Origin of the sequence: Pseudomonas syringae pv. tomato str. DC3000 (assembly GCF_000007805.1) — a bacterium.
Classification (GTDB): domain Bacteria; phylum Pseudomonadota; class Gammaproteobacteria; order Pseudomonadales; family Pseudomonadaceae; genus Aquipseudomonas; species Aquipseudomonas avellanae.
The window spans coordinates 5,883,451-5,940,715 of record NC_004578.1 but is presented as its reverse complement, the minus strand read 5'-3'; the positions used below and the strand labels follow the sequence as shown (position 1 = coordinate 5,940,715).

Annotated in this window: 52 protein-coding genes and 3 pseudogenes (1 of these 55 cut by a window edge); 15 read left to right on the top strand and 40 right to left on the bottom strand. The window is 57.3% G+C overall.

The window, feature by feature from the left end; all coding sequences use genetic code 11:
* Positions 1-33 precede the first annotated feature (33 nt).
* The 3 genes from PSPTO_RS26965 to PSPTO_RS26955 all read left to right on the top strand — a co-directional run bounded on the left by PSPTO_RS26965 (position 34) and on the right by PSPTO_RS26955 (position 2,601).
* Positions 34-615, top strand: a complete 582-nt coding sequence (locus PSPTO_RS26965) for an alpha/beta hydrolase (protein WP_011105376.1) — start codon at positions 34-36, stop codon at positions 613-615.
* Positions 616-697: 82 nt separating this feature from the next.
* Complete coding sequence (locus PSPTO_RS26960; protein ID WP_005765610.1) at positions 698-1,648, top strand: sigma 54-interacting transcriptional regulator; 951 nt, start codon at positions 698-700, stop codon at positions 1,646-1,648.
* 170 nt (positions 1,649-1,818) lie between these two features.
* Positions 1,819-2,601, top strand: a complete 783-nt coding sequence (locus tag PSPTO_RS26955) for a MetQ/NlpA family ABC transporter substrate-binding protein (RefSeq protein WP_011105375.1) — start codon at positions 1,819-1,821, stop codon at positions 2,599-2,601.
* 84 nt (positions 2,602-2,685) lie between these two features.
* Here the strand turns inward: PSPTO_RS26955 and PSPTO_RS26950 are convergent, their stop codons facing one another.
* The 3 genes from PSPTO_RS26950 to PSPTO_RS26935 form a co-directional block, all read right to left on the bottom strand.
* Positions 2,686-4,239 (bottom strand): IS66-like element ISPsy5 family transposase, encoded by a 1,554-nt coding sequence (locus tag PSPTO_RS26950; RefSeq protein ID WP_003409202.1) that lies wholly within the window; start codon positions 4,237-4,239, stop codon positions 2,686-2,688.
* Positions 4,240-4,256: 17 nt separating this feature from the next.
* Entirely contained in the window at positions 4,257-4,616 is a 360-nt protein-coding gene (gene tnpB / locus PSPTO_RS26945) for an IS66 family insertion sequence element accessory protein TnpB (protein ID WP_003409203.1), read from the bottom strand.
* Between the two features lie 413 nt (positions 4,617-5,029).
* A complete protein-coding gene (locus tag PSPTO_RS26935; RefSeq protein WP_164923176.1) occupies positions 5,030-5,425 on the bottom strand; it encodes a hypothetical protein in 396 nt (131 codons plus the stop codon).
* A gap of 512 nt (positions 5,426-5,937) precedes the next feature.
* Here PSPTO_RS26935 and tnpB (PSPTO_RS26930) point away from each other — a divergent pair.
* Positions 5,938-6,297 (top strand): IS66 family insertion sequence element accessory protein TnpB, encoded by a 360-nt coding sequence (gene tnpB / locus PSPTO_RS26930; protein WP_003409203.1) that lies wholly within the window; start codon positions 5,938-5,940, stop codon positions 6,295-6,297.
* Between the two features lie 17 nt (positions 6,298-6,314).
* On the top strand, positions 6,315-7,868 hold the full coding sequence (locus PSPTO_RS26925; protein WP_003409202.1) for an IS66-like element ISPsy5 family transposase: 1,554 nt from the start codon (positions 6,315-6,317) through the stop codon (positions 7,866-7,868).
* A 46-nt stretch (positions 7,869-7,914) separates the two neighbouring features.
* On the opposite strand, the pseudogene PSPTO_RS30535 reads toward PSPTO_RS26925, so the two are convergent.
* The 14 genes and pseudogenes from PSPTO_RS30535 to PSPTO_RS26865 all read right to left on the bottom strand — a co-directional run.
* Positions 7,915-8,124: pseudogene (locus tag PSPTO_RS30535) on the bottom strand (hypothetical protein); the annotation flags it as partial.
* Between the two features lie 167 nt (positions 8,125-8,291).
* A complete protein-coding gene (locus tag PSPTO_RS26920; RefSeq protein WP_011105374.1) occupies positions 8,292-8,687 on the bottom strand; it encodes a lysozyme inhibitor LprI family protein in 396 nt (131 codons plus the stop codon).
* Between the two features lie 9 nt (positions 8,688-8,696).
* Entirely contained in the window at positions 8,697-9,740 is a 1,044-nt protein-coding gene (locus tag PSPTO_RS26915; RefSeq protein WP_226992666.1) for a calcium sensor EFh, read from the bottom strand.
* Between the two features lie 160 nt (positions 9,741-9,900).
* Positions 9,901-10,737 (bottom strand): tetratricopeptide repeat protein, encoded by an 837-nt coding sequence (locus tag PSPTO_RS26910; protein ID WP_159229481.1) that lies wholly within the window; start codon positions 10,735-10,737, stop codon positions 9,901-9,903.
* Between the two features lie 2 nt (positions 10,738-10,739).
* Positions 10,740-11,747 (bottom strand): hypothetical protein, encoded by a 1,008-nt coding sequence (locus PSPTO_RS26905; protein WP_226992709.1) that lies wholly within the window; start codon positions 11,745-11,747, stop codon positions 10,740-10,742.
* A gap of 132 nt (positions 11,748-11,879) precedes the next feature.
* A pseudogene (locus PSPTO_RS26900) lies at positions 11,880-12,073 on the bottom strand (hypothetical protein); the annotation flags it as partial.
* Between the two features lie 176 nt (positions 12,074-12,249).
* Positions 12,250-12,645 carry a lysozyme inhibitor LprI family protein gene (locus PSPTO_RS26895; RefSeq protein WP_011105370.1) on the bottom strand — a complete coding sequence of 132 codons (396 nt, stop codon included), beginning with the start codon at positions 12,643-12,645 and terminating at the stop codon, positions 12,250-12,252.
* Between the two features lie 9 nt (positions 12,646-12,654).
* Positions 12,655-13,650, bottom strand: coding sequence for a calcium sensor EFh (locus PSPTO_RS26890; RefSeq protein WP_226992665.1), 996 nt, complete (start codon positions 13,648-13,650; stop codon positions 12,655-12,657).
* 288 nt (positions 13,651-13,938) lie between these two features.
* Positions 13,939-14,442 carry a hypothetical protein gene (locus tag PSPTO_RS26885; protein WP_052746262.1) on the bottom strand — a complete coding sequence of 168 codons (504 nt, stop codon included), beginning with the start codon at positions 14,440-14,442 and terminating at the stop codon, positions 13,939-13,941.
* Positions 14,439-16,205 (bottom strand): chitinase, encoded by a 1,767-nt coding sequence (locus tag PSPTO_RS26880; protein ID WP_226992664.1) that lies wholly within the window; start codon positions 16,203-16,205, stop codon positions 14,439-14,441. Before PSPTO_RS26880 ends, PSPTO_RS26885 begins: the two co-directional genes overlap by 4 nt.
* Before the next feature lie 254 nt (positions 16,206-16,459).
* Positions 16,460-17,539 carry a hypothetical protein gene (locus PSPTO_RS30430; protein ID WP_011105366.1) on the bottom strand — a complete coding sequence of 360 codons (1,080 nt, stop codon included), beginning with the start codon at positions 17,537-17,539 and terminating at the stop codon, positions 16,460-16,462.
* The gene (locus PSPTO_RS26875; protein ID WP_011105365.1) at positions 17,536-18,534 is read right to left on the bottom strand and encodes a sel1 repeat family protein; all 999 of its coding nucleotides are present in this window, start codon (positions 18,532-18,534) and stop codon (positions 17,536-17,538) included. The genes PSPTO_RS30430 and PSPTO_RS26875 overlap by 4 nt, the downstream gene beginning before the upstream one ends.
* A 194-nt stretch (positions 18,535-18,728) precedes the next feature.
* Positions 18,729-19,625, bottom strand: a pseudogene (locus PSPTO_RS26870) (DUF6861 domain-containing protein); the annotation flags it as partial.
* Positions 19,626-19,792: 167 nt separating this feature from the next.
* Positions 19,793-22,891 carry an autotransporter domain-containing protein gene (locus tag PSPTO_RS26865; protein WP_046463880.1) on the bottom strand — a complete coding sequence of 1,033 codons (3,099 nt, stop codon included), beginning with the start codon at positions 22,889-22,891 and terminating at the stop codon, positions 19,793-19,795.
* A 217-nt stretch (positions 22,892-23,108) separates the two neighbouring features.
* Between PSPTO_RS26865 and PSPTO_RS26860 the strand changes: the two genes are divergently transcribed.
* From PSPTO_RS26860 to PSPTO_RS26825, 8 genes are all read left to right on the top strand, one after another.
* On the top strand, positions 23,109-24,005 hold the full coding sequence (locus PSPTO_RS26860) for a TauD/TfdA dioxygenase family protein (protein WP_011105361.1): 897 nt from the start codon (positions 23,109-23,111) through the stop codon (positions 24,003-24,005).
* Between the two features lie 16 nt (positions 24,006-24,021).
* Positions 24,022-24,882: an ABC transporter ATP-binding protein gene (locus PSPTO_RS26855; RefSeq protein ID WP_011105360.1), complete on the top strand. Its 861-nt coding sequence runs from the start codon at positions 24,022-24,024 to the stop codon at positions 24,880-24,882.
* Positions 24,883-24,973: 91 nt separating this feature from the next.
* Positions 24,974-25,840 (top strand): ABC transporter permease, encoded by an 867-nt coding sequence (locus tag PSPTO_RS26850; protein ID WP_005737007.1) that lies wholly within the window; start codon positions 24,974-24,976, stop codon positions 25,838-25,840.
* A gap of 38 nt (positions 25,841-25,878) precedes the next feature.
* Positions 25,879-26,898, top strand: coding sequence for an ABC transporter substrate-binding protein (locus PSPTO_RS26845; RefSeq protein WP_011105359.1), 1,020 nt, complete (start codon positions 25,879-25,881; stop codon positions 26,896-26,898).
* Positions 26,899-27,186: 288 nt separating this feature from the next.
* Positions 27,187-27,975: an RHS repeat-associated core domain-containing protein gene (locus PSPTO_RS26840; protein ID WP_046463879.1), complete on the top strand. Its 789-nt coding sequence runs from the start codon at positions 27,187-27,189 to the stop codon at positions 27,973-27,975.
* A gap of 196 nt (positions 27,976-28,171) precedes the next feature.
* Positions 28,172-29,290, top strand: coding sequence for an efflux RND transporter periplasmic adaptor subunit (locus PSPTO_RS26835; RefSeq protein ID WP_005765592.1), 1,119 nt, complete (start codon positions 28,172-28,174; stop codon positions 29,288-29,290).
* A complete protein-coding gene (locus PSPTO_RS26830; RefSeq protein WP_011105357.1) occupies positions 29,287-30,357 on the top strand; it encodes an efflux RND transporter periplasmic adaptor subunit in 1,071 nt (356 codons plus the stop codon). Before PSPTO_RS26835 ends, PSPTO_RS26830 begins: the two co-directional genes overlap by 4 nt.
* Positions 30,354-33,455 (top strand): efflux RND transporter permease subunit, encoded by a 3,102-nt coding sequence (locus PSPTO_RS26825; RefSeq protein WP_011105356.1) that lies wholly within the window; start codon positions 30,354-30,356, stop codon positions 33,453-33,455. The genes PSPTO_RS26830 and PSPTO_RS26825 overlap by 4 nt, the downstream gene beginning before the upstream one ends.
* A 258-nt stretch (positions 33,456-33,713) precedes the next feature.
* Here PSPTO_RS26825 and PSPTO_RS26820 read toward each other — a convergent pair whose 3' ends face one another.
* From PSPTO_RS26820 to PSPTO_RS26765, 12 genes are all read right to left on the bottom strand, one after another.
* A complete protein-coding gene (locus PSPTO_RS26820; RefSeq protein ID WP_011105355.1) occupies positions 33,714-34,337 on the bottom strand; it encodes a class I SAM-dependent methyltransferase in 624 nt (207 codons plus the stop codon).
* Positions 34,338-34,388: 51 nt separating this feature from the next.
* Positions 34,389-35,033 (bottom strand): methionine ABC transporter permease, encoded by a 645-nt coding sequence (locus tag PSPTO_RS26815; protein ID WP_005765584.1) that lies wholly within the window; start codon positions 35,031-35,033, stop codon positions 34,389-34,391.
* Entirely contained in the window at positions 35,023-36,153 is a 1,131-nt protein-coding gene (locus PSPTO_RS26810) for a methionine ABC transporter ATP-binding protein (protein WP_005765582.1), read from the bottom strand. The genes PSPTO_RS26815 and PSPTO_RS26810 overlap by 11 nt, the downstream gene beginning before the upstream one ends.
* Complete coding sequence (locus PSPTO_RS26805; RefSeq protein WP_011105353.1) at positions 36,150-36,938, bottom strand: MetQ/NlpA family ABC transporter substrate-binding protein; 789 nt, start codon at positions 36,936-36,938, stop codon at positions 36,150-36,152. Before PSPTO_RS26805 ends, PSPTO_RS26810 begins: the two co-directional genes overlap by 4 nt.
* Positions 36,939-37,049: 111 nt before the next feature.
* Positions 37,050-38,408, bottom strand: a complete 1,359-nt coding sequence (locus PSPTO_RS26800; RefSeq protein WP_011105352.1) for an LLM class flavin-dependent oxidoreductase — start codon at positions 38,406-38,408, stop codon at positions 37,050-37,052.
* Positions 38,408-39,613, bottom strand: coding sequence for an SfnB family sulfur acquisition oxidoreductase (locus PSPTO_RS26795; RefSeq protein WP_011105351.1), 1,206 nt, complete (start codon positions 39,611-39,613; stop codon positions 38,408-38,410). The genes PSPTO_RS26800 and PSPTO_RS26795 overlap by 1 nt, the downstream gene beginning before the upstream one ends.
* A 25-nt stretch (positions 39,614-39,638) precedes the next feature.
* Positions 39,639-40,808 carry an SfnB family sulfur acquisition oxidoreductase gene (locus tag PSPTO_RS26790; RefSeq protein WP_235023104.1) on the bottom strand — a complete coding sequence of 390 codons (1,170 nt, stop codon included), beginning with the start codon at positions 40,806-40,808 and terminating at the stop codon, positions 39,639-39,641.
* Between the two features lie 546 nt (positions 40,809-41,354).
* A complete protein-coding gene (locus PSPTO_RS26785; RefSeq protein ID WP_005765571.1) occupies positions 41,355-42,074 on the bottom strand; it encodes a hypothetical protein in 720 nt (239 codons plus the stop codon).
* 573 nt (positions 42,075-42,647) lie between these two features.
* Positions 42,648-43,391: an L-cystine ABC transporter ATP-binding protein TcyN gene (tcyN, locus tag PSPTO_RS26780; RefSeq protein WP_007245567.1), complete on the bottom strand. Its 744-nt coding sequence runs from the start codon at positions 43,389-43,391 to the stop codon at positions 42,648-42,650.
* Between the two features lie 3 nt (positions 43,392-43,394).
* On the bottom strand, positions 43,395-44,063 hold the full coding sequence (gene tcyL / locus PSPTO_RS26775) for a cystine ABC transporter permease (protein WP_003381368.1): 669 nt from the start codon (positions 44,061-44,063) through the stop codon (positions 43,395-43,397).
* Positions 44,060-44,866: a cystine ABC transporter substrate-binding protein gene (tcyJ, locus tag PSPTO_RS26770; RefSeq protein WP_005765569.1), complete on the bottom strand. Its 807-nt coding sequence runs from the start codon at positions 44,864-44,866 to the stop codon at positions 44,060-44,062. The genes tcyL and tcyJ overlap by 4 nt, the downstream gene beginning before the upstream one ends.
* Before the next feature lie 220 nt (positions 44,867-45,086).
* Positions 45,087-46,085 (bottom strand): D-cysteine desulfhydrase, encoded by a 999-nt coding sequence (locus tag PSPTO_RS26765; RefSeq protein ID WP_005765567.1) that lies wholly within the window; start codon positions 46,083-46,085, stop codon positions 45,087-45,089.
* Between the two features lie 196 nt (positions 46,086-46,281).
* On the opposite strand from PSPTO_RS26765, the gene epsC reads away from it, so the two are divergent.
* Positions 46,282-47,235 carry a serine O-acetyltransferase EpsC gene (gene epsC, locus PSPTO_RS26760; RefSeq protein WP_010216200.1) on the top strand — a complete coding sequence of 318 codons (954 nt, stop codon included), beginning with the start codon at positions 46,282-46,284 and terminating at the stop codon, positions 47,233-47,235.
* 13 nt (positions 47,236-47,248) lie between these two features.
* Here epsC and PSPTO_RS26755 read toward each other — a convergent pair whose 3' ends face one another.
* The 6 genes from PSPTO_RS26755 to hutC all read right to left on the bottom strand — a co-directional run bounded on the left by PSPTO_RS26755 (position 47,249) and on the right by hutC (position 51,792).
* Positions 47,249-47,956 carry an anti-sigma factor gene (locus PSPTO_RS26755; protein ID WP_005765563.1) on the bottom strand — a complete coding sequence of 236 codons (708 nt, stop codon included), beginning with the start codon at positions 47,954-47,956 and terminating at the stop codon, positions 47,249-47,251.
* Positions 47,953-48,519, bottom strand: a complete 567-nt coding sequence (locus PSPTO_RS26750) for a sigma-70 family RNA polymerase sigma factor (RefSeq protein WP_011105349.1) — start codon at positions 48,517-48,519, stop codon at positions 47,953-47,955. Before PSPTO_RS26750 ends, PSPTO_RS26755 begins: the two co-directional genes overlap by 4 nt.
* 105 nt (positions 48,520-48,624) lie before the next feature.
* Entirely contained in the window at positions 48,625-49,158 is a 534-nt protein-coding gene (locus PSPTO_RS26745) for a DUF3455 domain-containing protein (protein ID WP_005765561.1), read from the bottom strand.
* Between the two features lie 104 nt (positions 49,159-49,262).
* Entirely contained in the window at positions 49,263-50,438 is a 1,176-nt protein-coding gene (nhaA, locus tag PSPTO_RS26740; RefSeq protein WP_011105348.1) for a Na+/H+ antiporter NhaA, read from the bottom strand.
* Positions 50,439-50,464: 26 nt separating this feature from the next.
* Positions 50,465-51,085, bottom strand: a complete 621-nt coding sequence (locus PSPTO_RS26735) for a HutD/Ves family protein (RefSeq protein ID WP_005765559.1) — start codon at positions 51,083-51,085, stop codon at positions 50,465-50,467.
* Positions 51,082-51,792 (bottom strand): histidine utilization repressor, encoded by a 711-nt coding sequence (gene hutC, locus PSPTO_RS26730; RefSeq protein ID WP_081011124.1) that lies wholly within the window; start codon positions 51,790-51,792, stop codon positions 51,082-51,084. Before hutC ends, PSPTO_RS26735 begins: the two co-directional genes overlap by 4 nt.
* Positions 51,793-51,994: 202 nt before the next feature.
* Here hutC and PSPTO_RS26725 point away from each other — a divergent pair, with 202 nt between their 5' ends.
* Positions 51,995-53,359: a formimidoylglutamate deiminase gene (locus PSPTO_RS26725; protein ID WP_005765557.1), complete on the top strand. Its 1,365-nt coding sequence runs from the start codon at positions 51,995-51,997 to the stop codon at positions 53,357-53,359.
* Positions 53,360-53,575: 216 nt separating this feature from the next.
* Here PSPTO_RS26725 and PSPTO_RS26715 read toward each other — a convergent pair whose 3' ends face one another.
* The 5 genes from PSPTO_RS26715 to PSPTO_RS26695 form a co-directional block, all read right to left on the bottom strand.
* Positions 53,576-54,154, bottom strand: coding sequence for a lipocalin family protein (locus tag PSPTO_RS26715; RefSeq protein WP_011105347.1), 579 nt, complete (start codon positions 54,152-54,154; stop codon positions 53,576-53,578).
* Between the two features lie 3 nt (positions 54,155-54,157).
* Complete coding sequence (gene bamE / locus PSPTO_RS26710) at positions 54,158-54,412, bottom strand: outer membrane protein assembly factor BamE domain-containing protein (protein ID WP_002551616.1); 255 nt, start codon at positions 54,410-54,412, stop codon at positions 54,158-54,160.
* A 255-nt stretch (positions 54,413-54,667) separates the two neighbouring features.
* On the bottom strand, positions 54,668-55,678 hold the full coding sequence (locus PSPTO_RS26705) for a class 1 fructose-bisphosphatase (protein ID WP_003381390.1): 1,011 nt from the start codon (positions 55,676-55,678) through the stop codon (positions 54,668-54,670).
* A 133-nt stretch (positions 55,679-55,811) separates the two neighbouring features.
* A complete protein-coding gene (locus PSPTO_RS26700) occupies positions 55,812-57,161 on the bottom strand; it encodes a DUF3999 domain-containing protein (protein WP_005765555.1) in 1,350 nt (449 codons plus the stop codon).
* Positions 57,162-57,186: 25 nt separating this feature from the next.
* On the bottom strand, positions 57,187-57,265 hold the final stretch of the coding sequence (locus tag PSPTO_RS26695; protein ID WP_011105345.1) for a DUF2339 domain-containing protein. It continues 2,741 nt past the right edge of the window; 79 of the gene's 2,820 nt are visible here — the last part of the coding sequence; its start codon lies off the right edge, out of view; it ends in the stop codon at positions 57,187-57,189.

Below are 57,265 nucleotides of genomic sequence, written 5' to 3'. Positions count from 1 at the left end.
TCTCATGAACGCATACATGCAGGAGGCGAATCCATGCATAACGAGTCGATCCGGTATCTGATCGTGCCAGGCTGGCAAGGGTCTCCTGATGATCATTGGCAGGCCCATTGGCAAAACAGCCTGCCCAACAGTACACGCGTAGAACAAGCCGACTGGCTCAAACCGCGCCGTGAAGACTGGGTGGGCGAGCTGCAGCGCACCATTGCCGCGCAGAGCACGCCAGTGATCCTGATCGCCCATAGCCTGGGTTGCGTGACGGTCGCGCACTGGGCGCAACTCGCGCCGCTGGAAACCCTTCGCCAGGTGCAAGGCGCGTTGCTGGTTGCGCCTGCCGATGTCGAGCGTCCGAACTGCCCCCCTGCATTGCGCAACTTCGCGCCGATTCCTGCCGATCTGCTGCCGTTTCCGACGCAGGTTGTCAGCTCCGACAACGACCCTGCCGTCAGCTCCCAGCGCGCTATTGAAATGGCTCGTCATTGGGGTGCAGAGCTTGGGTTTCTGAGCCAGGCCGGGCATATCAACGTCAAGTCCGGTCATCAACGCTGGGAGCAGGGCTTCGCTTATCTGTACCGGCTGCAAAATCGTCTGGAGCAGCACGCGCGTCGTCGCGCATGAGCGGATTACGTATCTATCGGGCCTGCCGGGCCCTGTCTTTTTAACGCTTGAGCCGTCGCAAGGGCTCAGGCGGGAGTGTGTCATGAGCCTTCACGAAAATTTCGGCCAGCCGCTGCTGACCTTTCCCGATGCGGAAAAAAGCCCACTCAGCATTCGCGCCAAGGCGCTGGTGTTCATCGACCCACGCTCCCGCCGCTTGCGTGAGGAAATGGAGCAACTGGCCCCACGTGAGCTGCCGGTGCTGATCCGCGGTGAATCAGGGACCGGCAAGGAGCTGCTGGCACGGCACATTCATCGCGGCAGTGATCGCTCCGGCCTGTTCGTTTCGGTGAACTGCGGCGCCATCAGCCCGACCTACGCCGATGCCGAGCTGTTCGGTTACGCCGCCGGGGCGCACAGCGGCTCGGTCAGCAGCCGCGCAGGCTGGTTCGGTTCTGCCAATGGTGGCACTTTGTATCTGGACGAGATCGGCGACTTGCCGTTGCCGATTCAGGTCAAGCTGCTCGCCGCGCTGGAAAATCACGAAGTCACCCGAGTCGGCGCGCACCAGCCCAGCCCGGTCGATGTGCGCCTGGTCGCGGCCACCAGCATCGATCTGGCGCAGGCGGTAGCCGCCGGAAAATTCCACGAGCGGCTCTATCATTACCTCAGCGAAGGGAAGCTCGACCTGCCCGCATTGCGCGAACAGCCGGGCAATATCCTGCCATTGGCCGAATATTTTGTCGGCATCTACAGTCAGCGCCTGAGCCTGCCCGTGCAGTTGATCAGCGAAGACGCGCAACGCACGCTGGAAGCCCATAGCTGGCCCGGCAACACTCGCGAACTGGAGAACGTCATTCACTTTGCATTGCTGGTCAGCAGCGGCGACGAGATTCGGGCTGAAGACATCAACCTGCCCGACATCGCCACCCCGCTGACGCTGATCGAGCGCCAGGCAAAGCTGTTGGTCAGCAGCGGAGATCGCGAGCAGCTTTCTGCGCTGCGGCAATTGCTGGAGTCGGTGACGTCGCAGCTTGAGCAGAGCCCTGCGTGAGGGCGTTAGACAAAAAGATATAAGCACTCGACTAAAAAGTCTTTCATCGGAATATAAAATCTCGGTAATGTCAGCGTGATGTCGCAGTGATCGGATCGCGCGACGGCAAACCATTGAATAATAAGGCGTCGTTTTTGGATGACGCTCTCGGATTTCGCTAAGGACATTGCATGAAAAAGACGTTTTTGATCACCGCTCTGGCGGCTGCGCTTTCGATTGGCCTGGCTCACGCAGGCGAAAAACTGGTCGTCGGCGCAACGCCCGTACCGCACGCGGAAATCCTTGAGCTGATCAAGCCGACCCTGGCCAAAGAAGGCGTGGACCTGGAAATCAAGGTCTTCACTGACTACGTACAGCCCAACGTTCAACTGAACGAAAAGCGTCTGGACGCCAACTACTTCCAGACCAAGCCTTACCTGGACGGCTTCAACAAAGGCAAGGGCGCCAATCTGGTGACCGGCGTTGGCGTACACGTCGAACCGTTCGGTGGCTACTCCAACAAGTACAAGAAACTGGCTGACCTGCCTGAAGGCGCAACCATCGCCATCCCGAACGAAGGCAGCAACGCCGGTCGTGCCCTGCTCCTGTTGCAGAAAGGTGGCCTGATCACCCTGAAGGACCCGACCAACGCCCTGGCCACGCCTAAAGACATCGCGACCAACCCGAAAAAACTCAAGTTCCGCGAACTGGAATCGGCTGTATTGCCGCGCGCCTTGAGCCAGGTTGACCTTGCCTTGATCAACACCAACTACGCGCTGGAAGCCAAGCTCAATCCGAAGAAGGATGCGCTGATCATTGAGGGCGCTGATTCGCCGTACGTGAACTTCCTCGTCACCCGCGAAGATAACGCCCACACCGACGCCATCGAAAAACTGTCGAAAGCGCTGACCAGCCAGCAAGTCAAAGACTTCATCAACAAGAAGTACGACGGCGCGGTACTGCCTGCGTTCTGACCCACTGATTATCGTTCCCGCGCTGAGGAACGATAATCTGTAAGCGATCCACCAACCACACCTACCATCAGATGCGGCTTCCGTTTATCTTGGCATTTCCGGTGAGCAGTTCCACGGCAGCAACGCCTCATAGTCGGCCACCGACTGCGCAAGTGGCAACCTCTCCAGTACGTGGCGCAGCCACGTATAGGGCTCCTGGCCGTTGACCTTGGCGGTCTCGACCAAGCTATAGATCTGTGCACTGGCGGTGGCGCCTTTAGGCGTGTCGCTGAACAGCCAGGCTTTGCGCCCAATAACAAACGGCTTTATTGCGCGCTCTGCCGGGTTGTTGTCGATCGGTAAAAAGCCGGCTTCCACGTAACGCTTCAGCCGACTCCAGTTATTCGCCAGATAACCAACTGCCTTGCCCAGCACGCTTTGCGGCGTCACGTGGGACTGAGTTTTATCCAGCCAGCTTTTCAACTGAGCCAAGATTGGCAGGCTTTTCTCCTGCCGACCGGTAAAGCGCTGTTCGTCGCTGCCGTCTTTCAATTCGCGCTCGATACCGTACAGCTTATTGATCATCGTCAGCGCGATATCGGCACGCCCGGTCTTGCCCTTAGGTTGCACTTTTTGTGCTTCGACAAATTTGCGCCGCGCATGGGCCATACACGCCAAGCGCTCCACGCCCGGTTGTAACGCCAGCGCGTTATAGCCCGCGTAATCATCAGTCATCACATAGCCGCGATAACTTTCCAGCAGCCGTAACGGTACGTCCTGCGCGCGGCTGGAAGTGTAGTCGAACAATACGACTTTATGATCTGGAGGCCCGCTGGCCTGTACCCACATCCAGGATTGGCTGGTCGGGTCTCGATCTGGTTCTTTCAGTACCTGAACGCGGGTTTCGTCACAGTGGATGACCGGGCTTTCCAGCAATCGATCACGCATCAGATTTAACAGCGGCTGCAAATGTTCGCCGCACTGGATAATCCAGCGGGCCAACGTTTGACGCGGGATTTCTATGCCATGTCGGCTTAGCACCGTTTCAAAACGATGCAGCGGCAAGCCGTCGACATACTTGGTGGTCAGCAGCATGGCCAACACGCTGGGGCTGGCCATGCTCTTTTCAATCAACTGCGCAGGCTTGCCGGCTGTGACCGGTGCCGACTCACAGCCACGACAGCCGTAGACTTTGCGGATGTGTTTGATCACCCGAATCTGCATCGGCACGATATCCAGTTGCTCGCTGGTTTCCTCGCTGACGACATGCTTGCGGCAACCGCAGGCACAGGTCAGTTCGTGTTCGGGCAGCTCGTGGATGACTTCAATGCGCGGCAGATCAGCCGACAGTGGCTTGCGCTTGCCACGGCGTGGCGCAGGAGCAACTACTTCCTCATCAGCATCGCCGACCGGGAGCATAGGCTCGCTTTCAGGTTCATTGAACAAGGCAAGTTGAGGGGTATTAGGCTCGACGGTTTGTTCGGACTTTCGACCAAAAATACGGTCACGCAGCAGCTTGATCTGCTCTTTGAGATCAACGATGTGAGTGGCGTAGGCGTCTTTAACTTCCTGTTCGCGCGAGCGTGCTTCGTAGCTCTCAAGCAGCATCTGTTTGAGCAATACGGGATCGTCAGGAAGGTTGTCGGGCAATGGTCGCATGCCCTGGATTATACCCGTCAGGCAACAAACCTTGGAGTCAAAATCTTATGAGGACGGTTGCGCCACAGATCAAATCCATCCAGCAGCCAATTCAATTCCTGAACCGTCAGCACAATGGCTTCGTCGACATCATCTGGCGAGATTTTGAAACGCTCGGACTCGAGACGCTTGAGCCAAAGGCAGAAGCCGTTACGCTCCCAATACAAAATCTTCACTCGATTCCGGGATTTGTTGAGAAAGACAAAGAGCACCGGATCAAAGACCGCCACTTTAATATCCAACTCGACCAAAGCAGCTAAGCCATCGATGGATTTTCTGAAATCCACGGGTTTGGGATAGAGGTAGACTTTCTCGACTTTGGCGTCGGGTCGCATCATGGTGCTGGCTCCTGAAAGAAAACGGGAGCACAGCATCAGGCGTCAGCCAGTGGCTTGAAATGTGGGGTTCGTGGATCGGATACGATAATCTCAACTATCGTGCGCCGCTCCGCGTCGCATGCCGTTCTGGACGCTCCGCGTCCGATCTTGAATGTGCGGCGCGGCAGAGATTTGCGACGCAGGAGCGTCACGCAAGGCATTCCGACGCTGGAGCGTGCGGAACGATAGGTGCCTGGCTCAACATCAGCGCGGGCGGATCGCCCCAACCGCCCCACAGTTCCCCGCCATAAAAAAGCGCAAGTTCTGAGCGCTCAGACTAAATTGCGCCGCTCCCCCGGAAGCGGCAGCACAAAGATACTTTTCAACGTTGCAGTAAAACTCTTTTGTGAGTCGGTGTTGCTGAGGATCTAATGTTATTTCTCGGTTTCTAAACATTTTAGGTCTTTGATGGTAGCCCCTTCAACTGGAATAATACAGGCTCTGCGCTGCTCGCCCGTTGGCGTCAGCGGCGTGAAACTAAGCACTAAATGAAGACCATCATTTTTAACAGAGATCTGCTCAAATCCAGCATCGGCAAAGTCAGAACCAAAAGACTTGCCCTCAAAGCTGCAGAAATTCGAAACAGACAAAACTTTCCAATTATTTTCAGGGCTCACCACCTGTACTTCCAAGCAGCTATTATTGAAGGTTTTCACATATCGAACTACGTTAGTGCCGACACGACCGACACCCACCTCTGAAACCGCCCCCAAGTCTGCTGCTACTGCAGAGGCACCGCCTACAGAAAGCACACCAAATATGAAATACATATTAAACATCTTCGTGCATCACCTAAAATAATCAACACGCTTATTGAATCGATCTTCAGGAACGTTAAGCCATTTTGTTCTATCACTTATTAAAGCAGAGAAGGCCGACAGATTATTACTCGTCATATGCCTCTGAATAAGAGCCCTGGAACTCCCGGTATAATCCCCTCGATAGATCAAGTCTATAGCCATGTCTTGAATCTTGGGGGCAGTCACATCCCAACCCAAAGACCTATACAAATTAACAGCATCAGGCTTGTCTGAAATTTGTATGATTTCACTTTTCATGAACTCACACACAGGTATCGCAAAACGCCAAAGAAAATTCATCCGGCGCGTTCTCCAAATCATTATTAATAAAAACCACTTTTTTACTCGGAAAACACGAAAAAAAATTTCGGCTCAACTTTCTCAGGCGGTGCATTCACCGTATCCGATCCACGAACCCCACATTTCAAGCCACTGGCTGACGCCTGATGCTGTGCTCCCGTTTTCTTTCAGGAGCCAGCACCATGATGCGACCCGACGCCAAAGTCGAGAAAGTCTACCTCTATCCCAAACCCGTGGATTTCAGAAAATCCATCGATGGCTTAGCTGCTTTGGTCGAGTTGGATATTAAAGTGGCGGTCTTTGATCCGGTGCTCTTTGTCTTTCTCAACAAATCCCGGAATCGAGTGAAGATTTTGTATTGGGAGCGTAACGGCTTCTGCCTTTGGCTCAAGCGTCTCGAGTCCGAGCGTTTCAAAATCTCGCCAGATGATGTCGACGAAGCCATTGTGCTGACGGTTCAGGAATTGAATTGGCTGCTGGATGGATTTGATCTGTGGCGCAACCGTCCTCATAAGATTTTGACTCCAAGGTTTGTTGCCTGACGGGTATAATCCAGGGCATGCGACCATTGCCCGACAACCTTCCTGACGATCCCGTATTGCTCAAACAGATGCTGCTTGAGAGCTACGAAGCACGCTCGCGCGAACAGGAAGTTAAAGACGCCTACGCCACTCACATCGTTGATCTCAAAGAGCAGATCAAGCTGCTGCGTGACCGTATTTTTGGTCGAAAGTCCGAACAAACCGTCGAGCCTAATACCCCTCAACTTGCCTTGTTCAATGAACCTGAAAGCGAGCCTATGCTCCCGGTCGGCGATGCTGATGAGGAAGTAGTTGCTCCTGCGCCACGCCGTGGCAAGCGCAAGCCACTGTCGGCTGATCTGCCGCGCATTGAAGTCATCCACGAGCTGCCCGAACACGAACTGACCTGTGCCTGCGGTTGCCGCAAGCATGTCGTCAGCGAGGAAACCAGCGAGCAACTGGATATCGTGCCGATGCAGATTCGGGTGATCAAACACATCCGCAAAGTCTACGGCTGTCGTGGCTGTGAGTCGGCACCGGTCACAGCCGGCAAGCCTGCGCAGTTGATTGAAAAGAGCATGGCCAGCCCCAGCGTGTTGGCCATGCTGCTGACCACCAAGTATGTCGACGGCTTGCCGCTGCATCGTTTTGAAACGGTGCTAAGCCGACATGGCATAGAAATCCCGCGTCAAACGTTGGCCCGCTGGATTATCCAGTGCGGCGAACATTTGCAGCCGCTGTTAAATCTGATGCGTGATCGATTGCTGGAAAGCCCGGTCATCCACTGTGACGAAACCCGCGTTCAGGTACTGAAAGAACCAGATCGAGACCCGACCAGCCAATCCTGGATGTGGGTACAGGCCAGCGGGCCTCCAGATCATAAAGTCGTATTGTTCGACTACACTTCCAGCCGCGCGCAGGACGTACCGTTACGGCTGCTGGAAAGTTATCGCGGCTATGTGATGACTGATGATTACGCGGGCTATAACGCGCTGGCGTTACAACCGGGCGTGGAGCGCTTGGCGTGTATGGCCCATGCGCGGCGCAAATTTGTCGAAGCACAAAAAGTGCAACCTAAGGGCAAGACCGGGCGTGCCGATATCGCGCTGACGATGATCAATAAGCTGTACGGTATCGAGCGCGAATTGAAAGACGGCAGCGACGAACAGCGCTTTACCGGTCGGCAGGAGAAAAGCCTGCCAATCTTGGCTCAGTTGAAAAGCTGGCTGGATAAAACTCAGTCCCACGTGACGCCGCAAAGCGTGCTGGGCAAGGCAGTTGGTTATCTGGCGAATAACTGGAGTCGGCTGAAGCGTTACGTGGAAGCCGGCTTTTTACCGATCGACAACAACCCGGCAGAGCGCGCAATAAAGCCGTTTGTTATTGGGCGCAAAGCCTGGCTGTTCAGCGACACGCCTAAAGGCGCCACCGCCAGTGCACAGATCTATAGCTTGGTCGAGACCGCCAAGGTCAACGGCCAGGAGCCCTATACGTGGCTGCGCCACGTACTGGAGAGGTTGCCACTTGCGCAGTCGGTGGCCGACTATGAGGCGTTGCTGCCGTGGAACTGCTCACCGGAAATGCCAAGATAAACGGAAGCCGCATCTGATGGTAGGTGTGGTTGGTGGATCGCTTACCATTCACCAACGCCAAATCCTCAACCCCCCCCGCTTTGTCCTTATCCACCGCCGGCAACGGCGGCTTGATGCAGATTCCGCCCATCTTCACGGTGAGCTCCACGCCCGCCTCGATGACGATCTTTTCGCCGGCCTTCAGGTGGATCTCGGTGCCTGCGCTGGTCAGTTGCGCGCCAACAAAATTACGCCTTGGCTCTCCAATGAAGGTCAAGCTCTTGGCCACCCGAAGACAGCGTCCCTAATGTTTTTGTGAAGGCCGGCTAGCTGGTTAGCCGACCCAAGAATAGCCTTCTATCTTCAAACCCACTTCACTCTTGCAAACGTCTAAATTTATGTCGCAGCAATGAAGACGGGGATACTTCCAATCTAAAATCCGCCTTAAATATCGGGCAATAATTTATCCAAATAAGCCGCACGTTCCAGGCTCATCCCCGCAACACAATTATTAATTGTTGTCAGGTAAGCAGCCTGCCCAACTTCTATTTCAAACGCTTCAAGTGGGCAATTCGTATCACGTAACCTTAGCCATGCGCGCTGCGAATCTTTTAGTTTCGCTTTGAATTCATCGCCAAGTCTAGCATCTGACCTATATTGACCTTGAGCTCTGGCTATTAATTTTTTATAACTGCCGTTTAGGCGGGCATCTGCGGTATTTTTTTCTGCCTTTGCACACTCGTCAACTTCTTGGCTCGTACCGCTATTGATGCACTCAGCGTGCGCTGGCAGAAAATAGAGCGAGGCTAAAACTAAAACAAATCTAAAATTTATTTTCACATCAGATTCCTAACGATTTTTTTTGAGATATGCAGCACGTTTCCGCCCGGGTTCATACTGACTGATCGCCGGGGTGTTTTCTATATAACGTATCAATTCATCCACGTCATCTTTCATTCCCGCCCTCATTGGGTTTTCTCCTTTAGTAAACCCTTGATACACAAAATCAACTAAAATATCCTGAATGATAGGCCTTAATGCCGCCCACTCTAAATGTCCAGGAAGAGTCGAAGTCCAACGATTATAGTTAGCGATCGCTTTGGAAACATAATCCGGATAAATTAAGGCAAAAAACGCTTTCTGTTGCTCTAGTGTTATATTTCCAATATCAATTTTATTCTGAACAACGAAATTGTTGGCGGCGGCACCTTTCAGGTTGCGGGCCTTAGATATCTTAGTTGCCTGTCCTGGCTCAACCCCAGCTGCAATCATGTGATTGTATATCTCTGTTTCAGACCTAAACCCCATGTCATAGCCACGCCCTAGCGTAACACCAGACAAATCGTTGCCAGGCCAATGAATGCAACGACTGAAATATGGTGATCCTGGTATATCATTACCTTCAGCGTCATAAGTGATCTGCCCACTATTCGCAACAGTTTTTGTTAGAAAACCGCCTATCATTCCAATCGGGTGAAAATGCCAAACGGCATCCGCACTAATCAACGCCTTACCTGTCAATTTCTCCCAAAAAACATATTTGTTAATTCGCTCTTTCTCGTGCTTAAGCGTCTTAGGAGATGTCTCAAGCAGCTTATCCAACCTACTCCACTTGGCCGCGTCTGCCTTGTACTTCCACTCTGTTGGGTGATGAGCTATCAGCTTTGCCCACTGATCCCTGGTGTCGGTATTTTTTAACGCTTCCGCGAGTTCGCCGGGAGAAACATCCCCATCATGGTTCGCATCTACTTTCGCAAACAACTCCTTGAAAAAAGTAGGCATGTCTTCCGGATCAAGGAAGCCGTCTGCTGTCGCGTTGCTTTCCTCGACGATCTGGAACCCCACTTTCTCCCAATCGTGCTGTGTGATGATGACAGCACTCGCTTTCTTCACCAATCCTGTTACAGACTGTCCGTCCTATGTCACGCTGACTCCATACCAGTCTTCAGCCCCCTCTTTGATGACCGCAGCTTTACTCACAAACTGACCTTTCCCGCAGCGCCTTTAAAGCCGCCGAATCAAAACTGGCCTAAGGTGTTGACAGCACTCCATGCTACTTTGTGCGTTCAGCGACTCGCGAAGGAACCTTATTGCTTTTCCCGCTAGCATTCATAGAATCAGCGTATTTCTTGTAGTATTTGACAGCCTCAGAAGTTTTTCCAGTATTCCAGAGCGAGTCAGCGATATTTAAAAACAACACTGTACGTTCGCCAATAGACTCAACTCTTCGATACATTCTAAGTGCGCCGCTATCATCACCCCCTTGAGACAAATAAAACCCCAAGTCATTTAGCGCCTGTACATTTTCAACGCCTGGATAACAACTCGCATATGATTCAATACCCATGAACATTTGCTCTTTTATAGCGTCGGCCCTTAAGGTTGAACCGCGTACAGTCGAAATCGACTCGATCAATTTTTGAGGATTTATTGTTTCTAGCTTTGGCTTAACAATTTCCCCTCCGTCTGCCGACCAAATAGAACCCTTCCAACTTCCAGAACAAACCTCGGCAGACCTTGAGAGCAACACACAACCGCTATTCATTTCAACCATGTCACAATAGTTTTTTTCAGTTTCCGTTACCTGCTCCGAATCGTAGAGTTTACCAAATATAGTTCTTTGAACTAGAGCATATCTCCCATCAGAAGACATGCTATCAGAATTTACCCCTAATCCTATCGAAGAGTCAGGGGCATTATTATATAAAGAAAAATTCAAATTCTCTTTTTTAAAATCTACTATTTTCCAAACGGCAGACTTTTCATCCCACGAGGAAAAATTTAACCTGGAATCGCCAGCCCCATTCAAAATCAGATCAGCAGCCTGGCAATTGGCGGCTATCAAAAACCAGCAAACAGCACCAGCAACTAAAAATCTCAAATTCGACATACTTATAACTCCGCCTTCAAGTGATTGTATCGAAGCAATGCATTGGTCATTCTTCTTCGAGCGCCATACAGGTCTAAAACTTTTCGCTCATTAACGTTATATGCTGAGCCCCATGTATCAACATTCCGGCTGACTGTTGGATTTTGAGCAAAAAAAGTGTCAAGAGCAGATCCCAAATCATCCTTCACATACCCGGGTCGATTTATATCGTGGTCCAAAACCACAGCTTTTCCGAGAGAGGTCTTGAAAAATCCCCCAGCAGTAAAGTTATAGCCTGTGGGCTTCTTCGTTAAAGAACTACGCAACCTTTCTATAAAATCCATTATTTGTATCTGGATATATAGCGGACTTGCGATAGCGCAGGCCATCACTGAAACAGGCTGACAGTCAACCACCTTCCCAAATGTCGATTCACTGCAACCAATTTTTAAATTATCCTTCAGCGCCTTTCCTTCCAGCTTTGCGCCACTAGCTCGAGCCGGCCCTTGATAATACATTTTCGCCGAATCACCTGTCTCATCCAACTTCCAGCCTTGAGAATCAAAGTATTCGATGTACGCCTCGGGATGCTGATTTTTGAACTTCTTAACTTGTAGTGGCAGCTCACCGCCACCGGACAAATTAATTGTTTTCTGCATCGCGCCGGCAGTAATTATTTCGCTATCATAACTTTGTACTCCGTTAATTTTTGCCTCGTTTCCAGACATTACAACAATAATTTTTTTCTCCTCTTCCGTTATTTTCCCTTCTGAGACCAGGTCATCCCACTGAGGTGCACTCCCAAGCTCTTTATCACCCGTATGCAATGGGCCATAGTGCGTCTTACTGGAAGAAACCCAGCGAGTAGCCTTAACTATGGCGTTGCAAGCGCAGACTTTTTTAGCGCTAAATGTTGAAATGAATTCTACCGGATGAAAATGCCATATTAAACTTGAGGTCATCTTAGCTTTCCCTGACAACTCATCCCAAAATACATATTTATCAATGCGTTCTTTCTCATGCTTCAACATCTTCGGAGACGGTTTCAGCAGTTTATCCAACTTGCTCCACTTGGCAGAGTCTGCCTTATCCTTCCACTCCGTAGGGTGATGTCGCGGGTGCTTTTTGCTTGAGTACAGCCCCGCTTGTAAGGTGCAGGTATTGGTTCCGGTTCCGGCGGAGCCTCCAGCGTTGGCCTTCACGATCCGCCCGCGTCGAGCTTGATGAAGCTCCCGCCCGCCTTCACGGCGAGCTCCACGCCCGCCTCGATGACGATCTTTTCGCCGGCCTTCAGGTGGATCTCGGTGCCTGCGCTGGTCAGTTGCGCGCCAACCAAATTACGCCTTGGCTCTCCAATGAAGGTCAAGCTCTTGGCCACCTGAAGACAGCGTCCCTAATGTTTTTGTGAAGGCCGGCTAGCTGGTTCGCCGACCCAAGAATAGCCCTCTATCTTCAAACCCACTTCACTCTTGCAAACGTCTAAATTTATGTCGCAGCAATGAAGACGGGGATACTTCCAATCTAAAATCCGCCTTAAATATCGTGCAATAATTTATCCAAATAAGCCGCACGTTCCAGGCTCATCCCCGCAACACAGTTATTAATTGTTGTCAGGTAAGCAGCCTGCCCAACTTCTATTTCAAACGCTTCAAGTGGGCAATTCGTATCACGCAACCTTAGCCATGCGCGCTGCGAATCTTTTAGTTTCGCTTTGAATTCATCGCCAAGTCTAGCATCTGACCTATATTGACCTTGAGCTCTGGCTATTATTTTTTTATAACTGCCGTTTAGGCGGGCATCTGCGGTATTTTTTTCTGCCTTTGCACACTCGTCAACTTCTTGGCTCGTATCGCTATTGATGCACTCAGCGTGCGCTGGCAGAAAATAGAGCGAGGCTAAAACTAAAACAAATCTAAAATTTATTTTCACATCAGATTCCTAACGATTTTTTTTGAGATATGCAGCACGTTTCCGCCCGGGTTCATACTGACTGATCGCCGGGGTGTTTTCTATATAACGTATCAATTCATCCACGTCATCTTTCATTCCCGCCCTCATTGGGTTTTCTCCTTTAGTAAACCCTTGATACACAAAATCAACTAAAATATCCTGAATGATAGGCCTTAATGCCGCCCACTCTAAATGTGCAGGAAGAGTCGAAGTCCAACGATTATAGTTAGCGATCGCTTTGGAAACATAATCCGGATAAATTAAGGCAAAAAGCGCTTTCTGTTGCTCTAGTGTTATATTTCCAATATCAGTTTTATTCTGAACGACGAAATTGTTGGCGGCGGCACCTTTCAGGTTGCGGGCCTTAGATATCTTAGTTGCCTGTCCTGGCTCAACCCCAGCTGCAATCATGTGATTGTATATCTCTGTTTCAGATCTAAACCCCATGTCATAGCCACGCCCTAGCGTAACACCAGACAAATCGTTGCCAGGCCAATGAATGCAACGACTGAAATATGGTGATCCTGGTATATCATTACCTTCGGCGTCATAAGTGATCTGCCCACTATTCGCAACAGTTTTTGTTAGAAAACCGCCTATCATTCCAATCGGGTGAAAATGCCAAACGGCATCAGCACTAATCAACGCCTTACCCGTCAATTCCTCCCAAAAAACATATTTGCTAATGCACTCTTTCTCGTGCTTAAGCGTCTTGGGCGATGTCTCAAGCAGCTTATCCAGCCGGCTCCACTTGGTTGCGTCTGCCTTGTACTTCCACTCGGTTGGGTGATGAGCGATCAGCTTTGCCCACTGATCCCTGGTGTCGGTATTTTTTAACGCTTCCGCGAGTTCGCCGGGAGAAACATCCCCATCATGGTTCGTATCTACTTTCGCAAACAACTCCTTGAAAAAAGGAGGCATGTCTTCCAGATCCAGGAAGCCGTCTGCTGTCGCGTTGCTTTCCTCGACGATCTGGAACCCCAATTTCTCCTAATCGTGCTGAGTGATGATGACAGCACTCGCTTTCTTCACCAACCCTGTTACAGAATGCCCGTCCTCTGTCACGCTGACTTCATACCAGTCTTCAGCACCCTCTTTGATGACCGCAGCTTTACTCAGGTCAACCGCGTGCTGTTTCTTGACTGAAGTGGCCTCCGTTGCAGGGGCTTTTTTCTTGAGCGCAGTCCCTACCGCTAGATGAAGGTGCTGCTTCCCTTTCTTCAAACCAGCCGTATTTTTGAGAAAGTCTCTGGAGTGATCTACTTCGATAGATCACTTAAAATCCTCATCACTTTTAGGTACTGTTTCAATACCTTCTCTTGCCTCTCGGCTTATTACTTTATTGCCACCTTTCTCACATATTCTTCGCAAAACCATCTTTCCGTTTTTCAGCACAGTCAGATTGCTCATTGACATTTGAGAAACAAGGTACGTGTAGCTTCCATTTTTAAATTTTATAATATCTTTATTTACACTCCCTTCGGAAGCATTCACCACAAAAAATCTCTTCATAGGTGGGATCTTTTTCTGTGGAAACATCATTTCGATATTGTTTGGCTTCCCGTACCTATATTGAACATATCCGGAACTGGGATCACTATTGCCAGACGCACATATCGAAACTATTTTTTCGTCAGAAAAAGGACAGCTAAAATAGATTTTTTCGTCAACGCCACATAGCGTTTTCTCTATTTCTTCGTCATATGCTTGCACCCAAGGTATGCAAAGCATAGAACAAAAAAAACAGGTAATAGCGTTAAATTTAGACCTAGTCATAGAATGATCTCATTAAATAGTCCCTGCTGCCAAATTTTCTTGAAATTGCTTATTCGTGCTGGCCTGCTATCGGTATTATAATTTACCACATCGGTTATTGACTGAACTGTTGAGTCATTAGCTCCGTTATCAGCCCTTCGATAAAGCTCATTATCTATCCAGAAAAATGCAGCGGAGCGTACCGCGTATTTCATCTGAACCAACAGTTCAGGATTTATCTCAAAGTCATGAAGCTCACTTGGCCACTCAACTGAATTGGTCGAGCACCACTTTGTAAAGTTTCTGTAATGAGCCCTACCAGTGAGCTGTTTGAGCCCTCTACCTCGGAATTTCCAACCATCTCCGCTTGCGTAGTCCCCATTCCCCAGTTCTGCACGCCCACCATAAGCACCATTAGCAACGGCTTCATAATCTGCCTGATTTACTCGTGTTCCATCGGCTTTTATTGGTTTGGTTGTATCGTAACCATGTGCACGTGCTGCAGCAGGATTATTACGAAAATATGAGAAAGACCCAATGAGGGATGACGCTTTCCAGAGAAATCCTTCTTCGACGCTGAGAGCGGCACCTGTCTCCTGCATGACCTGCGCGAAGAAATGGCTCCTTCTTAGCGGGGTATCCAGTCGGAAGAAATCGATATGAGCATTTAACTCATCTATGATTTCCTGCAGATCTGATTGCCTAGAAGGCTCTATCAATGGATAGATTTTTTGCATCATTTCGAGCGTGAATACAAAACCAGCTTTTGCCCTTATATTCTTTAAGAACTCAACTGGATGAAAATGCCAAACGGCATCAGTACTAATCAATGCCTTACCTGTCAACTCCTCCCAAAAAACATATTTGTTAATTCGCTCTTTCTCGTGCTTAAGCGTCTTGGGCGATGTCTCAAGCAGCTTATCCAGCCTGCTCCACTTGGCTGCGTCTGCCTTGTACTTCCACTCGGTTGGGTGATGAGCGATCAGCTTTGCCCACTGATCCCTGGTGTCGATATTTTTTAACGCTTCCGCGAGTTCGCCGGGAGAAACATCCCCATCATGGTTCGTATCTACTTTCGCAAACAACTCTTTGAAAAAAGGAGGCATGTCTTCCGGGTCCAGGAAGCCATCGGCTGCTGCGTTGTTCTCCTCCACGATCTGAAAGCCCAATTTCTCCCAATCGTGCTGTGTGATGACTGGCGCAGTGGCTTTTTTTATCAAGCCGGCTACAGGCTGATCGTCCTCGATCACGCTGACCTCATACCAGTCATCTAAGCCTTCTTTGACAACCGTGGCTTTAGCCAAGTCAACCGCATGGTCTTGCTTGAGTGCTGTGGTGCCTGTAGCGGGCGCTTTTTGCTTGAGTACAGCCCCGCTTGCAAGGTGCAGGTATTGCTTCCCAATCTTCAAACCCGCGGTGTTCTTGAGGAAGTCTTTAACCTCAGCATCGGCTGTGAAGATTTCGACGTGAACCTGGTATTTGCTGCTGACGCCGCCATTTTCACCGGTGAGATTTTCGGTTTGTCCAAGATAGCCAATTGGATCGCCCGCCTTCACTCCGGTGCTCGTCATAACGACCGTATCAAAACTGGTCGGCGTTACCGAGTCCCACTTCAATACTTTATTAGCAGGGTCATTTTCAACACATGCCCAAAAGCTGGGGGGAACCGCACCATGACCCCGCAGGCCGCCACTCAGCATTGTGCACTTGGCCATCCGCTGCAGCTTGCCATCCAGCGCCAGGTTGACGACTTCCGAAGAGTTAAACTCGATGACGCTGTTCATGACCAGCTCCAGAGTCCCCTTCCGGGCGCCTGCAGGCTGGCCATTTGTAGGGCTGGCAGGATCATCGTACAGCGGCAACTTATTCACGACTGAGGCTTTGACCTTACCTTGCCAGTAATTGGGTCTTGCTCGCTCAGGCACATCGTCAGCGAGCCAGATGCGCTTAGGGACTGAGTTTTTGTAGGGTTCGCCGTTTTTCAAATAAGCGAACCAGACCTCCGCCCCCTCGACCCGTTTTTTGGTTGCCCCCTGCTTCACGCTGCCAGATAGAATCTTACCCTTGGCATAAGTAAGTTCGCCATTCTCGGCGGTCTCGATGATTCTAACTTGGTGCCGATTGCCAGTTGTCCGCAGGACGCAGTGGTCACTCCGGGTGCTGGAGCGGTGTCGTAAGCCCTGAAATCTCCAACCTTCATGGTCACCTTGGGTTTAGGCGTTTCTGCAGGTGATAAGGGGTAACGCGCAAACGGCAACAGATGCATATACAAGCTGTAAAACGTCAGCTTGTTCTGCTTGCATTTATTAGCTCCCTCCTCGGGATTAGGCGCTGATTTGTACTCGTGACGCACCAGGCAAAAGGAGCTGGAGTATTTGAGTTTTTTCTCGTTATCACCAAACGTGGATTCCAGATAATCCTTATTCAGACGATAAGCCACAACCTCGCCGTCGGCCATACAGCGTACGGGCTCATTCAACACACATTGCGGGGCGCTCTTGTCGCTTATGTGGATACCACCGTGCCAAAATTTGTTATTGCCCAGCAGGTAGTGGCCGGATGTCTCTCCTTCCAACGCCTTATAGACTTCTTCTGCATCGATGAACTGCTTCCCGTCAGCCTTACGGAACGGATATTGGAAATTCATCAAGGGTGCTGGCCCGGCAGGCGCCGGAGCAGGTGCCGGTTGCGCTCCGCTTCGATACTGGGCTTTAGGCCTCAGATATTTGTCGGGCATCGGCCAGTAAGCGCCAGCGCCGAATTTTGCGGACTTTGGTCCCGTAGAGGTTTGCGATCCAAAGAATTCACCCTTGGTGCGGGTTGCTTCCATTTTTTCGACCACACCGGTATGCCCCCTTGTCGTCCACAGGGCAATATCACCCTCCTGGACATCATTCAGAGCAATGAAATCGTAGTGGGTGGTGTCTGACGCTAACTCCCTCGTGGTTTTGTAAGGGATGGTATAGCCCGCGCCAGTGAGCATTTTGGTCAGGAGATGCGAGCAGTCTATCTCTTTGCGACCGTTACCATCGGCATCGCTGTTACCAGTGCTGCCATAACCATACTCATACCCCGTGTGAGGGTAGTTAGCGCGCTGTTCGAGTAATCCAGTGCTCATAAAAAGCGTCCTGCTTTAAGACAGTGAGAGTCGTTGTCTACGGTAATACCCTTCTTGCGAAGCCGTTCCACGTTTGAGGACGCTGCTTCGTGCCCTCCTTTTTCGGCTTCCTTATAGCAGGCCATCGCTCTGGGTAGGTCGTTCGGGACAATGGCGCCGACTTCGTAAGCACTTCCCAACTGGATCAGCGCTGAAGGAGCACCTGAGCGTGCCGCCGTTACAAGAGCATCCAGCGATTTCTCGGGGTTCAAACACGCTCGCGCCTCCTCGCTGTCACCCTCGTTACAGTAAAAGTCGGCCAAAGCCACTCCTGCCTCAGGAACGCTCTTGGAGGCATAGATAAGCAGTCCAAGAATCTTCTTGTTTTCGAGACGGGGTGCCTGGCCAGACAAGCTGATTGCCGCCGCAGCAAAAGCGGCCTCTGCAGAACCTTGCTCAGCACCGTCCAGATAGCTGTCCAGTGCCGATAGGTAGAGTTGAACTGATGACTGAGACTGAGTCTCCATGCCCAACTGATTAAACAACTCCCCACGTTTAAAGGCTCTTGCAGCCAGCGATAATTTACCGCTTGGGTCTTGAGCATCAAGTACTTTTTCGAGCGACCAGTCTTCAATACGGCTTAACGTCCAGCAATCGCCCTGCTTGAAGGTCAGTATCGTCAACACCTTACCTTTGTTATCGCGTATGTAGACTTGATTCGGCAATTGAACCGTCGCGCTCAGGCCAGGCTTTTGAACGTTTTCGGCAGCCAGTAGTGACAGGGTCGAAGCATCAACAGCTTGCAACGATCTCGGCACCACCTGATAAGCTGATCCTTTCGGCTGGACCGTCTGCTGGACTACCGGGGATGCAGTGAAGGCTCGCTGCACTTGCGGGTTCGTAGAGAATTCCTTGAAAAACCCGGCAAGGTCATGAGTCGGGCATTGCGCAGCAAAGGCGCCTGAACTTGCCCATAAAGCAAGCAAAACCAACCATTTTGAACCGGACTTTCGCATATAATCCTTCCTTCTCACTACTGGCTCCGTCACACCCTAAGAAATATGAAATCTTTAGTTCGATTCTCTCAAACAGCGGCATTCCGCGCGGCGATACCGACTTCAGCACCCATTCTCGTATCTCCTTTCCTTTTGCGCTCTTATAGACGATAGATATCGATCCTGCCGATACTACTTCTTGGTTTACATTACCCCACCTTAAAGCATGGCACCTCATGCTCCGCCATACCCAACGGTTTCTTCGGCTCAGGCTCGTCCGCACGTCGATTGGGTGGTGGAGGCGGGGGCGGTGACTCCGGTTTGTCCAGCGCCCCTCTGCGAGGGCCGGCGTTTTGCAGGTCGGGGTGTCTTCTCAGGGCTTCTTCGTGCTGGAGCATCCATTGGCCCAGCTTTGCACCTCTTGAACTGGCCTGCATTTCGCTGGCAAGCACGCTTGCATTGCCTCGGCCGCGCGTCAGGTAGGCGACGATGGCGCCCAGTAGCAGTATCACCATTTCTTCGTGGCCTTGGGCGATGTGATAGGCGGCGCGGTCTACAACCTGGGGATCATCGCCGCCGAAAGGGTTGAGGCCAGGCTCGCCACGGGTGCCTTCCCAGGCGACTTTGATGCCACGCACGTAATGGTCGAAAATCTGCGGAAGGCCGTCGACGAAAAATTCGGCGATGGAGGCCAGGCCGAGAATCGCCAGGATCCAGGTGCTGACTTCCAGGCCGATGGCGGCACCCGCTGCGCCAGAAGGAAGCGCGCCGATCCCAAAGAAACCGAAGCCGATCCCTGCACCTATCGCGCCTCCGACGAGCGTACTGCCGGCGACGATCATGGCCATTTGGCTAACCACGTCTATCAGGTCGTTGATGATGCTGGCGATGTCGATGTCTGCGAAACGCCGCCCAAGTCGGCGGGCCGCTTGCCATTCGGCGCGGATGAATGCGGTTCTGATATTGCTGATACGGCGAAGGTTGAGCTGTAACGTCGAAACAGGCTCGTTGTTGGGGCTGCGCTGGAAGCTGGCGCCAGGCTGGTAGCCCATGCTTTGGCTAAAACGTCGTTCTATATCGAGCCACGTTGGCACAATGCTCCATAACGGCATTCGGCGTCTCCCTGACTGCTCCGGCTGGTAGGGGCACGATAGAGAAGGCCGATAATGAAGTCAAAGCGACCTGAGGTTTTCTGATGGGTCCTACACGTTGAGTCGCAAAGTCCTGCATGCAGCTCTCTGAACTTGCAGAGAGCTGCACAGTTGAAGATTTTTCAGTTTTAAAACGCCAACGTCACCCGCGCATTCAGCGTCTGATCAGACGCATCGCTGCTCACTTGCCCGTTGTAACTCAGCCCAACGCTCAGCGTGTCGCTCAACCCCAGATCAACACCTGCGCCGAGTACCGCTGCGCTGCGTGCGATCGGTGCGCCGGAGAGTTCGAAGGTGCTGCCGCCGCTGAAGGCTGCGCGGCTCTCTGGCGTCACGTCGCCATAGGCGCGACGCCAGCCCAGTGTGGCGTTGGGTTTGATTGCGACGCTGCCGGCGTTCAAGTGAGTCGCGGCACGCAGGCCCAGGGTGCTGAAGGTAATGTGATTATCCTGGGCTTTGTTCTCCAGGCGGATGGCGTTGCTGTTTTCATCGAAGGCGTCGGTGTCCAGCCGCACATGCGCGAGGTTGGCGAAGGGTTCGAGCTGTGCGTTGCCCATGTCGATGGCGTAACCCAGTTCGCCGAATACCTGATTGGTCGCCGCTTTGTAGTCTTCCTTGAAATGCTCGGACGAGCCCGGCAGATCCAGCGTGCGCTTGGCGGTCAGTTCATGCCAGGTGCGCACCGCGCCGAGGCGCAGGCCCAGTTGGCCCCATTTGGCTCCGGCGTAGACGCCCAGGTGGTAGTTGTCGCTGTCGGTGGACCCCGATGCATGGCGCAGGTCGAAGCTGCTGTTGCTGAAACCGGCCATTGCGCCCAGGCGCCAAGTGTCGTCGAGCGGCACGTCCGCGCCGAACAGCAAACCGCTGGTGCGGGTGTCGAGGCCCGAGACGTCGCGGGTGCTTTCGGTCTTGCCGGTTGCGCCGATGGCCTGAGTCCAGACCACGCCACGCGAAGCATCGCCGGCGAGGGTTTGTGTGCTGCTGCCGAATGCCTGGGCGGACTGCGCTTGCTGCAATCGGTCGTTCATGGCGTTGCGCACCAGGCGGCTGTCTTCGATCAGCGCGGACTGGGTCGATGCATGCAGTTCGTTGGACAGCGCCTTGAAGGTGGCTTGTGCCGTGGAGGCGTCGGATTGCACCACCTGACGCCACAGCGCGTTGTTTGCGCCTGAACTGTCCAGGCCCTGCGCAACGGCCCTTGCGTTGTCGCTGGTCGCCAGGCTGGAGAAGCGCTGGGCATTGCGATCCAGCGTCAGTCCGACATCGGTCGCGGTGTAGTTCAGCGTCGGCGTGAGGAAGGCGAAGTTGGTTTGCACGGCGGCAAATGCACCACTCACGCCGCCGGCTGCCGAGAGAATCGAGTAGCGGCTGGCGGCCAGCCAGTTGCCGCCTTCGACCAGTGATAGCGTGCTGTTATTGATCGTCGCACGGCCACTGGCGACGATACGGTCTGCGTTGCCGTTGGCGTCCGACTCCACTTGGTAAACCGCGCCCTGAGCGAGGTTTACGTCACCGTTGACGTTCAGTTGTCCCACCGAATTGCCCGGCGCAACCACACCGCCCTGAGCGACGTTGATGCCGCCGACGGTGCCGTTGCCACCCAGCGTTGCGCCTTGTTGCACGCTGACGATGGAGTTGCCCAGGTTGCCGTTTACCGCCAGACGACCGGCTTGCACTGTCGTTGCACCGGACAGGCTGTTGTTGCCCGTCAGGTTCAGCGAGCCGGAACCGCGCTTGATCAGCGCACCGTTGCCCGCCAGCGTGTTGGCGAGGGTGGCGTTGGTCGATTGATCGACCACCAGCGTCGCGTTGTCGGTGATCGTTCCACGGCCGAAGGCCTGAGCGTGTCCGGTCAGCACGCCGCCGTTGATCACGGTGCCGCCCGAGTAGGTGTTGTTGCCGGTCAGCATCAGGTTGCCGCCGCCGTTCTTGATCAGCGCGCCGCTGCCGCTGATGTCGTTGCGCCAGGCGTCGATGGCGTTATAGCCGCCCAGGCTGGCGTTCATGTTGACTGTGACGTTGGAATTGAACGCTGCGTAGCCATCGCCCGCTGCGTACAGGTTCAGACGGCCATAACCGCCGGACTGATCGATCACCGCATAGCCCGACGAAATTTCAGTGGTCGCCAGGATCTCGCGGCGCTGACTGGCGTCCAGGTACGGAAAGCGGGTTTCCAGCAGCACTTCGGCGTTGGTCGGCACCACGGGGGCCAGGTTGGTCGGGCCAACCGGGTCGAAGCCATAGGTCATGCGCGAGGTGTACAGCGCCTTGTCCAGCGCGTGTTGGGAGGTACGGTCAGTGGCCGGGTCGATGGTTGCCATGCAGTTATTGACGTCGCCGCCGCACTGCGCGGTGAAATAATTCAGTGCCTGGGCGCGGGCGTCGGCGCGCAGTTGAGCGTTGGCCGGGTTGGACAGGTTGTCGATGGCAAAATAGGTCGCGGTGATGCGCCCGCCCATCACGTCGAACGGCGAGTGCATGCCGGCTTCGATGCGGTTGTCGCCAATCTCCGAGGCGCGCAGCATCAACTCGCTGAAACGCTCAGGGATGGCGTAGGCCAATGCGTAGGAAGACAAGTAGGCTGCGTTGGTATGCCCGCTGGGGAACCCCGAGTCGCTGGTTGGCGTGGTGCTTTGCGCCGGGCGCAGGGAAGGCGCAACCACGAAGGCCAGGCTTTGCCCATCCAGGCTTTGTCGCCACGGGCGCGGGTACAAATAGTGGGATTTGGCTGGCGTGGTGGACGCGTCGTTGCGCACCGCGCCGACCAGATCGACCACCTTGCCCAGTGCGGAAGTCGAACTGCCTGCGCCATTGCCTTTGTCGTCGTATTTGACGGTTTTGTTGCTGTCATCGAATTGCGTGATGGTGGTGAAAGCGCCAGCGCCTGCTCTGTAGGCCGCGGTCAGCGAGCCCAGGCCGCTGGTGGCGCTGTAGCTCTGGTCACGGCGGTCATCGAAATAGGCGGCGGTTTCCTGAGCCAGCGTGCGCGAGTTGGCGCGGTCAACCACGATTTGCAGGTTGCGCCGCAGCAGACTCTGCCCCAGCGCGGTCGGTGTGCCGGTGTCCCAGGTCGCGCCGGTGGTCCACAACGTGTCGAACCCGGAAAGCAGATCGACGCCGTTGATCCTGTCGTCACCTGAGCGTCCTGCCGCCTGCACTGAAACGGCCAGCATCGAAAGTATCAGGGACGACACCATGATCTGGACCACCGGTTTACTGCATCGCATAGCGTGCGCCTTCACTCAGTTTGAATAAGGCGCAGACCCTAGCAAGCAGGTCTTACACTGAGATGTATCTGCCGTGACACATTTATGAGCCGCTACGTTCGACAAAGTATGCGGACGTATTCGGGACTATCGATATTCCTCAACGGTATTTAAATTCTTTTTCTTATACCTATACAGTTCCGTCTTTCAGTCACACTGTTCTGGAGTTGGAGTTCTCATGCCAGCAGCCTCCCTCGTTTCATCGTCCACTCGCGCCGCCTCGCAATCGTTCGACGTGCGTCCATTCGCCGGAAAGATGGGCGCGGAAATCGTTGGGCTGGATCTGTCCAGGCCGCTGAATGACGCCGATTTTGCCCGCGTGCATCGGGCGCACCTGGATCACCATGTTGTGGTGTTCCGCGATCAGCAGATCACGCCGCAGCAGCAGATCGATTTCAGTCGCCGCTTTGGCGTGCTGCAGATTCACGTGCTCAAGCAGTTCCTGCTGGCCAATCACCCGGAAATCCTGATCGTCTCCAACATTGTCGAGAACGAGAAGCCGGTAGGTCTGGGCGATGCCGGCAAATACTGGCACTCGGACCTGTCTTATAAAGAACTGCCGAGCCTGGGCTCGATGCTCTACGCCCAGGAGTTGCCGAGCGAGGGCGGCGATACGCTGTTCGCCGATATGCACCAGGCGTGGGACACCTTGCCGCAACACCTGCGTGATGCAGTTGAAGGGCGCTCAGCGGTTCACAGCTACACCGCGCGTTATTCCGAAGGCCACAACGCCGTCAACTGGCGCCCGACCCTGACCGCCGAGCAATTGGCTCAGGTGGTCGAGGTCAGTCACCCGATCGTGCGCACCCATCCTGAAAACGGTCGCAAGGCATTGTTTGTCAGTGAGGGTTTCACCACCCACATTCTGGGCCTGCCGGAAGACGAAAGCCGGGAGATTCTCGGCGAGTTGTACGCCCACAGCGTGCGCCCCGAGCATATCTATCGCCATCAGTGGCAAGCCAACGACATGGTGTTCTGGGACAACCGATCCCTGATCCACCTGGCCGCCGGTTGCCCGGCCCATCTGCGACGCAAACTGCATCGCACGACCATTCAAGGCACTGCGCCGTTTTGATTCAGGAGAGCCGTTCATGAATGCTGTCGCGCAAGGCCACACGGCCAGCACGAGCGCCCAACCGCAAGAAGCCTTGTTGCAGGTTCGCGGCGTCAGCCTCGAATACCGCACGCCAGAGCGCGTGGTACGTGCGACGCACCAGGTCAGTTTCGAGGTCGATCCGTCTGATCGTTTCGTTCTGCTCGGCCCGTCCGGCTGCGGCAAGTCCACGCTGCTCAAAGCGGTAGCGGGGTTCATTCAGCCCAGCGAAGGCGAGATTCGTCTGGCGGGCAATCAGGTCACCGAGCCCGGTCCTGATCGCATCGTGGTGTTTCAGGAGTTCGACCAGCTGCCACCGTGGAAAACCGTGATCGAGAACGTCATGTTTCCGCTCTTGGCGTCACGCACCCTGAAGCGCCCCGAAGCACTGGAGCGTGCACGTTATTACCTGGAAAAAGTCGGGCTCAGCGCGTTTGCCGATGCTTATCCGCACACCTTGTCCGGCGGCATGAAAGCCCGCGTGGCCATTGCCCGCGCCTTGGCCATGCAGCCGAAAATCCTGCTGATGGACGAACCGTTCGCCGCGCTGGATGCACTGACCCGTCGCAAGATGCAGGAAGAGCTGCTGGAGCTGTGGGACGAAGTGCGTTTCACGCTGCTGTTTGTTACGCACTCCATCGAAGAAGCGCTGGTGGTGGGCAATCGCATCCTGCTGCTGTCGCCGCATCCGGGGCGGGTGCGGGCGGAAATCAACAGCCACCAATACGACCTGAAAAGCCTCGGCGGCGTCGGCTTCCAGCAAACCGCCCAGCGTATTCATCGTCTGTTGTTTGATGAAGGTGAGACCGGGACCGTCGAGCAGGAACTGAATTTTCAGGACATCCGGATTGCTTATTGAGTGACTGCTTTGATCGTTCCCACGCTCCGCGTGGTAATGCCTTTCAGGACGCTCCGCGTCCTGTCTACACGATTACCGGGAAACCCGAACCATGAGCCTTGCACCTCCCGCTCGCGAAGAATACGAAGTCACGCTGGAGCCTTTCACTCAGGAAGACCTGGCCCGCGACCTGCCGCTCGCGCAGCGCATCTGGCAGCTGAGCTGGGTGCGCAAAAGCGTGATCATGATCGCCCTGGCCGTGATCTGGGAGCTGGCCGCACGCCTGCAGAACAACGACCTGCTGTTACCCAGCTTTCTGCAAACGGCCGCCGCTTTTTATGACGGGCTGATTTCCGGCGAGCTGCCAGGCAAGGTATGGATTTCCCTGACCGTGCTGATTCAGGGCTACCTGATCGGCATCGTGCTGGCGTTTGCCCTGACCACGCTGGCCGTGTCCACCCAATTGGGCCGCGACCTGCTCAGCACGCTGACCGCCATGTTCAATCCGCTGCCGGCCATTGCCCTGCTGCCTTTGGCGCTGCTGTGGTTCGGGCTGGGGCAGAACAGCCTGATATTCGTGCTGGTGCATTCTGTGCTGTGGGCGCTGGCGCTCAATACCTACGCAGGCTTTCTCGGTGTTTCGGAAACCCAGCGCATGGCCGGGCGCAACTATGGCCTCAAGGGGTTGCGCTTTGTCTGGCACATCCTGATTCCCGCTGCGCTGCCGTCGATTCTCGCAGGTCTGAAAATCGGCTGGGCCTTTGCCTGGCGCACTCTGATCGCCGCCGAACTGGTCTTCGGCGCATCATCCGGCAAGGGCGGTCTGGGTTGGTACATCTTCCAGAATCGTAACGAGCTGTATACCGACAAAGTCTTCGCAGGCCTGGCAGCGGTGATCCTCATCGGCTTGCTGGTGGAAAACCTGCTGTTCGCCAACATCGAGCGCCTGACCGTCAAGCGCTGGGGCATGCAGCGTTAAAGCGCGCTCTTCTTTTGAATCATCAAGGTGACAAGCACATGACAATTCCCTTTCAACGCCCGGCCCTGACGGTACTGGCGGCGGCACTCGGGCTGTTCGGCGTACTGCTCAGCAGCGGTGCGCAGGCCGAAGGCAAGATCAGCATCGCTCAGCAATTCGGCATCGGTTATCTGATCCTCGACGTGGTGCGTGATCAGAAACTGATCGAGAAACACGGCAAGGAACAGGGCCTGGACATCAAGGTCGACTGGAACAGCATCTCTGGCGCCACGGCAATGAACGAGGCGCTGCTGGCCGGCGCGCTGGACGTGGTGTCGGCAGGCGTACCGCCGATGCTGACCATCTGGGACCGCACCAAGGGCAAGCAGAACGTCAAGGCCATCGCTTCGCTGGGCTCGATGCCCAACTACCTGCTGACCAACAACCCCAACGTGAAAACCATCAAGGACTTCACTGACAAGGACCGCATCGCCGTGCCTGCTGCGGGTGTGGGCTTCCAGTCGCGTACCTTGCAGATCGAGACCGCCAAACTGTTCGGTAACGACAACTACAAGAAATTCGACAACATCTCGGTGAGTCTGGCGCACCCGGACGCCACCGCAGCATTGCTGGCGGGCGGTTCGGAAATCAACTCGCACTTCTCCAGCCCGCCGTTCCAGTACCAGGCGCTGGAAAACCCCAACGTCCCCAAGGTGCTCAGCTCCTATGACGTGCTAGGCGGTCAGGCCACGTTCAACGTGCTCTACACCACGGAAAAATTCCACGACCAAAACCCCAAGACCTACAAGGCGTTCTACGACGCACTGGCCGAAGCCGAGAAAATCATCAAGGCCGACAAACCGGCAGCGGCGCAGACCTACATCCGCGTCGAGCAGTCGAAACTGCCGCTGTCGCTGGTAGAGAAAATCGTTTCCGACCCGGAAATCGACTTCACCATCACCCCGCAGCGCACCTTCATCTACGCCGAGAAACTGCATGAACTGGGCGTGTTGAAAAACAAAGCGGCGAGCTGGAAGGATTACTTCTTCGAAGAGGCGCAGGGTACTGAGGGCAGTTGATCGGAGGATGACGCGGAGTTTCACAAAGGGCATGCCCGAGCGTGCGGAACGATAATCTCGACATCGTGCGGCGCTCCGCGTCGGCATGCCGTTCTGGACGCTCTGCGTCCTCTGTCCGAAGCGCAGCCTTGGAAAGAATCAGGTTAATTCTGCTGCATACGGTGGTCTTGTCAGCTAAAGGAATAAGCGATGATCAACTACCTAGTAGTTCTACGAGTAGCCGATGCCTCCTCAACCCTTTATTGTGAGCATCGGTGATGTTCATCTATCGCAACCCGGTTGCTCGGCATGCCTCAGCCAATCAGTCTGTGCCAATACAGCTACGACGCACTGGACCGTATCGCGACCCGCACGCCGCTCGCCAGGGCTATCGCTGGAATATCCCGGCAGTCCGGCCCGCGGCCGGGTTTCAATGGCGAACTTCTGGACGACATAACCGGCCACTATCTGCTGGGCAACGGCTATCGCGCCTACAACCCGGTGCTGATGCGCTTCAACAGCCCCGACAGCCTGAGCCCGTTTGGCGAGGGTGGTTTGAATGCCTATGCCTATTGCGCGGGGGACCCGGTCAATCGTTCTGATCCGTCAGGGCATGGTTTTCTTGAGGATCTGGAATCCTCCCTCTACATCGGTGCTGCGGTCCTGAACGGCATTATGGGTTTGCTGGCGGTCCGTGCGCCTATAAGAGCTGTATTTAAAGGTGTCAAAGTGAAGCCTCAGGCTGTTGTCGCCGGCAATAATCTGACTTCTCCAGTACAGGCGACCAGAAGACCGGCAACTCGAGCGGAAAAAATCTCGGCATTCACCGGAGTGTCTGCACTGGTTGCCACTGCGGCATGGGCCGCTTCCTTCGCTCTGACAAAAACTGACCCTGAATCACCAGCAATCCACCCGCTGAGAATTGCCGCTATCCTTATTGCCTACCCGACGGCTGGGCTGCGTGGCTGGTCAATTGCTCGTTCCATAATGGACAAGCGGGTCCAGAAGGCAGTGCCTGTCATTAACGTCAATAAACCCTTAGACGATGCTTCGGGCATTCGAGAGTGGGGGTTGGTGGTCGCTGTTAACGGTCGTTGACCATTGGCTTTGCCATTGGTATCTGGCTTTGGCAACCCATAATCGGGTTATCCATCTACTCCTGCGCAAAATTCGATTGTTCATTAATGCGTTCTGATCACTCCCCAATGAACCCTCACCCTCGCCTACAGTCGCATAGTCACGCTATTCTCTCGCCCCACAACGCCCGCACCCGGCAGCCGCACAAGGAGTCTGCATGCCCGTTCGTATTTCAAGACTGGTTACATTCGGTCTGGCCGCTGCCTTGGCGGCGCTGGCAGGCTGTGGCGAGGAGAAACCGCTCGCTCCGGAACTGCCACGGGTTTATGTGCAATCGGTGAAAAGCGCCGACTTCGCGGCCAGTGTCGCCTTGACCGGCGACGTTCAGGCGCGGGTGCAGACTCGTCTGTCTTTCCGGGTGAATGGCAAGATCATTCAGCGCAACGTGGATGTCGGCGACCGCGTAACGGCACGGCAGGTGCTGGCCCGTCTTGACCCCAGGGATTTGCAGATCAATGTCGATTCGGCTGCTGCCTCCGTGGCCGCCGAGCAGGCTCGCGTCAGTCAGGCCAGCGCTGCGTTCGTGCGCCAGCAAAAGCTGTTGCCCAAGGGTTACACCAGCCGCAGCGAATATGACTCCGCACAGGCGGCCGTGCGCGGCAGCGAAAGTTCGTTGAAAGCCGCGCAGGCGCAATTGGCCAATGCCCGTGAACAGTTGAGTTACACCGCGCTGGTCGCGGATGCGCCGGGGGTGATTACGGCGCGTCAGGCTGAGGTCGGGCAGGTGGTTCAGGCGACGGTGCCTATTTTTGACCTGGCGCGTGATGGTGAGCGCGACGCGGTGTTCAATGTTTACGAATCGCTGTTCGTCCAGCCGCCCACCGATCAAGCCGTACAGGTCACGCTGCTCGACAATCCGGCTATCAAGGTCAGCGGCAAGGTGCGCGAAGTGACCCCGGCGGTTTCGGCGCAAACCGGGACGTTGCAGGTCAAGATCGCGCTGGACCCGCTGCCGGAAGGCATGGACCTCGGTTCGGTGGTCAGTGTGGCGCTGAGCGCGCCGGCCAATGCCAGTGTCGAGTTGCCGTGGTCGGCGCTGACCAAGGACCTCGGCGAGCACTTGGGCAAACCCGCTGTGTGGGTGGTCGACGAGCAGGGCAAGGTCAATCTGCGCAAGGTGACTGTCACCCGTTACCTGACCTCCAAAGTCATCATCGGCGATGGGCTGAAAGGTGGAGAGAACGTTGTGGTCGCAGGCGGACAGTTGTTACACCCTGATATGCAGGTCGAGATTGCCGAACAACCCAAACAGCAGAATACGCAGGTGCAGCCATGAAGCGTATGTCATGCCTGTTGCTGGGCGGCCTTCTGCTGAGTGGCTGTGGCAAGGAAGAAGCACCGCCCGAGCCCATACGACCGGTAGTGTTCGTTGAAGCACAGCCCGAATCGATGCAGGATTTCGGGCGTTTCGCTGGCAATATCCAGGCGCGTTATCAGAGCGTGCTGGGTTTTCGAGTGGCAGGGCGCATTGCCCGACGCAATGTGGACGTCGGCAGCGAAGTGAAGAAAGGCGATTTGCTCGCAACCCTCGATCCGACCGATCAGCAGAATAACGTGCGCGGTCGTCAAGGCGATCTGGCCAATGTTCAGGCGCAGTGGATCAACGCGCAGGCCAACGCCCGTCGTCAGCAAGAACTGTTCGACCGTGGTGTCGGTGCCCAGGCGCAGCTGGACGTCGCGCTCACTGACCTCAAGACTGCCAGTTCTTCACTGGAGCAGGCCAAGGCTGCCGAGCAGCAGGCGCGCGATCAATTGAGTTACAGCGAACTACACAGCGATCACGATGCGGTAGTGACCGAATGGAAAGTCGAGGCTGGGCAGGTGGTGACCGCCGGGCAGGAAGTCGTTACCCTGGCGCGCCCGGATATCAAGGAAGCAGTGATTGATCTGCCCGACGCACTGGCCGACCAGTTGCCCCGCGACGTGGTTTTCACCGTGGCCAGCCAGTTGAATCCGGACATCAACACCACCGCGACCATTCGCGAAATCGAACCCCAGGCCGACCGCACAACACGTACTCGCCGTACGCGCCTGTCACTGGCCGAAACGCCAGTGGCGTTCCGGCTGGGCACTGCCATCAGCGTGACGCTCAGCTCGACCATCACGGCGCGCATGCGTTTACCGATCAATGCCTTGCAGGAGGTCGATGGCAAACGCCAGATCTGGATCGTCGACCCGCAGAGCCAGACGGTGAACCCCAGAGCGGTGAATATTACCAGCCGTGACAACGACAGCTTTGTGCTGGCAGACGGTGTCAAAGCTGGTGAAAAAGTCGTGAGCGCAGGCGTCAACAGCCTCAAGCCGGGTCAGAAAGTCAAAGTCGATGAGGAAAGCCCGCGATGAAAGGGAATTTCAATTTATCCGAGTGGGCCATCAAGCATCAGTCGTTTGTCTGGTACCTGATGTTCGTCGCGCTGTTGATGGGCGTGTTTTCCTACATGAAGCTTGGGCGCGAGGAAGACCCGTCCTTCACCATCAAAACCATGATTATCCAGACCCGCTGGCCGGGCGCGACGGTGGACGAGACCCTGGAGCAGGTGACCGACCGCATCGAGAAGAAGCTTGAAGAGCTGGACTCGCTGGACTACGTGAAAAGCTATACCCGACCGGGCGAGTCCACGGTCTTCGTTTACCTGCGTGACACTACCAACGCCAAGGCGATACCGGAGATCTGGTATCAGGTGCGCAAGAAGGTCGATGACATCCGCGGCCAGTTCCCGCAGGGGCTGCAAGGCCCGTCGTTCAACGATGAGTTCGGCGATGTGTACGGTTCGATCTATGCGTTTACCGCAGACGGCTTTTCAATGCGTCAGTTGCGTGATTACGTCGAGAAGGTTCGTGCCGACATCCGCGAAGTGCCGGGTCTGGGCAAGGTCGAGATGATCGGCCAGCAGGATGAAGTGCTGTACCTGAACTTCTCCACCCGCAAGCTCGCGGCATTGGGCATCGATCAGAGCCAGGTGGTGCAAAGCCTGCAATCGCAGAACGCGGTGACGCCTGCCGGGGTGATAGAAGCCGGGCCGGAGCGGATATCTGTGCGCACGTCTGGCCAGTTTGCTTCCGAGAAGGATCTGGCAACGGTCAATCTGCGGATCAACGACCGCTTTTACCGCCTGAGCGACATTGCCGACATCACGCGCGGCTATACCGATCCGCCCAAACCGCTGTTTCGCTTTAACGGCAAACCGGCCATCGGCCTGTCCATCGCCATGCAGAAGGGCGGCAACATCCAGGCGTTCGGCAAGGCGCTGCACGAGCGCATGGACGCCACGACCGCCGAGCTGCCGGTGGGTATCGGCGTACACAAGGTCTCCGATCAGGCCGAGGTGGTGAACAAGGCCGTGGGCGGCTTCACCAGCGCGTTGTTCGAGGCGGTGATCATCGTGCTGCTGGTCAGCTTCGTCAGCCTCGGATTTCGCGCGGGGTTGGTGGTCGCGTGTTCGATTCCGCTGGTGCTGGCGATGGTGTTTGTGTTCATGGAATACAGCGGCATCACCATGCAACGGATTTCCCTCGGCGCGCTGATCATCGCCCTCGGTCTGTTGGTGGATGACGCCATGATCACCGTGGAAATGATGGTCACACGGCTGGAAATGGGTGAAACCAAGGAGCAGGCCGCGACTTACGCCTATACCTCCACAGCGTTCCCGATGCTCACCGGGACGCTGGTGACCGTGGCCGGCTTTGTGCCGATCGGTCTGAACAACAGCTCGGCGGGGGAGTACACCTTTACACTGTTTGCTGTGATTGCCGTGGCGATGCTGGTGTCGTGGGTGGTTGCCGTGCTGTTTGCGCCGGTGATCGGCGTGCACATTCTGAGCGCCAACATCAAGCCCAAATCCGAAGAGCCGGGCCGCATAGGCCGGGCATTCAACAGCAGCATGCTTTGGGCCATGCGCCATCGCTGGCTGGCGATTGGCATCACGGTAGGGTTGTTCGCTGCGTCACTGTTCTCCATGCAGTTCGTACAGAACCAGTTCTTCCCGTCTTCTGACCGCCCGGAAATTCTTGTCGACCTGAACCTGCCGCAAAACGCCTCGATCAACGAGACGCGCAAGGTGGTGGACCGTTTCGAAGCGAGCCTCAAGGACGATCCGGACATCGAGCGCTGGAGCACCTACATCGGGCAGGGGTCGGTGCGTTTTTACCTGCCGCTCGATCAGCAACTGGAAAACCCGTTCTATGCCCAGTTGGTGATTGTCAGTAAAGGCCTGGAAGAGCGGGGCGCACTGACCGCGCGTCTGCAAAAGCGCCTGCGTGATGATTTCGTCGGCATCGGTTCCTACGTGCAAGCCCTGGAAATGGGCCCGCCGGTGGGGCGTCCGCTGCAGTATCGCGTCAGTGGCGAGAGCATCGACAAAGTGCGTCAGCATGCCATCGAGCTGGCCACGCTGCTGGACCACAACCCGCATGTGGGCGAAGTGATCTACGACTGGAACGAGCCGGGCAAGGTTTTGCGCATCGACATCAATCAGGACAAGGCCAGACAACTGGGGCTGTCGTCCGAGGACGTCGCCAAGTTGATGAACAGCGTGGTCAGCGGCTCTACCGTGACGCAGGTGCGTGATGACATCTACCTGATCAACGTGGTCGGACGCGCTGAAGACGCCGAGCGTGGTACGCCGGAAACGCTGCAGAACCTGCAGATCGTGACCCCGACCGGAACCTCGATTCCGCTGCTGGCGTTCGCCACTGTTGGCTATGAGCTTGAGCAGCCGCTGGTCTGGCGACGTGATCGCAAGCCGACCATCACCGTGAAAGGCTCGGTGCGCGACGAAATTCAGCCGACCGATCTGGTCAATCAGCTGAAGCCGGAAATCGACAAGTTTGCAGCCGGTTTGCCGGTGGGCTACAAGGTCGCGACCGGTGGCACGGTTGAGGAAAGCAGCAAGGCGCAGGGGCCGATTGCCAGTGTTGCGCCGCTGATGCTGTTCCTTATGGCGACGTTCCTGATGATCCAGTTGCACAGCGTGCAGAAGATGTTCCTGGTGGCCAGTGTCGCGCCGCTCGGGCTGATCGGCGTGGTGCTTGCGCTTATTCCGACGGGTACGCCGCTGGGGTTTGTGGCGATTCTCGGGGTGCTGGCGCTGATCGGCATCATCATCCGCAACTCGGTGATTCTGGTGACCCAGATCGATGCCTATGAAAAGAGTGGCTATCTGCCTTGGGACGCTGTGGTCGAAGCCACCGAGCACCGCCGTCGGCCGATTTTGCTGACCGCCGCAGCGGCCAGCCTGGGCATGATCCCTATTGCCCGCGAAGTGTTCTGGGGGCCGATGGCCTACGCCATGATTGGCGGCATCATCATCGCCACGCTGCTGACCTTGCTGTTTCTGCCAGCGCTGTACGTGGCCTGGTATCGCATTAAGGAGCCGAGCGACGAACAGCGTCAGGAAGCCGAAGACAAGGACGAGGATGAAAACGCGCAGCCTGCGCATTGATGATCGTCCCCACGCTCCGCTTTTGATTATCGTCCCCACGCTCTGCGTGGGGATGCATTTCTCGACGCTCTGCGTCGCAAAAGGGACGCAGAGCGTCCTGAACGGCATGCCAACGCGGAGCATTGGCACGATAATCAAGGCATCCGTTCAGACACTGTATTTTCGGTGAATATACCGGCCCTTTCGCGAGCAATGCGGATCGCCGCCCGAGGCTTGCGTATAACGCCGGGCGCTCTGCGTGGGGCATCTCTTGACGCTCTAGCGCCGCCAGACGCTCGCCAGCCACGGCTGCTGATCCCTCGGCAGCCCGGCGGGGCGGTAGTAGTGTTCCAGTTCGGCAAACCCGGCGTCGGTCAGCAATTGGCGCCATGTTTCGAGGTCGTGATACGCGCCGTAGCGCTCGCCTTGCCAGCCTTCCTGGTTTTGCCCGCGCGGGTTGGAGCTGAACAGTACGCCGCCCGGTTTAAGCGTGGCATACAGTTCGCGCAGCACGCGTGGCAGCTCCTGCCTGGGGATGTGGAACAGCACCGCATTGGCGAAAATGCCATCGAAGCGGCCTTGCGGCAGATCGAGCTCAAGGAAGTTCTGCTGGAAGACTTCGCAACCGGTTTCGGCACGGGCCATCTCGGCGAAGCGCTCGGAGCCATCAAGCCCGACCGCAACGTGCCCCATTGCCGTGAACGTCTTCAGATCACGCCCCGGGCCGCAGCCGAAATCGAGAATCTGCCACGGCGCCGATCCTTCGATATGGCGCAGCAGCGCGTCGATGTTCTGGCTGACGTCATGGTCGCGGGTGCCTTCGCGAAAGTCATCGGCCACACGGTTGTAGTTGCCGAGGGTGGCGGACGTGATGTGCGCAAGGGTCTGTGGATCAAGTTTCATCAAAGGCGGTCCGGTGAGGGAAGACCGCCAATATACCCTAGGGGCGGCTGCTCAGCGTCTGTCGAAGCTGCGCGCCAGCCGGTCACCGCCCAGTTGCACCAGCGCCACCACGGCCACCAGCAATACAATCACAGTCAGCATCACCTGTGTGTCAAAGCGCTGATAGCCGTAGCGATAGGCAATGTCGCCCAGCCCGCCTGCGCCAATCGCACCGGCCATGGCCGATGAGTTGATCATGGTCACCAATGTGATGGTAAAGCCGCCGACAATGCCGGGACGCGCTTCGGGCAGCAGCACATGCCAGATGATGTGCCAGCGCCGACAGCCCATCGCCTGCGCGGCTTCTATCAGCCCGTGATCGACCTCGCGCAGGCTCACTTCGGCGATACGCGCGAAGAACGGCGTGGCGGCGATGGTCAGCGGCACTACCGCCGCCCACACGCCATAGGTGGTGCCGACGATCATCCGCGTGAACGGGATCAGCGCCACCATCAGGATCAAAAAGGGAATCGAGCGAAACAGGTTCACAAAGCCGCCCAGCACCCGATTGATCGCCGGTGCCTCGTAGATGCCGCCTTTGGAACTGGTGACCAGAATCACTGCCAGCGGGATGCCCAGCAGCAACGCGATCAATGACGACACACCGACCATCAGAAACGTGTCGAGAGTGCCTTGCAGCAAGCGATCAACCCACATAACCCAATACCTCCACACGCGGTGCCAGTTGCCGGGCACGCAACAGCAGTTCTTCGCGAGGGTGCGGCGAGCCGGCAATCAACAGAATCAGGTGGCCGATGGCGCGGTCCTGAATACGCTCGACCCCGCCTTGCAGCAGTTGCACCTTGCCGCCCAGCGTCGCGAACAGCGCGGCCAGGTCCGGCCCCTCGTCGCTGACCCCGGTGAAATGCACATCCAGCAGGATGGCCGCATCAGGCCGTTGCGGATATTCGCTCAGGCGCTCGGCCCACTCTTTGGGCAGCCCGAGTTGCAGCGGTGCCAGCAAGGTCTTGCTGACTTCGTGCTGCGGGTCGCCGAACACTTGCCAGACCGGGCCTTGCTCGACGATTCGGCCTTGCTCCAGCACCACGACGCGGTGACAGATATCACGGATCACTGCCATTTCATGGGTGATCAGCACAATGGTCAGGCCCAGGCGCTGATTGATCTCGCGCAACAGGCCGAGAATCGACTGGGTCGTTTCCGGGTCCAGTGCCGAGGTGGCTTCGTCGCAGAGCAGAATCGCCGGGTCGTGCACCAGTGCGCGGGCGATGCCGACGCGCTGTTTCTGCCCGCCGGACAATTGCGCCGGATACGCCTTGTGCTTGTCCTGCAAACCCACCAGTTCCAGCAACTGCGTGACCTTGCGGGCGCGTTGCTCTTTCGGCACGCCAGCGACCTTGAGCGGCAGCTCGACGTTCTGCCACACGGTCTTGGCCGACATCAGGTTGAAGTGCTGGAAGATCATGCCGATGCGTCGGCGCAGTTCCACCAGTTTGTCTTCGTTGAACTCGCCGATGTCCACCTGATCGATCAGCACCCGGCCGCTGCTGGGTTGTTCCAGACGATTGATGGTGCGGATCAGCGACGACTTGCCTGCGCCGCTACGACCGATGATGCCGAAAATCTCGCCGCGCTGGATGGCCAGGTCGATGCTGCCCAGCGCCTCCACCGCGCCCTGTTTGCCGTGGTAGGTCTTGCCCAGATTGATGAAACGCACATGGGCGCGGTTCAACTCCGGGTGCAGTTCGGCCTGTTGCGCCAACTGACCTGCGCCCGTGGTGTCGAGTGGCAGTTGCCGTTGCGCGGTTGCCGTCATTCTTTCCACCCTACCTGGTAGAGCTTGCCGTTGACCTTGTCCAGCGCCGCACGGACCACCGGCGAGTGCTGGTAGATATCGACGAATTTGGCCAGACGTGGATCGTCTTTACGCTCGGGTTTGATGACGAACTGAATCACGTATTCCGGGTGATCCATGCCGTCGAACAGAATCGCCGAGTCGGCAGGGAAGGTTTTGGCCAGGCGGATGTAGGCGGGGTAGCCCTGCACCAGGTCGGCGTCATCGTAGGCGCGCACCAGTTGCACGGCTTCCACCTGAATGAGCTTGAGTTTCTTCGGGTTGGCGGTGATGTCTTCCTCGGTGGCCTTGTAGCCAACGCCCTGCTTGAGGGTGATCAGCCCGGCCTTGGCGAGCAGTTGCAGGCCGCGCCCGCTGTTGATCGGGTCGTTGGCGATGGCCACGGTGGCACCGGTCGGCAGCTCATCGAAGCTTTTGTACTTTTTTGAGTACAGACCAACGTTGTTGATGATCCCTGGCGCGTAGGGCACCAGCCCGAAACCGGCGGCTTCGTTGGCGTTGGTCAGGAACGGGATATGCTGAAAGTAGTTCACGTCGATGTCACCGGCGGCGAGGCTGACGTTGGGCGCGATCCAGTCGGTGAACTCCACCAGCTCGACTTTCAGGCCCTGCTTGCCGGCTTCTTCGACAGCCGCTTCCAGCGGTATGGCAAACGCCGCTGTGGTGCCGACTTTCAGGGGGTTATCGCCGGCGTAAGCGGTCAGGGTCAACAGGCCGAGGGCCAGTGCTGCGAGGGTTTTGGTCATGGTGCGGTCCTTTTAAAAATCCCTAAGTCTCGTCCCCACGCGTTGCGCTCATCGGTCCCACAAGACCTGTGTATAACGCTCAGCGCTTCAGCGTGGGAGCGCATGTCGTCATCAAATATGCCGGTGTGCTGCCCCTGCATGCCGTTGCGGTAAACGATCCGTACCTTCTGGAAACAGTTTTTTGCGCAGGCTGCCGTCTTCGTATGCGGTCTTGTATGACCCGCGGCGTTGCAGCTCCGGGATGACCAGGTCGATGAAGTCCTCGTAACTCTCCGGCGTCACGATGCGGGTCAGGTTGAAGCCGTCCAGGCCGGTTTCCTCGATCCACGATTCCAGCTCATCGGCGACCTGCTCAGGCGAGCCGATCAGCGTGATGTAACGGCCGCCCAGCGCGTGCTGATCGAGCAGTTTCTGGCGGGTCCAGTCGTTGTTTTTCAGGTTCCTGGTCGCTGACTGAATGGCATTGCTCTTCACGTACTGAATGGGTTCGTCCAGTTCGTAGTCGGCAAAATCAATACCGGTCGAGGCCGCAAAGTGCGCCACGCCCGCTTCGGCGCTGGCGTGAAGACGGTACTCGGCGTGCTTCTCGCGGGCCTGCGCTTCAGTCGCCGCAACAATCACGTTGAGGCCCATGAACACTTTGACGTCATCCGGTTTACGCCCGGCCTGCACCGCGCTGGCGCGCACCTTGTCCACCTGCTCGCGAGTCGCGGCCTTGTTCTGACCACTGATGAACACGCACTCGGCGTTCTGGCCGGCAAACTGTAAACCACGCTCCGAACTGCCCGCCTGAAACAGCACCGGCGTGCGTTGCGGCGACGGTTCGCAGAGGTGATAGCCTTCGACCTGATAGAACTCGCCCTGGTGCCGAACCTTGTGGACCTTGCCCGGCTGGGCGTAGACGCGCTGATCGCGGTCGTTGATCACCGCATCGTCTTCCCAACTGCCTTCCCAGAGTTTGTAGAGCACCTCCAGGTATTCATCGGCCTGATCGTAGCGGCGGTCGTGTTCGTTCTGCTCGCTCAGGCCCATGGCCCGCGCTGCACTGTCGAGATACCCGGTGACAATGTTCCAGCCCACCCGACCACGGCTCAGGTGATCAAGCGTCGACATGCGCCGGGCGAACAGATAAGGCGCGTCATAGGTCAGGTTGGCAGTCAGTCCGAAACCCAGGTGTTTCGTCACGCCCGCCATCGCCGAGACCAGCAGCAACGGGTCGTTGACCGGTAACTGAATGGCTTCCTTGAGCGTGACGTCTACCGAGTTCTGATAAACGTCATACACCCCGACGATATCGGCGATAAACAGCCCGTCGAACAAGCCACGCTCCAGCAGTTTCGCCAGATCGGTCCAGTATTCCAGGCTGTTGAATTGCGTGGAGGTGTCACGCGGATGCGTCCACAACCCGTGGTTGATGTGGCCAATGCAATTCATGTTGAACGCATTGAGGAGGATCTTCTTGCGCGCCATCAGATCGTCCCCCGCAATGGCGGGTTTGCGTCGTTCAGGTAGTAATTGCCGATGGCGTGAAACTTCCAGCGCACCGGATCGTGCAGCGTGTGCACGCGAGCGTTGCGCCAGTGGCGATCCAGGCCATGTTCGGCCAGGGTCGATTGGCTGCCTGCCAGTTCGAACAGTGTGCTGCCCGCCGCCAGGGAAATCTCCGTGCTGATGGCGCGGGCTTCTGCCACTGCGATCGAGGCAGCGGCGACGTGCTCGGCAGTGCTGTCGGCCTGGGCGATATCAAGAAATTCCCCGGCCCGTTCCAGCAGGGCTTCGGCGGCGTGCAGGCGAATACCGAGCCTGCCGAAGCTGTGCAGCGTCAGCGGGTCATCCACGGCTTTTTCGATACCCGAATCAATCCATGGCCGGGTGCGGGTACGAACGAAGGTCAGCGCGTCCTCGAATGCGGCGCGGGCGATGCCGGTGTCGATGGCTGCATGGAGAATCTGCGCCAGCGGGCCGACCGTGGTTGGCCGCTCGAAGGCGCTCTGGAATGGCACTACCTCAGCTGCGCTGACGTACACGTTGTCGAAGACCACCGAGCCGCTGCCGGTGGTGCGCTGGCCGAAACCGCTCCAGTCATCGATAACCGTCAACCCCTCGCTGTCATGCGGGACGAACACCAGTTGCTGCACGCCGTCGTCGTCAACCACCGACGTGGGAATACGTTGCGCGTACAGCGCGCCGGTCGCGTAAAACTTGCGGCCGTTGATGCGATAACCGTCGCCATCGCGCGTCAGACGCGTGGTGCGGTCGTGTGCGGTTTTGGTCCCCAGCTCAGCCAGCGCGTTGCCGAAGCGCACGCCTGCCAGCGCCTCGGCATACAGCCGCGCCTGTTGCTGGGGGCTGCCGTTCACGCGCAGCACTTCAAGGGCGTAAAAATGGTTCTGCGGAATCTGGCCGAGCGAGCCATCGGCTTCGGAAATCAGCTGGATCACCTTGGCCAGCGTCACGTTTGAAACGCCCGCGCCACCAAAGGCTTTCGGCACGCTGATGCCCCACAAGCCGGACTGGCTGTAGATGTCGAGTTCGGCGTGGGGTAAACGGCGCTCACTGTCGCGTTGGGCGCTGCCGGTCTTGAACTGCGAAGCCAGTTCGCCAGCGACTTGCAGGGCCTGCGCGTCACTGGTAATCAGCGCTGCGTGGTCGCGCGCCTGTGGATTGAAACTCATGAAGGGTGTTCTCCAGTGGTCTGGTTCAGATCCAGGAATGGCGAGCGGGCAGGGTGCCGTTCAAATGCCAGGTGCCGACCGCGTGGTATTTCCAGCGCACCGGGTCGTGCAGGGTGTGAACGCGTGCGTTACGCCAGTGGCGGTCGAGATTGAACTCGGCAAGCGTTGCGCGGCTGCCTGCCAGCTCGAACAGCTTTTCGCTGGCCAGCAAGGAGATTTCGGTGGTCAGCACCTTGGCGCGTGCTACGGCGATGGAAGCGCGTGCCGCCGACTGTTCGTCGATGGGCGCAGCGTTGATCTCATCCAGTTCCTGACCCGCCTTGCGCAACAAGGCCTCAGCCGCATGCAGTTCGAGCTTCAGCTTGCCGATGTCGGCGATCACATACAGGTCGTCGCTGGCGCGCTCGACCTTGGCGTCGATCCACGGGCGGGACTTTTCGCGGACGAAGGCAATCGCATCATCGATAGCACCGCGAGCAATGCCCGCATCGATTGCCGCTTGAATCAGTTGCGAGACCGCGCCCTGAATATTGGGTGTCAGCGCCAGGCGCCAGTTGTCGACGACCTGCTCGGCATCCACTGCCACGTTGTCGAGCAGCACTGTGCCGCTCGCCGTGGTGCGCTGGCCAAAGCCCGACCAGTCATCGACGATGCTCAGGCCCGGCGTGCCGCGTTTGACGAAGGCCATAACTTGCCGGCCTTGATCGTCCAGCGCCTTGACCGCTACCCAGTGGGCAAACAAAGCACCTGTGGAGTAGAACTTCTGACCGGTAATGACCAGCCGTTCGCCGTTGGCGGTAATGCGCGCCTTGAGCTCGAGTGTGTTTTTGCTACCGCGTTCGGGGCCGGCGTTACCGATGCGCCAGCCGTCCAGCACGCTCTGAAACAGGGTTTTTTTCTGTTGTTCGGTGGCACTGCTTTGCAGCAGATTCAGGATGCCGAACTGGTTTTGCGGGATCTGCCCAAGCGCAGGGTCGGCGGTCGAAATGATCCTGAACACCTCCGCCACGGTGGCGAACGAGACTTGCGGACCACCGTAGGCACGGGGAATGGAAATGCTGCCCAGCCCGCTGCGCGTGAAGTGTTCGATTTCAGCCCACGGCAAGGCGCGCTGCTGATCGCGCGTAGCGGCATTGAGCCGTGCAGAAGCGGCCAACCGATGAGCCGCCGCAATGGCCTCAGCGTCGTTTTGCAATACTGTGGCCGGTAGCAGGCGGGGAGCGACGTCTGGCTCTTGTGAAGCCGTGACGTGGTGGGCGGTAACTGTCGCCGGATCAGACTCGCGTCGCTCACTGGCAGTCGGCACAGCCCTGGGTTTATCCACAGGGGTAGTTGTGAAAGGGACCATCGGAACCTCGTAGCAATAGACCGCATCAGGTGCGGCTGGAAAAACATCACGACGTCCGGTGGTCCGGTGTATATACCCTAAGCGCGTATAAAGCTTTTTAAAACGTCCTTTTTGGAATAAGCATAGACAGCAATTGGCAGTCGGCGGTGGCGGTCCTGTACCTCACCTTGCGCGCACAGGGCGACAGGTTGCTGACCGGCAATGAACAACCGACAGAACAGAACGCATAACCGGTTCATGCGCGTCTTTTTACACATAAGTAATATTTAAACTAACGCGTATGGCGTGGCGACCCGTTTTTCTCTGCGTATTGTCAGCGCCGGGCAAGTTGTTTAACGACGTCTCTATCTATCTATGCAGGGTTGGTCTCTGAATTCAAACGGGTCATTCAGTTCACTCGTCGATCGGCAGTGCCTTGATCAGCCGCGGGGGTGCCCAGAGGGAGTTATTGCCGACCCGGTCGATAACGCAGTAAGTCACTTCCAGGCGCTGTTCTTCACCGCCTTCGATGATCAACGCAGGGGGGATGACCAGGTCGATCGGTTCGCCGACGTCCTCGGCGATCAGGGGCGGCAGGTCCATGCGCAGATCGCCCCAGCGCACGGTGATCTCGTCGTGAACGGCCATGTTCAGATAAGGCTCGATGGTCATCGGCAGACCTCCTTCCAGATGCCTGCGCGAGAGTCCGCGACGGATGACCGACGGTGCGACATAGAGCGGTGCCAGGCCCTGGTTTTCTTCAGTGTGGGCACTGATCAGATTGCCGCCGGGGGCGCTCAGCTTGACCCACAGCTTGCGGCACGGCGAGGTCAGGGGTGTTCCGCCTATTTTCATGACCCGGTAGTAGGTCCGTGCCTTGCCGTTCTGAAGAAAGCTTTCGGGTACACGTAGGACAATGGTTTTGTCGATGTCGGAAGCCTTTAGAATTTTTGACGCGACGTAACAGCCGTCCCAGAACAGCTCGATCAGATCGCCCTCGTCCATGTTGGCGTACGGCTCGACATGAACCGTGAGTTGAGAGGCGATCCTCACGCCTATGCCATGACGGCTGGCCTGCGGTATGGAAGGCGTTGGCAGCTCCTGATGGGCTGCTTTGCAAGTGACATGACTCATGTTCGGGTGCTCCTGATAATCAATAATTAAAGTAAAGAATCGTCATAAGTTGTCATGTTTATGTAATAAGAAACGCAGTTCAGACAGCACGATAAGTACCTTAAATATCCAGGCTATGGCAAACATTACAATCGGTAGACTATTAGTGCTTGAAAATTTTGAATCTCGTTAAATGAGCGGTTAGTGTGAGCTAATGGGCTTTGTGATCGCTTGTCAATATGAAGAGAGCGTTTGTCAGGAATTTACTTAAAAAACGGATATGTCCTACACGGTATATTTGGAACTGTTTACCGTCCGGCAAACTACTGTCCTACCACAAAGTATCAACAGCAAAAGCCTGTTACCGATGGGAAAGAAATCAGGAGCGGGGATTGGACCAAGTGCGGTGGTTGCAGGTCAGCCAGGCACGCGGTGGGTGCGATAACCGAGCTCGGCTCGTCTTATTAATTCGATGAATTTTCGGAGATTTACGCAGGAATTAAACAAGGATCTTGAACGATCGAGGCGCTATGAAGTGTAAGAAAAAAGCAGCGCCCGTGGATGGACGCTGCTTTTTTGTGTGTGCGTAAACGATCAGGAGCGTGTGCGTTCCAGAAACTGCCTTGTACGTTCTTCCTGGGGGTTGGCAAAAAGCGCCTTGGCTTCGCCTTGCTCGACGATGACCCCCTTGTCGATGAAAATCACCCGATTGGCGACCTCTCGTGCAAAGCTCATTTCGTGAGTGACGATCACCATCGTACGGTTCTCTTCAGCCAGGGCACGGATCGTTGTCAGCACTTCACCGACCAGTTCCGGGTCCAGTGCCGAGGTTGGCTCGTCAAACAGGATCACTTGCGGCTCCATCGCCAGCGCCCGGGCGATCGCCACACGCTGTTGCTGCCCGCCGGAAAGACGGCGCGGGTACGCGTCTTCCTTGCCGGTCAGGCCAACCTTGGCGAGTAATTGTCGCCCTAGTGCCTCGGCAGCTTCGCGCGCGATCTTCTTGACCACCACAGGACCTTCGATGACATTCTCCAGCGCTGTGCGATGCGGGAACAGGTTGAAGTTCTGAAAGACGAACCCCACCTGCTGGCGCAACTGGCGGATCAGCCCTTGTTGCTGGCCTATGGAGCGGGTGCCATCGATCTCGATGTCGCCGACCTTGATTCTGCCGCTAGTGGGTGTTTCAAGCAGGTTCAGGCAGCGCAACAGGGTGGTCTTGCCCGAGCCGCTCGGGCCGATGATCGCGACGACTTCTCCGGCTTCGATACGCAGATCAATGCCCTTGAGCACTTGATTGCCCTTGAATTCCTTGGTGAGTTTTTCAACGACTATCATGCGTCAGGTCTCCAGATCGTGCCGGTTGACCCTGGCTTCCAGCTTGTTTTGCAGGTGCGAGAGCGCCGTGGCAAGGATCCAGTAGATCAGTGCGGCGGCCAGGTACATGGTGAAAATTTCGAAGGTACGCGCGGTGATCAACTGTGCCTGGCGGAACAGCTCCGGCACCTGAATGGTGGCGGCCAGTGCGGTGTCCTTGACCAGCGAGATGAAACTGTTGCCCAGCGGTGGCAATGCTGTGCGTGCTGCCTGCGGCAGGATTGCACGGCGCATGGTCTGCCAGCGGGTCATGCCGATACTGGCGGCGGCTTCCCACTGCCCACGTTCCACAGAGCCAATGGCTGCGCGCAGAATCTCGCAGGCGTAGGCGGCCATGTTCAGCGAAAAACCGATCAGCGCTGCGCTTAGCGGTTCAAGCTGGATGCCCAGTTCCGGCAGGCCGTAATAAATCACGAACAGCTGAACCAGCAACGGCGTGCCGCGAAAGAACGACACGTAGATGCGTGCTATCCAGTTCACCAGCTTGAAGCGCGACAGGCGCATCAGTGCCAGGCCGAAGCCCAGCAGCAATCCGAAAAACATACCGCCCAGGCTGAGGAAGACCGTGTAGTACGCGCCCTTGAGCAAAAAGGGCGCGGAGTCCAGCGCGAGCTGAAGGCTCTCTTCGATCATTTGGTGACGTCAGCGTTGAAGTACTTTTTCGACAGCTTTTCCAGGGTGCCGTCGGCACGCAATTTGTCGATTGCCTTGTCGATGGCAGCCAGCAGCTCCGGCTCGCCTTTACGCAGGGCAATGCCCGACTCCTGACGAGAGAACGCTGCGCCGGCAGGGGCAAGTTCTCGTTTTGTGTCTTTGGTCTTGGCTGCGATCTCCAGGGCTGCCAGACGATCAACCAGGATTGCATCGATACGGCCTACACTCAGGTCCTGGATCTTGGTGGGGTCATCTTCGTAGGTCTTTATTTCGGCTCCCGGAACGTTTGCTTTCAACCACTGTTCGTAGTTGGTGCCCAGACCTACGCCAACCTTCTTGCCGCTCAGGTCATTGGCAGACTTGATGGTGTCTGCGTTCTTCTTCAGAACCAGCGCCTGGATGCCGGAAATGGTGTAGGGCTCAGAGAAGTCGTACTTTTTCTTGCGCTCGTCGGAGATGGTTACCTGGTTGATCACCACGTCCAGACGTTTGGAGTCCAGAGCGGCCAGAATACCGTCCCATTTCGATGGCTGAATCCTGGCCTTCACGCCCAGCTCCTTGGCCAGCGCTTCGGAAAACTCGACTTCAAAACCGCTCAGTTTGCCGTTTTCATCGACGAAGCTGAACGGCGGGTAGGTGCCTTCAAGGCCCACATTCAGCGTGCCGCTATCCTTGATTTTCTGCAGTTGCTCGCCAGCCATGGCTTGCCCGGCGATACCGGTACCGAGCATCAAGCCCAGTGCCGAGAAAAGAAACGTGCGACGAATAGCGGAAATGTTCATGCGAGCCCCTTGTTGGAATGGAAGTGTCTGGCCATTTTCTGACCCGACTCAAGCAACTTCGTGCTGATTATTCAGCTTTTTTTCAGGCAGTTACGTCGGGTGTAAGGTTAAGCGTTGTGGTCTGCCGGGCGCGACTATATAGCCATCGGCTTATGAGGAAAAATAACAAAAAAAGTCATTTTCCCTCCACAAATGCATAAAGGACCCGTTGGCTAAAACGTCACTGGTCAAACGCATCCGGATAAGCGAACAACGCAGGCGCGCCACCGGTGTGCAGGAATATCAACGGCCCGTCGTTGAAGCGTTGACGGCCGATACCGTCCAGCAGGCCGGACATGGCCTTGCCGGTGTAGACCGGGTCCAGCAACAGGCCTTCCTGGCTGGCCACCAGTTTGATCGCTGCCAGCGTACCGGCGTTTGGCTCGCCGTAGCGCGGGGCGAAATACTCGTCCCACAGTTCGACCTTGAAGTGCTCCGGCAGGGCGATATCGAGCAGTTGCGCGGTGCGCTCGGCGAGGCCTTGCACTTTGGGCAACTGCGCTTCTTCACTGCGCGACACGGTCACGCCGACCACCGGCAACTGCGGCAACTCATGAGCCAGCGCCAACGCCAGGCCGCTGTGCGTACCCGCACTGCCCGATGCCAGCACCACGGCCGCAAAGTCGATACCGGTCTGTTTGATCTGCTCGGCGAGTTCCAGCCCGGCGCGGACATACCCCAGTGCACCAACCGGGCTTGAGCCACCGATAGGCACCAGATACGGCTTCTTGCCGCTGGAGCGCAGGCGCGCAGCCAAGGCATGCAACTGGTCGTCGGCGTTATCGAGGTTTTCGACCAGCTCGACCTTGGCATCGAACAGTTCCAGCAGCAGGCGGTTGCCGTTTTTCAGGTAACTCGGGTCTTCGGTGCCGATGGGGTTTTCCAGCAGGGCCACGCAGCCCAGCCCCAGCCGCGCCGCCAGGGCTGCCGTCTGGCGTACATGGTTGGACTGGATTGCGCCGGCCGTGATCAGTGTGTCGGCACCCTGAGCCAGCGCATCGGCGGCCAGGTATTCAAGCTTGCGCACCTTGTTGCCGCCCAGCGCGAGCGTGGTGGTGTCATCACGCTTGATGTAGATGTCGCGATCTGCCCACAGCGACAGGCGCTCAAGCTTTTCCAGGGCCGTTGGCGCGCTGATCAAGTCCAGACGATTGAAGCGGGCAAGCTGATTTTTGATCATGGTGATAAATGAGCCGTGTAAAGAGTCACCGGACTATAGGCAGACGTTTCCCGCACGGCAACTTATCTGTGCTTACAGACGGCTCGGAATATACCTATGGAAATTGTTGTTTTTTTCGTCTGAATGTTTGCCGTAGAGTGGCATGAACAGCGGCCCGCTCTGTCGGTCGTTACCCTCGCATCAAGGAGAGTCCAGCGTGAGCGATATTCCACAAGCCCCTGCCGATGGTCGCTCCAGCCACTGGCAGTTGCAGCGGATCGTCAGTCAATTGCGCGGCGCGCGTGAAGACTGGCGGGCGCGCAACCGTCGGGTCAGCGGCGAGCACGGCGGGCGCGAACTGCCTTCGCGTGCAGCCATGGGTGAAATTCTCGAAGCGCTGAGCGGGGCGTTGTTCCCGATGCGGCTCGGCCCGGTGGACCTGCGTGAAGAAAGCGAAGACTTCTACGTGGGTCATACGCTGGATGTGGCGCTCAACGCCTTGCTGGCCCAGGCCCGCCTGGAGCTGCGCTATGTGGCCCACCAGCAGGGCGCTGACCTCAAGGGCATCGACGCCCATGCGCTTGAACTGATTCAGGGTTTCGCCACGGCACTGCCGGCCATTCGCCTGTTGCTGGACACCGACGTGCTGGCGGCTTATCACGGCGACCCGGCGGCCCGCAGCGTCGATGAAGTGCTGCTCTGCTACCCCGGCATTCTGGCGGTGATTCATCATCGTCTGGCGCATCATCTGTACCGCGCCGGCTTGCCATTACTGGCGCGCATCAGCTCGGAAATCGCCCACTCGGCGACCGGCATCGACATTCACCCCGGCGCGCAGATCGGGCCGAGCTTCTTTATCGATCACGGGACGGGCGTGGTGATTGGCGAAACCGCAATCATCGGCGAGCGGGTGCGCATTTATCAGGCTGTTACGCTTGGGGCCAAGCGCTTCCCGGCGGACGAGGACGGCCAGTTGCAGAAAGGCCATCCGCGCCATCCTATCGTTGAAAACGATGTGGTGATCTACGCCGGTGCAACCATTCTGGGGCGCATCACCATTGGTCAGGGCTCGACCATCGGCGGTAATGTCTGGCTGACCCGTAGCGTGCCGGCAGGCTGCAACCTGACTCAGGCCAACCTGCTGCAACAGGACGATTGCAGCAAGAAGTGATGTTGGCTCGTTATCAGATGACCTTCACCGCCCGGCCGATGAACTGAATCGGGCCGGTCGGTTTGCCGATTGGCGAGCCGGTGGAGGTCTCCAGGGTCAGCTCGAACAACTGATTGGCTTGCAACGGCGGCAGTTTGTCCAGTGCAATGCTCAGGCTCTGCCCCGGTTTGACCAGCCCGAGGGATACCGGGCCTTGCCAGTCGTCGCCCCTGGTCCAGAACTCCAGCGCCTTGTCGGCCGGGACTTCAACCACACCCAGCGGAATAAGCTGTATCTGCTGTGAGTTGCTGGCTTGCACGACCCAGCCGGGGGCTTTGTCCTGCGGCCCGACGAGCACCACGAGGTAGGACGGCTGCGCCGGTGCGCGGGTCAGCAGGGTCATGCCCAGCACCAGCGATGCGGCCAGCCCCGCGCCGGCCAAACCGCGCCAGACCGACAGGTTGTTCCACCAGCGCACGCGCGGCCTGTGTGCCGGTTTGGCCGGCGCGGTCATGTCCTGCAGGTTGCGTTCGATGCGTTCCCACAGGCCGGGCGATGGCGTGACGGGGTCGGCCAGTTCGGTCAGGGGCAACAGGCGTTGCTCCCAGGCATCGATGGCCGCCTGCAAGTCTGGCTCGCGGGGCAGGCGACGCTGCACGTCGAGCCTTTGCTGCGCTGACAGGGTGCCGAGCACATACTCGCCAGCCAGGTCATGAATGTTGTCGTCTAAAGGCCGGGTCATCCCATGCACTCCCGCAAAGCCGTCAGGCTGCGCTTGATCCAGGCTTTGACCGTACCCAATGGCGCGCCGATCTTCTGCGCGATTTCCTGATGCGAATAGCCGTCTACGTAAGCGTGAAAAATACAGTTTCGGCGTACCGGTTCGAGTTGCTCCATGCATGAAATCATCCGTCCTGGATTGACCCGCCAATCGAAAGCGTCCCCGGTTTCCTGCCAGCCTTCCAGGGTTGCCTGTTCGTGATGGTCGTCGCTGCCATCATCCTCGACACGCACCTCGCGTGCCGTGTTGCGCAGTGTGTTCAGCGCAAGGTGCCGGGTCACGCTGAATATCCAGCCACGTGCCGAACCGCGCGACGCGTCGAAGCTGGCCGCGTGGGTCCAGATTTTCAAGAAGGCGTCATGCACGATGTCTTCGGCCAGTGCGCTGTCACGTACCAGGCGCTGGGCGACGCCGAGCAACCGGGCGCTTTCCTGTAGATAGAGACGCTGCAAGGCCTGTTTCTCACCGCGAGCGCAGGCCTGCAACGTAGCTTCGTAATCAAATAGAGATTCGTGCGAGGACAAGATGATCCGCCATCAATGGAAGACTAACTGCCTCGCGGGTATCACGAGGCTCCCGCGCAGCAGCATAGCTCACCAGATGCGCGGTCACCCGGTTAATAATGGCGATCAGCTGGCGGTCCAGAACAGGTAGTCAGCCTGATACTTGACCACTTCTTTGGCGCCCTTGTTGCTCTCTGCGCAGGCTTTGGCCGGTGCAACGCCACCTTTCAACGCCACGCGCTGAATGTAGGTCACGCCGGTCATTGCGCCTTTGCCTTCAGCCGGGTTGGCCTTGACCAGTTGATACGGCAGGTTGCCAGCGCTCGATGGAGCCACAGCAACCTGAGTACCGGTCACTTTGGAGCCGTCTTTGGCTTCCCAGGTGGCAGGCGGGCCGTAGTAAGTGCCGACCTGTTTGCCGCTTTTGTCATTGAGTACGGCTTTGGGGCCTACGAACGCCCATTCCAGCTCGTTGGGCATGTTGGCTTTGGCGCGGCACTCGTAGGTGATTTCGCCCACCCCGGTGGTCGTCATGCTGACTTTGTTGCCAGCTGGCACGTGGACGCTTTCAGGCAGGTCAGTCTGAGCCAGGGCCACGGACGACAGGCAAGTGAAGGCCAAAGTGCTACCTGCAAGGCAGAGCAAACGTTTTGCGTTCATGCAGAAATCTCCAGATTGTTTAACCGCGCTCAGCAACTCGAAGTGGCTGCTGAATGTACTACCCGCGAGAAACCCATCTGGATGCAGTGATTTGAAAATATTTTTCAGTGCCGGCTGAAACGGCTGCGCAGCAGCACTATGCCGGCAACCGCCGCAAGCCCCGAGCCGATCAGCACACCGACTTTGACTTCGTCGATCAGGTGCTGCGAGCCGGGGAATGCCAGGTTGCCGATGAACAGGCTCATGGTGAAGCCGATGCCACACAGGATCGCCACGCCGTACAGCTGCACCCAGTTGCTGCCCTCCGGCAGCACGGCGAGCCCTGCGCGGATGGCCAGCACTGCGGCGAGAAACACGCCGATCTGCTTGCCCACAAACAGGCCCAATGCAACGCCCAGCGGCACCGGGTCGATCAGGTTTGCCAGGGTAATGCCGGAAAGCGATACGCCGGCATTGGCAAAGCCAAAGATCGGTACCACGGCAAACGCGACCCAGTAATGCATTTTTTCTTCCAGCAACAGCAGCGGCGAGCGTGCTTCTTCCTCGGGCTTGCCCATCGGGATACACAGCGCCAGCGCGACACCGGCCAGCGTCGCGTGCACGCCCGACTGCAGGACGAAGAACCACAGCAGCGCACCGAGCAGCAAATACGGCAGCAGACGACGGATGTTCAGGCGGTTCAGCGCGACCAACACGGCGAGGGTCACGAACGCGGCGGCCAGCATCGGCAGATTAAGCCCGGAGCTGTAGAAAAACGCGATGATGGTCACAGCCCCCAGGTCATCGAGAATCGCCAGCGCGGCGAGGAAGACTTTTAGCGAGGTCGGCACGCGATTGCCCAGCAGCGACAGCACGCCGAGGGCGAAGGCGATGTCGGTGGCCGCCGGGATCGCCCAGCCGCTCAGGGTCTGCGGGTTGCCCCAGTTGATCGCGATGTAGATCAGCGCGGGCACCAGCATGCCGCCAAGGGCTGCAAAGCCGGGCAGGGCGCGTTGCCCCCAGGTTGCCAGGCCACCGGCCAGCACTTCGCGCTTGATCTCCAAACCGACCATCAGAAAGAAGATCGCCATCAGCCCGTCGTTGATCCACAACTCGACCGACAGCCCCAGCCAGACGCTGTGCAGCGTCGAGAAGTAGCCCGCGGACAAGGGCGAGTTGGCGACGATCAGTGCGGCCAGCGCTGCGGCCATCAGCACGATGCCGCCCGCTGATTCGGAGGCGAGAAAACGGGTAAGAATGGCAACGCCACGGGGCGTTTCCCGGTTTGGGACTTGAGTCATGGTCTTCCTTGAAAACACAGCTGTTTTTATTGTGAGGTGCCAGAAAGCGGTGACTGGCCCGTGGCACTGAGCTCGATGAGGCAGCAACGGCTGACGCGTGGTGATTGCAGTTCGATTTCCAGCAAACCGCCGGGATTATCCACCAGCGCGCAGTCGTGTTTGCCGAGAATTTCCCAAGGCTGGCCGTCGACGCTGATCGCCACCTGTTCGGCCATGCTGAACAGGACGAAGGTGCTGGCCGAACTGAACAGACGCTGGGGATGACGAACGTCGATCCAGTGCAGGCGCGCTGTGTAACGGTGTGCAGCATAGATCAGATTGAAGTCGCGAATCGGACCGTCCAGCAGGGTGCAGCTGACTGCGCTGTCACCACTGAAGGCAAACGGATCTGAAGGCAGCAGCGGGCGACTGGCCACGCCGTCCACCTCCAGGGTCATGCCGGCGCCCTGCAATACGGTAATGATGCGTTGATAACCGGCGAATACCGAGAAGCCGCCTGAGGTGTCGATGTCGGCAATCGACAGTCGCCAGCCAAAGCCGTCGAGGTCCTGGCCTGCGTCGCGTGCGATTTCTTCGGTGCTGCCGCCGCCGTTTTTCCATGGCATGCGTGGGTAGTCGGCGGCGCGCAGCAGGCGGGTCTTGGTCATTTGGTAAAGCGTCCTTCCAGGCGATGGCGGGAGCCGGGGTGAATCAGGCGCGCAGCGGTGACGGGCTGGCGACCCGACCAGGTACGGCGGCGAATCAGCAGACAGGGCTCTCCGGCATCGATCTGCAACAGTTTGCACTCATCGGCTTCGGCGAGGATCGCCTCGACCACATGCTCGCCTTCGGTGAGCGGCGCGACCTGGGAGAGATAAGCGTAAGGCGTTTGCAGGGTGAAGTCTTGCTTGAGATAGTCCGGCGCGACCTGAGCGTTCACGAAGCGGTCTTCGATCTGCACCGGGATGTCGTTCTCGAAATGCACGATCAGCGAATGAAAGACCCGCTGGCCTTCGCGCATGTCCAGTGCCAGTGCGCGTTCCGAGCCTGCGGCTTCTTCTTTGAGCACCATCACTTTGCAGGTGTGGCGATGGCCGCGCGCAGCGATCTCGTCGGCAATGTTGTGCACTTCAAACAGCGCCGACTGGCTTTTGGGTTCGGCCACAAAGGTACCGACGCCCTGCATGCGCACCAGCAAACCCTCGACCGTCAGCTCGCGCAGGGCACGGTTGATGGTCATGCGGCTGAAGCCCAACTGCGTCACCAGCTCGCTTTCCGACGGCACGCGATGGTGCGGCGGCCAGGTGCCGTTCTGAATCTGCAAGGCGATCATGTGTTTGACGCGGGCGTACAAGGGTGCGGGACTTTCGCCCATCTGGGCTGCCAGGGAAGAAGCGGCGGGCGGAGTCGGCACGAGTGAGTCCTTGTTTTCAAAATGACGTTTTGACGATGATTCAGACGCCGGAGAGCGCCACGCTAACCATTAACCTGCTGCTCGGCAAGCGTGCCGAAGGTTTACCGGCTCCGTAAACGTCTGTATATGTATATACAAATTACAGTGATGGGGTGTGAAGTCAATGTCAGCCTTCTTTGCCGAGCGTGCGCTACTTCCCGACGGCTGGGCCAGCAATGTGCGTCTGGAGGTCAGCCAGGAAGGTGTATTGACCCGCGTCGAGGCCAATGCGGACCGGCAGGGTGCCGACATTGTCAGCGGGCCTTTGCTGCCTGGCATGCCGAACCTGCATTCCCACGCGTTTCAGCGGGCGATGGCCGGGCTGGCCGAGGTGGCGGGCAACCCCAACGACAGTTTCTGGACGTGGCGCGACCTCATGTACCGGCTGGTCGGGCGCATCAGCCCGCAGCAACTGGGCGTCATTGCCCGACAGCTGTACATCGAGATGCTTAAGGGCGGCTATACCTCGGTCGCCGAATTTCATTACGTGCATCAGGACCTGGACGGCAAACCCTACGCAGATCCTGCCGAACTGGCGGTGCAGATCAGCCAGGCGGCGAGTTCGGTCGGCATCGGCCTGACGTTGCTGCCGGTGCTTTACAGCCATTCGGGGTTTGGCGGGCAGGTGCCGAACGAAGGCCAGCGCCGGTTTATCCACAGTAGCGACAGCTATCTGGACTTACAGGCACGCCTGCGACCGGTGCTGGCGGCTCAGCCAGCGCAGCAGTTGGGGCTGTGCTTCCATTCGCTGCGTGCGGTAACCCCACAGCAGATCAGTGAAGTGCTGGCGGCCAGCGACCCGCAATGCCCGGTGCATATTCATATCGCCGAGCAGCAGAAGGAGGTCGATGACTGCCTGAGCTGGAGCGGGCGACGTCCGCTGCAATGGCTGTATGAAAACACCCCTGTGGATAACCGCTGGTGCCTGGTCCATGCGACCCACGCCGACGCGCATGAAGTGCAACTGATGGCGCAAAGTGGTGCGGTGGCTGGATTGTGTCTGACCACCGAGGCGAACCTTGGCGACGGGATCTTTCCGGCGGTGGACTACGTCGCGCAGGGCGGTCGTTGGGGGATTGGTTCGGACAGTCACGTCTCGCTCAGTGTGGTCGAGGAGCTGCGCTGGCTGGAATACGGCCAGCGTCTACGCGATCAACGCCGTAACCGGCTGTATCGCAGTGACCAGCCGATGGTTGGCCGCACGCTCTACGACGCCGCACTGGCAGGCGGCACGCAGGCGCTGGGTCAGCAGGTTGGTGCACTGCAAGCAGGGCAACGCGCCGACTGGCTGGTGCTGGATGGCAACGACCCATACATCGCCACCGCCTCGGGAGACGCAATTCTCAACCGCTGGTTGTTCGCGGGCAGCGACCGGCAGATTCGCGACGTGGCGGTGAATGGACGCTGGGTGATACGCGAAGGGCGACATGCCGGCGAAGAGCAAAGCAGCCGTGAGTTCGCGCAGGTGTTGAGGGAGTTGCTGGGCTGATGCGAGAGAGGACGCGGAGCGTCCAGAACGGCATGCGACGCAGAGCGTCGCACGATAGTTGAGATTATCGTTGCGCACGCTCCAGCGTCGGGATGCCTTGCGTGACGCTCCGCGTCACAAATCTGCGCCGCGCCGCTGATCCAGGATCGGACGCAGAGCGTCCAGAACGGCATTCGACGCAGAGCGTCGCACGATAATCAACTGTGTAGTGTTTGTTTACTTTTCAGCCTTGCCGATCTTCGAGTCATCCTCACGCCAGATCAGGCGCGAGGTGTCGTAGCCTTGCTGGCGGGCCTTGCCGAGCATGTTTTCCCTGACCGATGCAGACACCGTTGGCGTGCGTGACAGCAGCCACAGGTACTTGCGGTCCGGGTTGCCGACCACGGCGGTTCTGTAGCCTTCGCTGACGTCCAGAATCCAGTAGTCACCCTTGGCAACGCCTGGCAGCAGGCGCGAGAACCAGTTATCGAATACAACCCACAGCTTGTCGGTCTTGCCCGGGACCTGCGGCGAGGCCGTGCCCGTTGCTTCTTCCCACTTGCCTTCAATCGTGCGGCAGCGGTTGGTCACCGCGATGTTGCCGTCGTCCTTGAGCGTGTACAGCGCTTCGGACTGGGCGCATTTGCGCTGGAAGAACATTGGCAGGCGCGCGATCTCGTACCAGGTGCCCTGATACTGCTTGAGGTCAACGCCGTCGACAGTCCTTGGCTCAAGGTTGTCAGCCGAGTGGGCAAAACCGATGGCCAGGAAGCTGGCCATGACAAAAATTCCGAAACGTACCAGTACCTTGATCATGTTTTATTTCAGACCCTGACCCGAGAACAGCACCACTTTATCCGCTGCGTACTGCACGCTGATAAAGGTGTTCTGATCGCCCCATGTGCAACTGGACATGCCCAGCGCGCCGGAACATTCCGTCGGGCTGCCGAGCAGGGATTCGACCTGTGCCTTAGGCATGCCAGCGGAAATTTTCGAGTAGTTTTCCTGAGTGATCTTGCTGCAGGCAGCCAGAAAGACGCAGAACGAGAGTAACGCGACAGTGCGCAAGGACATGGATGTAGCTCCTGAACGGAAGGGGGTCGCGTCGCAGTGCAGGCGGATGCAGTCTGGCGCTGGCGCAGTACCGCAAGCTTAGAAGAGAAAAACGGGATCTGGTTCCCGCAGGGCGCAAGGATTTGTGGCATGGATCAGAGGGGTGACTGGCAGCCCCGTGCTGGCTGCATCCCCCGATGCTCATTTGCCTGAGCATTTGCCCGCTTGATGGCGGTTCAGCCAGGCTGAACCGCCACAGGAGCATCAGAAGCGGTCTTACTCTTTGTGATACGCGGTTGCGCGCTCGACTTCTTCTTTCGAGCCCAGGTACACCGCTACGCGCTGGTGCAGGCCTTCGGGCTGGATGTCGAGGATGCGCTGATGGCCATCGGTGGACGCGCCACCAGCCTGTTCAACCAGGAAGGACATCGGGTTGGCTTCGTACATCAGGCGCAGTTTGCCCGGCTTGGACGGCTCGCGGCTGTCGCGTGGGTACATGAACAGGCCGCCACGGGTCAGGATGCGATGCACGTCGGCAACCATCGCGGCAACCCAGCGCATGTTGTAGTTCTTTTTCAGCGGACCGTCTTCACCGGCCAGCAACTCGCTGACGTAGCGCTGTACCGGGGCTTCCCAGTGGCGCTGGTTGGACATGTTGACGGCGAATTCCTGAGTGGTCTCAGGAATGGTGATGTCTTCATGAGTCAGTACGAAGCTGCCCATTTCACGGTCCAGCGTAAAGCCTTTCACACCGTCACCCAGCGTCAGTACCAGCATGGTCTGCGGGCCGTAGATGGCATAACCGGCCGCGACCTGTTCAGTGCCTGGCTGCAGGAAAGCTTTTTCGTTCAGGGCTTCGTTCTGGCTCAGGTACTCGTTCGGGCAACGCAGTACCGAGAAGATGGTGCCGACCGGTGCGTTGATGTCGATGTTCGACGAGCCGTCGAGTGGGTCGAACACCAGCAGGTACGCGCCCTTCGGGTATTTGCCCGGGATCTGGTAGGCGTTGTCCATTTCTTCGGACGCCATACCGGCCAGGTGACCGCCCCATTCGTTGGCTTCGAGCAGAATTTCGTTGGAGATCACGTCGAGTTTTTTCTGCACTTCGCCCTGAACGTTTTCAGTGCCCATGCTGCCCAGTACGCCGCCCAGCGCGCCTTTGGAGACGGCGTGGCTGATTTCCTTGCAAGCGCGCGCCACCACTTCGATCAGGAAGCGCAGATCGGCAGGGGTGTTGTTGCTGCGGGTCTGCTCGATCAAGTAACGACTTAGTGTGACGCGGGACATGGATAGCTCCGAAAATAGGGATATGAAAACCCGCGCAGTTTAACGCGAGTGGCGACGTAATACTGCTATCAGACTGGCTTATGCCTGTTTCAGTTCAGATGCCGGGCTAACCGAGCCCGACAGGCCGTATGTTTCAGCGTTTCGACGCGCGCAAGGTGCTGAACGCCATCCAGCCCAGAAACAGCACGCCGAGCAACAGCACCGCCCACAGCCCCAGGCGTTTGAAGTCAGTGCTCTGCGTGGCCACCAACGGCGCGGCGGTCATGTTGGCGACGCTTGCCGTGGCAGGTTTCGCGGTGCCGATAGAGGCCAGCTTCGCCGGGCTCAGGTCGGGAATCAAGGTCGCCAGCGACAGGTTCGCCGCTTTGGCTGCAGCGTTACCGACCGCCAGCGTGAATGGCCCGTTGCCGCGTGCCAGAAACACCACTTCCGTCGCCGGTACGGCCACGCTCAATTGCGGTGCCTCATTGCCCAGCCCGCCGCCGCGGTCATCGACCACCAGCTTGAGCTGCTGAACGATGCGTCCGGACAATTGCAGTTGGTCCTGCAAGACATCGCTGTTGTTCTGCGACAGCCGATACAGCAGGCCACTGCTGATCGGCTGCCAGGGCTGTCTGGCGTCGATACGGCCGTAAAGTGTTGCCGGGGCGAGGCTGTTGGGTTGCGCGATATCGACCCTGACGCGCCCTACCGGCAGGCCTGCCGGCAATTGCCAGACATATTCGTTGGGGCTTTCGACGCTGCCTTTGACCGGCGGCGACCAGGTCAGCGGCGGCGTCGGGTTGTCGCTTGCGGCGCTCAGCACGTGCGCGGAAACCAACAGCGGGGCGCTGTGCGGGGCGCGCCACAGCAGGCGCAGATAACGGGCACTCTGACCCGGCAGGCCGACTTCACGCTGCTCGACCACTTCGTCTGCAAACGACAGGCGTGCCACCTGCCCCTCACCCCAGTCGCGCCAGTGTTGCAAGTCGTCGCTGGCCTCGATGCTGAAATTCTGAAAGCCTTCGCGCTCGGTGCTCCAGTCGATCACCAGTTGTTCCAGCGGTGCCTTGACGGCGCTGGTATCCAGCAGCCAGCCACGCAGCACCTCTTCGCCTGCTTCGATGTCGCTTTGCGGCTGGACCTCGATCACGCTGCCGTTGCTGGAGCGCTCGATGCGGATGACCGGCGCGGTGTCGCCTGCTTCCTGCGTGCTATACAGCGCGAACCATTTGACCTCGATCGGCGCGGGCTCCTGCTCGCGGGCGGGCTGTCGAGGGGTTATTGCATAAGCCTGCGGCTGCCCCTCGGCGTTGAACACACGCACGTCACCCAGGTCGGTCTGACGGGCATTCAACTGGACGGCAAGCGGTAACTCGATGCGATACCACGGCCCTTCGCCGCTGAGGCTCAGCGGGGTCTGACTCGCGAAATCCGCCGGCTTGTCCTGAGCGGCGGCGGTCATCACCGTGCACAAGGCCAGGCCAAGCACGGCGATTTTCATGGCGGGATGACTCAAGAACAGTTCCTCATGGCGTTTCAGGCGCTGCAGTCGGGCCAGGGCCGGGTGTTTCGCCGAGATCTTTGACAGCATGTTTCGGCGGTAAT

Excerpts from the sequence above, each read along its gene's own strand:
- tnpB (WP_003409203.1), top strand. The coding sequence starts at position 5,938 with ATGATGCGACCCGACGCCAAAGTCGAGAAAGTCTACCTCTATCCCAAA.
- PSPTO_RS26810 (WP_005765582.1), bottom strand. The coding sequence starts at position 36,153 with ATGACGGCAACCGCGCAACGGCAACTGCCACTCGACACCACGGGCGCA.
- PSPTO_RS26935 (WP_164923176.1), bottom strand. The coding sequence starts at position 5,425 with ATGTATTTCATATTTGGTGTGCTTTCTGTAGGCGGTGCCTCTGCAGTA.
- PSPTO_RS26955 (WP_011105375.1), top strand. The coding sequence starts at position 1,819 with ATGAAAAAGACGTTTTTGATCACCGCTCTGGCGGCTGCGCTTTCGATT.
- PSPTO_RS30430 (WP_011105366.1), bottom strand. The coding sequence starts at position 17,539 with ATGAGCACTGGATTACTCGAACAGCGCGCTAACTACCCTCACACGGGG.
- PSPTO_RS26880 (WP_226992664.1), bottom strand. The coding sequence starts at position 16,205 with ATGAACAGCGTCATCGAGTTTAACTCTTCGGAAGTCGTCAACCTGGCG.
- tcyN (WP_007245567.1), bottom strand. The coding sequence starts at position 43,391 with ATGATAGTCGTTGAAAAACTCACCAAGGAATTCAAGGGCAATCAAGTG.
- PSPTO_RS26865 (WP_046463880.1), bottom strand. The coding sequence starts at position 22,891 with ATGCGATGCAGTAAACCGGTGGTCCAGATCATGGTGTCGTCCCTGATA.
- PSPTO_RS26925 (WP_003409202.1), top strand. The coding sequence starts at position 6,315 with ATGCGACCATTGCCCGACAACCTTCCTGACGATCCCGTATTGCTCAAA.
- PSPTO_RS26765 (WP_005765567.1), bottom strand. The coding sequence starts at position 46,085 with ATGATCAAAAATCAGCTTGCCCGCTTCAATCGTCTGGACTTGATCAGC.
- PSPTO_RS26910 (WP_159229481.1), bottom strand. The coding sequence starts at position 10,737 with ATGTCGAATTTGAGATTTTTAGTTGCTGGTGCTGTTTGCTGGTTTTTG.
- PSPTO_RS26725 (WP_005765557.1), top strand. The coding sequence starts at position 51,995 with ATGTCAGCCTTCTTTGCCGAGCGTGCGCTACTTCCCGACGGCTGGGCC.
- PSPTO_RS26820 (WP_011105355.1), bottom strand. The coding sequence starts at position 34,337 with ATGAAACTTGATCCACAGACCCTTGCGCACATCACGTCCGCCACCCTC.
- tcyL (WP_003381368.1), bottom strand. The coding sequence starts at position 44,063 with ATGATCGAAGAGAGCCTTCAGCTCGCGCTGGACTCCGCGCCCTTTTTG.
- PSPTO_RS26885 (WP_052746262.1), bottom strand. The coding sequence starts at position 14,442 with ATGACTAGGTCTAAATTTAACGCTATTACCTGTTTTTTTTGTTCTATG.
- PSPTO_RS26735 (WP_005765559.1), bottom strand. The coding sequence starts at position 51,085 with ATGACCAAGACCCGCCTGCTGCGCGCCGCCGACTACCCACGCATGCCA.
- tcyJ (WP_005765569.1), bottom strand. The coding sequence starts at position 44,866 with ATGAACATTTCCGCTATTCGTCGCACGTTTCTTTTCTCGGCACTGGGC.
- PSPTO_RS26835 (WP_005765592.1), top strand. The coding sequence starts at position 28,172 with ATGCCCGTTCGTATTTCAAGACTGGTTACATTCGGTCTGGCCGCTGCC.
- PSPTO_RS26800 (WP_011105352.1), bottom strand. The coding sequence starts at position 38,408 with ATGGCGCGCAAGAAGATCCTCCTCAATGCGTTCAACATGAATTGCATT.
- PSPTO_RS26705 (WP_003381390.1), bottom strand. The coding sequence starts at position 55,678 with ATGTCCCGCGTCACACTAAGTCGTTACTTGATCGAGCAGACCCGCAGC.
- PSPTO_RS26960 (WP_005765610.1), top strand. The coding sequence starts at position 698 with ATGAGCCTTCACGAAAATTTCGGCCAGCCGCTGCTGACCTTTCCCGAT.
- PSPTO_RS26840 (WP_046463879.1), top strand. The coding sequence starts at position 27,187 with ATGCCTCAGCCAATCAGTCTGTGCCAATACAGCTACGACGCACTGGAC.
- PSPTO_RS26825 (WP_011105356.1), top strand. The coding sequence starts at position 30,354 with ATGAAAGGGAATTTCAATTTATCCGAGTGGGCCATCAAGCATCAGTCG.
- PSPTO_RS26950 (WP_003409202.1), bottom strand. The coding sequence starts at position 4,239 with ATGCGACCATTGCCCGACAACCTTCCTGACGATCCCGTATTGCTCAAA.
- PSPTO_RS26845 (WP_011105359.1), top strand. The coding sequence starts at position 25,879 with ATGACAATTCCCTTTCAACGCCCGGCCCTGACGGTACTGGCGGCGGCA.
- PSPTO_RS26875 (WP_011105365.1), bottom strand. The coding sequence starts at position 18,534 with ATGCGAAAGTCCGGTTCAAAATGGTTGGTTTTGCTTGCTTTATGGGCA.
- PSPTO_RS26965 (WP_011105376.1), top strand. The coding sequence starts at position 34 with ATGCATAACGAGTCGATCCGGTATCTGATCGTGCCAGGCTGGCAAGGG.
- PSPTO_RS26700 (WP_005765555.1), bottom strand. The coding sequence starts at position 57,161 with ATGAAAATCGCCGTGCTTGGCCTGGCCTTGTGCACGGTGATGACCGCC.
- PSPTO_RS26850 (WP_005737007.1), top strand. The coding sequence starts at position 24,974 with ATGAGCCTTGCACCTCCCGCTCGCGAAGAATACGAAGTCACGCTGGAG.
- PSPTO_RS26745 (WP_005765561.1), bottom strand. The coding sequence starts at position 49,158 with ATGAACGCAAAACGTTTGCTCTGCCTTGCAGGTAGCACTTTGGCCTTC.
- PSPTO_RS26905 (WP_226992709.1), bottom strand. The coding sequence starts at position 11,747 with ATGTTGAAGCATGAGAAAGAACGCATTGATAAATATGTATTTTGGGAT.
- hutC (WP_081011124.1), bottom strand. The coding sequence starts at position 51,792 with ATGGGCGAAAGTCCCGCACCCTTGTACGCCCGCGTCAAACACATGATC.
- PSPTO_RS26805 (WP_011105353.1), bottom strand. The coding sequence starts at position 36,938 with ATGACCAAAACCCTCGCAGCACTGGCCCTCGGCCTGTTGACCCTGACC.
- tnpB (WP_003409203.1), bottom strand. The coding sequence starts at position 4,616 with ATGATGCGACCCGACGCCAAAGTCGAGAAAGTCTACCTCTATCCCAAA.
- PSPTO_RS26830 (WP_011105357.1), top strand. The coding sequence starts at position 29,287 with ATGAAGCGTATGTCATGCCTGTTGCTGGGCGGCCTTCTGCTGAGTGGC.
- PSPTO_RS26860 (WP_011105361.1), top strand. The coding sequence starts at position 23,109 with ATGCCAGCAGCCTCCCTCGTTTCATCGTCCACTCGCGCCGCCTCGCAA.
- PSPTO_RS26755 (WP_005765563.1), bottom strand. The coding sequence starts at position 47,956 with ATGACCCGGCCTTTAGACGACAACATTCATGACCTGGCTGGCGAGTAT.
- nhaA (WP_011105348.1), bottom strand. The coding sequence starts at position 50,438 with ATGACTCAAGTCCCAAACCGGGAAACGCCCCGTGGCGTTGCCATTCTT.
- PSPTO_RS26815 (WP_005765584.1), bottom strand. The coding sequence starts at position 35,033 with ATGTGGGTTGATCGCTTGCTGCAAGGCACTCTCGACACGTTTCTGATG.
- bamE (WP_002551616.1), bottom strand. The coding sequence starts at position 54,412 with ATGTCCTTGCGCACTGTCGCGTTACTCTCGTTCTGCGTCTTTCTGGCT.
- PSPTO_RS26715 (WP_011105347.1), bottom strand. The coding sequence starts at position 54,154 with ATGATCAAGGTACTGGTACGTTTCGGAATTTTTGTCATGGCCAGCTTC.
- PSPTO_RS26855 (WP_011105360.1), top strand. The coding sequence starts at position 24,022 with ATGAATGCTGTCGCGCAAGGCCACACGGCCAGCACGAGCGCCCAACCG.
- PSPTO_RS26795 (WP_011105351.1), bottom strand. The coding sequence starts at position 39,613 with ATGAGTTTCAATCCACAGGCGCGCGACCACGCAGCGCTGATTACCAGT.
- PSPTO_RS26785 (WP_005765571.1), bottom strand. The coding sequence starts at position 42,074 with ATGAGTCATGTCACTTGCAAAGCAGCCCATCAGGAGCTGCCAACGCCT.